Origin of the sequence: Streptoverticillium reticulum (genome assembly GCF_047456005.1) — a bacterium.
Lineage (GTDB): Bacteria > Actinomycetota > Actinomycetes > Streptomycetales > Streptomycetaceae > Streptomyces > Streptomyces reticulum.
This window is the reverse complement of sequence record NZ_CP179755.1, coordinates 1,760,804-1,818,474: the sequence shown is the minus strand read 5'-3', so window position 1 is coordinate 1,818,474 and position 57,671 is coordinate 1,760,804. Positions and strand designations below refer to the sequence as shown.

The 57,671-nt window shown below is 72.3% G+C and carries 41 protein-coding genes and 1 tRNA gene (1 of these 42 cut by a window edge); 34 read left to right on the top strand and 8 right to left on the bottom strand.

Translation table 11 applies throughout. From position 1 onward, the window contains the following. The 11 genes from ACMATS_RS08175 to ACMATS_RS08125 all read left to right on the top strand — a co-directional run. Positions 1-36, top strand: the 3' end of a protein-coding gene (locus ACMATS_RS08175) for an ABC transporter ATP-binding protein (RefSeq protein WP_414170677.1). 720 nt of this gene lie to the left of the window's left edge; only the last 36 of its 756 coding nucleotides appear in the window; its start codon lies off the left edge, out of view; it ends in the stop codon at positions 34-36. A 381-nt stretch (positions 37-417) separates the two neighbouring features. Then, complete coding sequence (gene hpnC / locus ACMATS_RS08170) at positions 418-1,317, top strand: squalene synthase HpnC (protein WP_390782475.1); 900 nt, start codon at positions 418-420, stop codon at positions 1,315-1,317. Next, entirely contained in the window at positions 1,314-2,264 is a 951-nt protein-coding gene (gene hpnD, locus ACMATS_RS08165; protein ID WP_390782476.1) for a presqualene diphosphate synthase HpnD, read from the top strand. The genes hpnC and hpnD overlap by 4 nt, the downstream gene beginning before the upstream one ends. Positions 2,265-2,343: 79 nt before the next feature. Next, a complete protein-coding gene (gene hpnE / locus ACMATS_RS08160; RefSeq protein WP_414167481.1) occupies positions 2,344-3,804 on the top strand; it encodes a hydroxysqualene dehydroxylase HpnE in 1,461 nt (486 codons plus the stop codon). Positions 3,805-3,853: 49 nt separating this feature from the next. Beyond that, positions 3,854-4,939 carry a polyprenyl synthetase family protein gene (locus tag ACMATS_RS08155; RefSeq protein WP_391154715.1) on the top strand — a complete coding sequence of 362 codons (1,086 nt, stop codon included), beginning with the start codon at positions 3,854-3,856 and terminating at the stop codon, positions 4,937-4,939. A 155-nt stretch (positions 4,940-5,094) separates the two neighbouring features. Beyond that, positions 5,095-7,113 carry a squalene--hopene cyclase gene (gene shc, locus ACMATS_RS08150; RefSeq protein WP_414167480.1) on the top strand — a complete coding sequence of 673 codons (2,019 nt, stop codon included), beginning with the start codon at positions 5,095-5,097 and terminating at the stop codon, positions 7,111-7,113. Then, complete coding sequence (locus ACMATS_RS08145) at positions 7,113-7,763, top strand: 1-hydroxy-2-methyl-2-butenyl 4-diphosphate reductase (protein WP_336417135.1); 651 nt, start codon at positions 7,113-7,115, stop codon at positions 7,761-7,763. The genes shc and ACMATS_RS08145 overlap by 1 nt, the downstream gene beginning before the upstream one ends. A gap of 5 nt (positions 7,764-7,768) precedes the next feature. After that, positions 7,769-8,791 (top strand): adenosyl-hopene transferase HpnH, encoded by a 1,023-nt coding sequence (gene hpnH / locus ACMATS_RS08140; protein ID WP_414167479.1) that lies wholly within the window; start codon positions 7,769-7,771, stop codon positions 8,789-8,791. Positions 8,792-8,826: 35 nt separating this feature from the next. Continuing rightward, positions 8,827-9,963, top strand: coding sequence for a flavodoxin-dependent (E)-4-hydroxy-3-methylbut-2-enyl-diphosphate synthase (gene ispG, locus ACMATS_RS08135; protein ID WP_414170676.1), 1,137 nt, complete (start codon positions 8,827-8,829; stop codon positions 9,961-9,963). Positions 9,964-10,010: 47 nt separating this feature from the next. Further along, positions 10,011-11,939: a 1-deoxy-D-xylulose-5-phosphate synthase gene (gene dxs, locus ACMATS_RS08130; RefSeq protein WP_390779867.1), complete on the top strand. Its 1,929-nt coding sequence runs from the start codon at positions 10,011-10,013 to the stop codon at positions 11,937-11,939. Next, a complete protein-coding gene (locus ACMATS_RS08125) occupies positions 11,936-13,333 on the top strand; it encodes an aspartate aminotransferase family protein (protein ID WP_414167478.1) in 1,398 nt (465 codons plus the stop codon). Before dxs ends, ACMATS_RS08125 begins: the two co-directional genes overlap by 4 nt. A 218-nt stretch (positions 13,334-13,551) precedes the next feature. Here the strand turns inward: ACMATS_RS08125 and ACMATS_RS08120 are convergent, their stop codons facing one another. After that, positions 13,552-14,358 carry a tyrosine-protein phosphatase gene (locus tag ACMATS_RS08120; RefSeq protein ID WP_414167477.1) on the bottom strand — a complete coding sequence of 269 codons (807 nt, stop codon included), beginning with the start codon at positions 14,356-14,358 and terminating at the stop codon, positions 13,552-13,554. A 141-nt stretch (positions 14,359-14,499) separates the two neighbouring features. On the opposite strand from ACMATS_RS08120, the gene ACMATS_RS08115 reads away from it, so the two are divergent. Then, positions 14,500-15,291 (top strand): SGNH/GDSL hydrolase family protein, encoded by a 792-nt coding sequence (locus ACMATS_RS08115; RefSeq protein ID WP_390779864.1) that lies wholly within the window; start codon positions 14,500-14,502, stop codon positions 15,289-15,291. A gap of 158 nt (positions 15,292-15,449) precedes the next feature. Here the strand turns inward: ACMATS_RS08115 and ACMATS_RS08110 are convergent, their stop codons facing one another. Continuing rightward, on the bottom strand, positions 15,450-15,932 hold the full coding sequence (locus tag ACMATS_RS08110; protein ID WP_390779863.1) for an ATP-binding protein: 483 nt from the start codon (positions 15,930-15,932) through the stop codon (positions 15,450-15,452). A 110-nt stretch (positions 15,933-16,042) separates the two neighbouring features. On the opposite strand from ACMATS_RS08110, the gene ACMATS_RS08105 reads away from it, so the two are divergent. Genes ACMATS_RS08105 through ACMATS_RS08095 form a run of 3 tightly spaced genes read left to right on the top strand, consistent with a single transcriptional unit; the run spans position 16,043 to position 18,054 of the window. Beyond that, positions 16,043-16,909, top strand: coding sequence for a helix-turn-helix domain-containing protein (locus ACMATS_RS08105; RefSeq protein WP_414167476.1), 867 nt, complete (start codon positions 16,043-16,045; stop codon positions 16,907-16,909). A 3-nt stretch (positions 16,910-16,912) separates the two neighbouring features. Then, entirely contained in the window at positions 16,913-17,179 is a 267-nt protein-coding gene (locus tag ACMATS_RS08100) for a DUF397 domain-containing protein (RefSeq protein WP_390779861.1), read from the top strand. Beyond that, positions 17,176-18,054, top strand: coding sequence for an SAM-dependent methyltransferase (locus tag ACMATS_RS08095; protein ID WP_391154724.1), 879 nt, complete (start codon positions 17,176-17,178; stop codon positions 18,052-18,054). The genes ACMATS_RS08100 and ACMATS_RS08095 overlap by 4 nt, the downstream gene beginning before the upstream one ends. Here the strand turns inward: ACMATS_RS08095 and ACMATS_RS08090 are convergent. Beyond that, the gene (locus ACMATS_RS08090) at positions 18,044-18,607 is read right to left on the bottom strand and encodes a carboxymuconolactone decarboxylase family protein (protein WP_390779859.1); all 564 of its coding nucleotides are present in this window, start codon (positions 18,605-18,607) and stop codon (positions 18,044-18,046) included. The two genes, ACMATS_RS08095 and ACMATS_RS08090, sit on opposite strands and share 11 nt — an antisense overlap. Before the next feature lie 97 nt (positions 18,608-18,704). Between ACMATS_RS08090 and ACMATS_RS08085 the strand changes: the two genes are divergently transcribed. The 3 genes from ACMATS_RS08085 (at position 18,705) to ACMATS_RS08075 (ending at position 21,632) form a co-directional block, all read left to right on the top strand. Next, on the top strand, positions 18,705-19,409 hold the full coding sequence (locus ACMATS_RS08085; protein ID WP_414167475.1) for an alpha-ketoglutarate-dependent dioxygenase AlkB family protein: 705 nt from the start codon (positions 18,705-18,707) through the stop codon (positions 19,407-19,409). Between the two features lie 26 nt (positions 19,410-19,435). Next, positions 19,436-20,611, top strand: coding sequence for an MBL fold metallo-hydrolase (locus ACMATS_RS08080; protein WP_390779857.1), 1,176 nt, complete (start codon positions 19,436-19,438; stop codon positions 20,609-20,611). Positions 20,612-20,759: 148 nt separating this feature from the next. Continuing rightward, complete coding sequence (locus ACMATS_RS08075; protein WP_390779856.1) at positions 20,760-21,632, top strand: chitosanase; 873 nt, start codon at positions 20,760-20,762, stop codon at positions 21,630-21,632. Between the two features lie 81 nt (positions 21,633-21,713). Here the strand turns inward: ACMATS_RS08075 and ACMATS_RS08070 are convergent, their stop codons facing one another. After that, positions 21,714-24,977 (bottom strand): amidohydrolase family protein, encoded by a 3,264-nt coding sequence (locus ACMATS_RS08070; protein ID WP_414167474.1) that lies wholly within the window; start codon positions 24,975-24,977, stop codon positions 21,714-21,716. Between the two features lie 276 nt (positions 24,978-25,253). On the opposite strand from ACMATS_RS08070, the gene ACMATS_RS08065 reads away from it, so the two are divergent. Next, a tRNA-Pro gene (locus ACMATS_RS08065) sits at positions 25,254-25,330 on the top strand. 153 nt (positions 25,331-25,483) lie between these two features. On the opposite strand, the gene ACMATS_RS08060 is transcribed toward ACMATS_RS08065, so the two are convergent. Continuing rightward, a complete protein-coding gene (locus tag ACMATS_RS08060) occupies positions 25,484-25,864 on the bottom strand; it encodes a tyrosine-type recombinase/integrase (protein WP_414167473.1) in 381 nt (126 codons plus the stop codon). 100 nt (positions 25,865-25,964) lie between these two features. Continuing rightward, positions 25,965-26,444, bottom strand: coding sequence for a hypothetical protein (locus ACMATS_RS08055; protein WP_414170675.1), 480 nt, complete (start codon positions 26,442-26,444; stop codon positions 25,965-25,967). On the opposite strand from ACMATS_RS08055, the gene ACMATS_RS08050 reads away from it, so the two are divergent. The 3 genes from ACMATS_RS08050 (at position 26,340) to ACMATS_RS08040 (ending at position 35,253) form a co-directional block, all read left to right on the top strand. Next, positions 26,340-26,675 carry a hypothetical protein gene (locus tag ACMATS_RS08050; RefSeq protein ID WP_414170873.1) on the top strand — a complete coding sequence of 112 codons (336 nt, stop codon included), beginning with the start codon at positions 26,340-26,342 and terminating at the stop codon, positions 26,673-26,675. The two genes, ACMATS_RS08055 and ACMATS_RS08050, sit on opposite strands and share 105 nt — an antisense overlap. A gap of 73 nt (positions 26,676-26,748) precedes the next feature. Beyond that, positions 26,749-27,183, top strand: a complete 435-nt coding sequence (locus tag ACMATS_RS08045; protein WP_414167472.1) for an RICIN domain-containing protein — start codon at positions 26,749-26,751, stop codon at positions 27,181-27,183. A gap of 144 nt (positions 27,184-27,327) precedes the next feature. Continuing rightward, entirely contained in the window at positions 27,328-35,253 is a 7,926-nt protein-coding gene (locus tag ACMATS_RS08040) for a type I polyketide synthase (protein ID WP_414167471.1), read from the top strand. Here ACMATS_RS08040 and ACMATS_RS08035 read toward each other — a convergent pair. Continuing rightward, on the bottom strand, positions 35,231-36,007 hold the full coding sequence (locus ACMATS_RS08035; protein ID WP_414167470.1) for a hypothetical protein: 777 nt from the start codon (positions 36,005-36,007) through the stop codon (positions 35,231-35,233). The genes ACMATS_RS08040 and ACMATS_RS08035 overlap by 23 nt on opposite strands. Here ACMATS_RS08035 and ACMATS_RS08030 point away from each other — a divergent pair. The 12 genes from ACMATS_RS08030 to ACMATS_RS07975 all read left to right on the top strand — a co-directional run bounded on the left by ACMATS_RS08030 (position 36,000) and on the right by ACMATS_RS07975 (position 57,092). Beyond that, positions 36,000-36,143 (top strand): hypothetical protein, encoded by a 144-nt coding sequence (locus tag ACMATS_RS08030; protein ID WP_414167469.1) that lies wholly within the window; start codon positions 36,000-36,002, stop codon positions 36,141-36,143. The two genes, ACMATS_RS08035 and ACMATS_RS08030, sit on opposite strands and share 8 nt — an antisense overlap. 216 nt (positions 36,144-36,359) lie before the next feature. After that, entirely contained in the window at positions 36,360-38,105 is a 1,746-nt protein-coding gene (locus tag ACMATS_RS08025) for a methyltransferase (protein ID WP_414167468.1), read from the top strand. A 32-nt stretch (positions 38,106-38,137) separates the two neighbouring features. Continuing rightward, on the top strand, positions 38,138-44,020 hold the full coding sequence (locus ACMATS_RS08020) for an alpha/beta fold hydrolase (protein WP_414167467.1): 5,883 nt from the start codon (positions 38,138-38,140) through the stop codon (positions 44,018-44,020). A 57-nt stretch (positions 44,021-44,077) separates the two neighbouring features. Then, positions 44,078-45,799 (top strand): acyl-CoA dehydrogenase, encoded by a 1,722-nt coding sequence (locus ACMATS_RS08015; protein ID WP_414167466.1) that lies wholly within the window; start codon positions 44,078-44,080, stop codon positions 45,797-45,799. A gap of 115 nt (positions 45,800-45,914) precedes the next feature. Further along, a complete protein-coding gene (locus ACMATS_RS08010) occupies positions 45,915-48,554 on the top strand; it encodes an aldehyde dehydrogenase family protein (protein WP_414167465.1) in 2,640 nt (879 codons plus the stop codon). A 5-nt stretch (positions 48,555-48,559) separates the two neighbouring features. Then, complete coding sequence (locus ACMATS_RS08005) at positions 48,560-50,248, top strand: thiamine pyrophosphate-binding protein (protein ID WP_391154738.1); 1,689 nt, start codon at positions 48,560-48,562, stop codon at positions 50,246-50,248. Continuing rightward, positions 50,245-51,513 (top strand): beta-ketoacyl-ACP synthase II, encoded by a 1,269-nt coding sequence (gene fabF, locus ACMATS_RS08000; protein WP_414167464.1) that lies wholly within the window; start codon positions 50,245-50,247, stop codon positions 51,511-51,513. The genes ACMATS_RS08005 and fabF overlap by 4 nt, the downstream gene beginning before the upstream one ends. A gap of 10 nt (positions 51,514-51,523) precedes the next feature. Beyond that, positions 51,524-53,488 carry a condensation domain-containing protein gene (locus ACMATS_RS07995; RefSeq protein WP_414167463.1) on the top strand — a complete coding sequence of 655 codons (1,965 nt, stop codon included), beginning with the start codon at positions 51,524-51,526 and terminating at the stop codon, positions 53,486-53,488. Continuing rightward, on the top strand, positions 53,485-54,732 hold the full coding sequence (locus ACMATS_RS07990) for an aminotransferase class I/II-fold pyridoxal phosphate-dependent enzyme (RefSeq protein ID WP_414167462.1): 1,248 nt from the start codon (positions 53,485-53,487) through the stop codon (positions 54,730-54,732). The genes ACMATS_RS07995 and ACMATS_RS07990 overlap by 4 nt, the downstream gene beginning before the upstream one ends. A 30-nt stretch (positions 54,733-54,762) precedes the next feature. Further along, positions 54,763-55,020: an acyl carrier protein gene (locus ACMATS_RS07985; RefSeq protein WP_414167461.1), complete on the top strand. Its 258-nt coding sequence runs from the start codon at positions 54,763-54,765 to the stop codon at positions 55,018-55,020. Further along, entirely contained in the window at positions 55,017-55,778 is a 762-nt protein-coding gene (locus ACMATS_RS07980; protein ID WP_414167460.1) for an SDR family NAD(P)-dependent oxidoreductase, read from the top strand. The genes ACMATS_RS07985 and ACMATS_RS07980 overlap by 4 nt, the downstream gene beginning before the upstream one ends. A gap of 57 nt (positions 55,779-55,835) precedes the next feature. Then, positions 55,836-57,092: an MFS transporter gene (locus ACMATS_RS07975; RefSeq protein ID WP_414167459.1), complete on the top strand. Its 1,257-nt coding sequence runs from the start codon at positions 55,836-55,838 to the stop codon at positions 57,090-57,092. 30 nt (positions 57,093-57,122) lie between these two features. Here the strand turns inward: ACMATS_RS07975 and ACMATS_RS07970 are convergent, their stop codons facing one another. Further along, the gene (locus tag ACMATS_RS07970; RefSeq protein WP_414167458.1) at positions 57,123-57,638 is read right to left on the bottom strand and encodes a hypothetical protein; all 516 of its coding nucleotides are present in this window, start codon (positions 57,636-57,638) and stop codon (positions 57,123-57,125) included. Between the last annotated feature and the right edge of the window lie 33 nt (positions 57,639-57,671).

Genomic DNA, 57,671 nt, shown 5'->3' with positions numbered 1-57,671 from the left:
GTCGTCCGGGCGTACGAGAAGGAAACCGCCCGCTGAGCCTGAGCACGTCGTGAGGTTGACCGGTTCGTCACGATCAACTGCCTTATTACCAAGGCCGATTCGCGGCGCGCGTGGCATTGTATGGATCAAGCACATACCCCGGCGGGCGTCGGGCACCTGTACGGCGTACGCTGTACCGTGCTGTTTTTGCGCCTGTTCCGCGGCGGGCGAGGGTGTACCTCCGTACTCCCCGTGCCCCCGGCCGCCGGGGCGCCGGAGAAGCGGCGGAGGGGGCCGAAGGCGAGGGCCGCCGCCTGCGGCGTGTCCGAAATAGGATGTTCTGGCTCGGCAGTGTAGAACGGGAGATGTGACGGCAATGGGTACGGGAACGCCCCAGATCAGAGACGCGTACGCCGTCCCCGGTCCGGGCAGCCCGCGATGACCGCGGGGACGGACGCGCACGCGCGTGCCGTGCTCGACAAGGCCGCGCACGAGAACTTCCCCGTGGCACCCTTCTTCGTGCCGCGCGCCTGGCGGGCCGACCTGATGGCCGTCTACGGCTACGCCCGCCTCGTCGACGACATCGGCGACGGCGACCTGGCCCCCGGCGGGCGCGACGCCGAGCTGCTGGGCCTGGACCGCGAGCAGTCCGACAACCGCCCGGCGATGCTGGACGCCCTCGAGGCCGACCTGTGCCGGGTCTTCGACCACAGCGGCACCGGGCCCCGCCACCCGCTGCTGATCCGCCTCCGTCCGACCGTGCGCCGGTGCGGTCTGACGCCCGAGCCCTTCCTGGGGCTCATCGAGGCCAACCGCCAGGACCAGCGGGTGAGCCGCTACGCCACGTACGAGGAGCTGCTCGCGTACTGCGAGCTGTCCGCGAACCCCGTGGGCCGCCTCGTCCTGGGCATCACCGGCACCGCAAGCCCCGAGCGGATCCGCCGCTCGGACGCGGTCTGCACCGCATTGCAGATCGTGGAACACCTGCAGGACGTCGCCGAGGACCTGGGACGCGACCGCGTCTACCTCCCCGCCGAGGACATGCAGCGCTTCCGTGTCACGGAGTCCGACCTCGCCCGGCCGACCGCGGGCGCATCGGTGCGCGCCCTGGTCGCGTACGAGGCGGAACGCGCCCGGGCCCTGCTGAATGAAGGGACCCCCCTGGTGGGTAGCGTCCACGGCAGGCTCAAGCTGTTGCTCGCGGGGTTCGTGGGCGGGGGGAGGGCCGCGCTCAAGGCGGTCGCCGCCGCAGGCCACGACGTGCTCCCCGGACCGCCGAAGCCCACCAAGCTCAGCGTGCTGCGCGAGGTGGGGGCGACATTGCGAAGAGAGGGGTGAGCGGGACCGTGAACGGAACGCCACACGCGTCCGCACCGGTACTCGCCGCGTACAGCTACTGCGAGGCCGTCACCGGACAGCAGGCCGGCAACTTCAGCTACGGCATCAGACTGCTGCCGACCGCCAAGCGGCGGGCCATGTCGGCGCTGTACGCCTTCTCCCGGCGCATCGACGACATCGGTGACGGGCCGCTGGAGCCCGAGGCCAAGCGGCTGCGGCTGGAGGAGGCCCGGGCGACGCTCGCCCGGATAAGGGACGGCGCGCTCGACGAGGACGACACCGATCCGGTGGCCGTCGCGCTCGCGCACGCCGTGCGCCGCTTCCCGATTCCGCTGGGCGCGCTCGACGAGCTCATCGACGGCGTCCAGATGGACGTCCGCGGCGAGACCTACGAGTCCTGGGACGACCTCGCCGTCTACTGCCGCTGTGTCGCGGGTGCCATCGGGCGCCTCTCGCTCGGCGTGTTCGGCACCGTGCCCGGCGCACGGGACGCCGAGCGCGCTGCGGAGTACGCCGATACGCTGGGCCTGGCCCTGCAGCTCACCAACATCCTGCGTGACGTCCGCGAGGACGCGGCCAACGGCCGCACCTACCTGCCCTCCGACGACCTCGCCAAGTTCGGCTGCTCGGACGGCTTCCACGCCGCCGTGCCCCCGCCGGGCGCGGACTTCACCGGGCTGGTGCAGTTCGAGGTGCGGCGCGCCCGCGCCCTGTTCGCCACCGGCATGCGGCTGCTGCCCATGCTCGACCGGCGCAGCGGCGCCTGCGTCGCCGCCATGTCCGGCATCTACCGGCGGCTGCTGGACCGGATCGCCGAGGAGCCGGAGGCCGTGCTGCGCCGCCGGGTCTCCCTGCCCGGCCGGGAGAAAGCGTTCGTCGCCGTGCGCGGGCTGTCCGGGTACGACGCGCGCAGCGTCCACCGGGCGACCGCCAGGGGGCGCGCTTGATGACCCGCACGCGCACGGGCCGGTGTGCAACCCTCCGCCCGGAGGGGACGTCCCAGACAGCAGCCGAGGGGGTGGGCGCATGACCGAGGGGACGACAACCCGGCCCGAGCGGCTCCGCACAGACGAAGCAGGCCGTCCCCTGGGGGCGGCCGCGGTAGTGATCGGGGGCGGCCTGGCAGGCGTCACGGCCGCTCTCGAACTCGCCGGTGCCGGGCTGCGGGTCACCCTGCTCGAAGGGCGGCCGCGCCTCGGCGGCCTCGCCTTCTCCTTCCGCCGCGGCGGCATGGCCGTCGACAACGGCCAGCACGTCTACCTGCGCTGCTGCACCGCCTACCAGTGGTTCCTGGACCGCGTCGGCGCCCGCCACCTGGCCCCCCTGCAGGACCGGCTCGACGTGCCCGTCCTCGATGTGGGCCACCCCTCCGGGCGCCCGCGCCTGGGCCGGCTGCGCCGTGCCGCCCTGCCCGTGCCGCTGCACCTGGCGGCCAGCCTGGCCACGTACCCGCACCTCTCGCTCGCCGAGCGCGCCAAGGTCGGCCGCGCCGCGCTGGCGCTCGGCGCGCTCGACCCGGAGGACCCGGCGCTGGACGGCGTGGACTTCGCCACCTGGCTGCACCGCCACGGCCAGTCCGCCCGCACCGTCGAGGCCCTGTGGGACCTGGTGGGCATCGCCACCCTCAACGCCACGGCCGACAAGGCCTCCCTGGGCCTGGCCGCCAAGGTCTTCAAGACCGGGCTGCTCTCCGCGCCCGGCGCCGCCGACATCGGCTGGGCCCACGTCCCGCTCGGCGAGCTGCACGACACCCGGGCCCGCGCCGCCCTTGACCGGGCCGGGGTGCGCACCGCGCTGCGCACCCGCGCCACCGCCGTCACCCGCAGCGACGACGGCGGCTGGCACGTGGACACCGAGTCCGGGCCCGGCGCCACCGAGCGGCTGGACGCCGGCACGGTCGTGCTCGCCGTGCCCCAGCGCGAGGCCCACGCCCTGCTGCCCGACGGGGCCCTGGACGACCCGGACCGGCTGCTGGACATCGGCACCGCGCCGATCCTCAACCTGCACGTCGTATACGATCGCAAAGTTCTCCGTCAGCCGTTCTTCGCGGCGCTCGGCAGCCCCGTGCAGTGGGTCTTCGACCGCACGGAGTCCTCCGGGCTCGCCGGGGCGGACGGCGCCGTGCAGTACCTGGCCGTGTCGCAGTCCGCCGCGCAGGACGACATCGACCGGCCTGTCGCCGAGCTGCGCGAGCGTTATCTCCCGGAGCTGGAGCGGCTGCTGCCGGCCGCGCGGGGAGCCGGCGTGAAGGACTTCTTCGTCACCCGGGAGCGGACAGCGACGTTCGCCCCCACCCCGGGGGTCGGGCGGCTGCGGCCGCAGGCCGCCACCGACATGCCCGGCCTCTACCTGGCCGGCGCGTGGACCGCCACGGGCTGGCCCGCGACGATGGAGGGCGCGGTGCGCAGCGGTGTCCAGGCCGCGAGCGCGGCACTCTCCGGGCTCGGCCGGCCGTACCGCGACCCCCTGCGGGAGGCGGAAGCATGACCCGGCGAGCCGACCAGGCGTGCGTCCCCCGGACGGGGCGCGCGTGAGCATGACCACCAGAGGAGAGACCGTGACTTCGGCGATCCCAGCTGTCGACACCGCGGGCGTGAACGCCCTGCTGGAGCGCGGACGGGCGCTTGCCGCACCGGTACTGCGTGAGGCCGTGGGCCGGCTCGTGCCGCCCATGGACGCCGTCGCCGCCTATCACTTCGGCTGGATCGACGCCGAGGGCCGCCCGGCACACGGCGACAGCGGCAAGGCCGTGCGCCCCGCCCTGGCGCTGCTCTCGGCCGAGGCCGCGGGCGCCGAGCCCCGGGTGGGTGTGCCGGGCGCCGTCGCGGTGGAGCTCGTGCACAACTTCTCGCTGCTGCACGACGACCTGATGGACGGCGACGAGCAGCGCCGCGGCCGGGAGACCGTGTGGAAGCTGCACGGCCCCGCGCAGGCCATCCTCGTCGGCGACGCCCTCTTCGCGCTGGCGAACGAGCTGCTGCTGGAGCTGGGCACCGTCGAGGCCGGCCGGGCCACCCGCCGGCTGACCACCGCCACCCGCAAGCTCATCGACGGCCAGGCCCAGGACATCTCCTACGAGCACCGTGAGCGGGTCACCGTCGCCGAGTGCCTGGAGATGGAGGGCAACAAGACCGGTGCCCTGCTGGCCTGCGCCGCCTCGATCGGTGCCGTCCTCGGCGGCGCCGACGACAAGACCGCCGACGTCCTGGAGTCCTACGGCCACCACCTCGGCCTCGCCTTCCAGGCCGTCGACGACCTGCTCGGCATCTGGGGCGACCCGGCGGCCACCGGCAAGCAGACCTGGAGCGACCTGCGCCAGCGCAAGAAGTCGCTCCCGGTGGTCGCCGCCCTCGCGGCCGGCGGCCCCGCGTCCGAGCGGCTCGCCGGGATCCTCGCCGCCGACGCGAAGCTCACGGACGCCCAGCTCGCCGACTTCGACGAGGAGGAGTTCGCCTCCCGCGCGGCGTTGATCGAGGAGGCGGGCGGCCGGGAGTGGACCTCCCGGGAGGCCCGCCGCCAGTACGCCACCGCGATCGAGGCCCTCAACGGAGTCGACATGCCCGCAGAGGTCCGGGCGCAGCTCGTCGCGCTCGCCGACTTCGTCGTCGTACGGAAGAGATGACCACGGAAGAGATGGCTACGGAGAGATGATTCCCATTCACCCGATCTAGCGCGCAGTCGCCGGCCGGTGCCCCGTGCGGCACCGGCCGACGCAACCCCGAAGTACGGCAGTCAGCAGTACGGCATTGACGTAACTCACTGCAATAAGGGGAAGCCATGACAGCGACGACCGACGGCACCGGGGCGTATCCGCCCCGCGCTGCCGAGGCCGGACACAGCACGACCGCCGAGCCCCTGCCCGCGGCCGCGGGGGCGGCGAAGACGCACGAGGCCGCAGAGCGGGCCGCGGCCCGCGCCATCGAACACCTGTTGTCCAGGCAGGACGAGCAGGGGTGGTGGAAGGGCGACCTGGAGACCAACGTCACCATGGACGCCGAGGACCTGCTGCTCCGTCAGTTCCTGGGCATCCGGGACGAGGAGACCACCCGCCGCGCCGCCCGCTGGATCCGCTCCCAGCAGCGCCCGGACGGCACCTGGGCCACCTTCCACGGCGGGCCCGCCGAGCTCTCCGCGACCGTCGAGGCCTATGTCGCCCTCCGGCTCGCGGGGGACGGACCCGAAGCGCCGCACATGGCCGCCGCCTCCGGCTGGGTCCGCGAGCAGGGCGGTATCGCCGCCACCCGGGTCTTCACCCGGATCTGGCTGGCCCTCTTCGGCTGGTGGAGCTGGGACGATCTCCCCGAACTCCCGCCGGAGATCATCTACTTGCCGAAGTGGTTCCCGCTCAACATCTACGCCTTCGGCTGCTGGGCCCGGCAGACCATCGTGCCGCTCACCGTCGTCGCGGCCCACCGCCCCGTGCGCCCCGCGCCGTTCGGCCTCGACGAGCTGCACACCGACCCGCGCCGGCCCAACCCGCCACGCCCGCTCGCGCCGGCCGCCAGCTGGGACGGCTTCTTCCAGCGCCTGGACAAGGCGCTGCACCTCTACCACAGGTTCCCCATCGGCGCGTTGCGCCGCTCCGCCGTCAACTCCGCGGCGCGCTGGATCGTCGAGCGCCAGGAGAACGACGGCTGCTGGGGCGGGATCCAGCCGCCCGCCGTCTACTCGATCATCGCGCTGCACCTCCTCGGCTACGACCTCGACCACCCCGTGCTGCGTGCCGGGCTCGAGTCGCTGGACCGTTTCGCCGTTCCGCGCGAGGACGGCGAGGCCCGGATGATCGAGGCCTGCCAGTCCCCGGTCTGGGACACCTGTCTCGCGGCCGTGGCCCTCGTCGATGCCGGAGTGGCGCCCGACCACCCGGCGCTGGTCAAGGCGGCCGACTGGATGCTCGACGAGCAGATCCTGCGCTCCGGGGACTGGGCCGTGCGGCGGCCCGAACTTCCCCCGGGCGGCTGGGCGTTCGAGTTCCACAACGACAAGTACCCCGACATCGACGACACCGCCGAGGTGATCCTCGCCCTGCGGCGCATCGCCCACCCCGACCCGCGGCGCGTCGAGACGGCACTCCAGCGCGCCGCCCGCTGGACGCTGGGCATGCAGTCGAAGAACGGGGCCTGGGGCGCCTTCGACGCCGACAACACCAGCAAGTTCCCCGACCGGCTGCCGTTCTGCGACTTCGGCGAGGTGATCGACCCGCCGTCCGCCGACGTCACCGCGCACGTGGTCGAGATGCTCTCGGTCCTCGGCAGGGAGCACGACCCGCGCACCCGGCGCGGCATCACCTGGCTGCTGGCCGAACAGGAGCCCAGCGGCGCCTGGTTCGGCCGCTGGGGCGTCAACTACCTGTACGGCACCGGGTCCGTGGTCCCCGCCCTGGTGGCCGCCGGGCTCCCCGTCGCGCACCCCGCGATCCGCCGGGCCGTGGACTGGCTGGGCGGCGTGCAGAACCCCGACGGCGGCTGGGGCGAGGACCTGCGCTCCTACCGCGACCCGGAGTGGATCGGCCGCGGCGCCTCCACCGCCTCGCAGACCGCATGGGCCCTGATGGCCCTGCTCGCCGCGGGCGAGCGGGAGAGCGAGGCCGTCGCCCGGGGCGTGGCCTGGCTCGCCGACACCCAGCGCGAGGACGGCTCCTGGGACGAGCCGTACTTCACGGGAACCGGCTTCCCGTGGGACTTCTCCATCAACTACCACCTGTACCGACAGGTGTTCCCGCTCACCGCGCTCGGCCGGTACCTGCACGGCGAACCGTTCGCCGTGGACCGGGCACAGGAACCACGGGAGAGCTGATGGCCCCCGGCACGGGCACGCCCGCCCCCGCACCGCTGCTGATCGCCTGCGCGCTCGGCATCGAGCGCCTCGCCCTGCGCGGCGGCACGGGCGGCGCGGCCGGGCCCGTGACCGTGCTCCGCACCGGCATGGGCCCCCAGGCGGCGGACCGTGCCGTGACCCGGGCCCTCGCCGAGGGCGGTCCGCTGCGGGAGGCGGCCGTGATCGCCACCGGCTTCTGCGCCGGCCTCGCCCCGGGCATGCACCCGGGCGACCTGGTCGTCGCCGACGAGACCCGCGACGGGGAGGGCCGCACCGAGTGCCTCGGCTCCGAGATCCTCGCCAAGGAGCTCGCCCGTGCCGTCCCCGGCCGCGTCATCCACACCGGGCCGCTGGTCGGCTCGGACCACGTCGTGCGCGGCGCGGAGCGCGCCGGACTGCACGCCTCCGGCGCACTCGCGGTGGACATGGAGTCCGCCGCCACGCTCCGAAGCGCGGTGAGGACGGGTCCGCGCCCGGTTGCGGCCGTCCGGGTGGTCGTGGACGCTCCAGAACATGAACTCGTCCGAATCGGGACCTTGCGGGGTGGAATATCAGCTTTCCGCGTACTCCGCACCGTCCTTCCGGCTTTTTTCGAATGGCACCGTTCTTTGCTGCTCCCCAGGAGGTGAGCCAGATGGCCATGCCGCTCCGCCAGACCATCAGGGTCGGGACCTATCTCTTTGAACAGAAGCTCCGGAAGCGCGACAAGTTTCCGCTGATCGTCGAGCTCGAACCGCTCTTCGCCTGCAACCTCAAGTGCGAGGGCTGCGGGAAGATCCAGCATCCGGCGGGCGTGCTGAAACAGCGGATGCCCGTTGCGCAGGCGGTCGGCGCGGTGCTGGAGTCGGGTGCGCCGATGGTGTCCATCGCGGGCGGCGAGCCACTGATGCATCCGCAGATCGACGAGATCGTGCGGCAGTTGGTGGCCCGGCGGAAATACGTCTTCCTCTGCACCAACGCGTTGCTGATGCGGAAGAAGATGGAGAAGTTCAAGCCCTCTCCCTATTTCGCGTTCGCGGTGCACATCGACGGGCTGCGCGAGCGGCACGACGAATCCGTTGCGAAGGAGGGCGTCTTCGACGAGGCGGTGGAGGCGATCAAGGAGGCCAAGCGGCGCGGCTTCCGGGTCACCACCAACTCCACTTTCTTCAACACCGACACCCCGCAGACCGTCATCGAGGTGCTCAACTTCCTCAACGACGAGCTGAAGGTGGACGAGATGATGATCTCGCCCGCCTATGCCTACGAGAAGGCTCCCGACCAGGAGCACTTCCTGGGCGTCGACCAGACCCGCGAGCTCTTCCGCAAGGCCTTCGCGGGCGGCAACCGCGGCCGCTGGCGGCTCAACCACAGCCCGCTCTTCCTCGACTTCCTGGAGGGCAAGGCGGACTTCCCGTGCACCGCATGGGCCATCCCCAACTACTCGCTCTTCGGCTGGCAGCGACCCTGCTACCTGATGAGCGACGGCTACGTGCCCACCTACCGGGAGCTCATCGAGGACACCGAGTGGGAGAAGTACGGGCGCGGCAAGGACCCGCGGTGCGCCAACTGCATGGCCCACTGCGGCTACGAGCCCACGGCGGTGCTGGCCACCATGGGCTCGCTCAAGGAGTCCCTGCGCGCCGCCCGGGAGACCGTCTCCGGGAACCGGGGCTGAGCGCCGTGACCACGCGTGAACCGGTCGGGCTCGGACTGCCGTCCGTCCCGGCCCGGTTGGCCGTCCGCCGTGTCAGCCGGAGGATCCAGGTCGGGTCCGTGGCCGTCGGTGGTGACGCTCCGGTATCGGTCCAGTCGATGACGACCACGCGGACGTCCGACATCGGTGCGACGCTGCAGCAGATTGCGGAGCTGACGGCGTCGGGCTGCCAGATCGTGCGGGTGGCGTGTCCGACGCAGGACGATGCGGATGCGCTGAAGGTGATCGCGGCGAAGTCGCAGATCCCGGTGATCGCGGATATCCACTTCCAGCCCAAGTACGTGTTCGCCGCGATCGACGCGGGCTGTGCGGCGGTGCGGGTGAATCCGGGCAACATCAAGCAGTTCGACGACAAGGTCAAGGAGATCGCCAAGGCGGCCTCCGAGGCGGGCACCCCGATCCGTATCGGTGTGAACGCGGGTTCGCTGGACCGGCGGCTGCTGGAGAAGTACGGCAAGGCCACGCCCGAGGCGCTGGTGGAGTCGGCTTTGTGGGAGGCGTCGCTGTTCGAGGAGCACGGTTTCCGTGACATCAAGATCTCGGTCAAGCACAACGACCCGGTGGTGATGGTCAACGCCTACCGGCAGCTGGCCGCGCAGTGCGACTACCCGCTGCACCTGGGTGTCACCGAGGCCGGTCCGGCTTTCCAGGGCACGATCAAGTCGGCGGTGGCGTTCGGTGCGCTGCTGAGCGAGGGCATCGGCGACACCATCCGCGTCTCGCTGTCCGCGCCGCCGGCGGAGGAGGTCAAGGTCGGCATCCAGATCCTGGAGTCGCTCAACCTGCGCCAGCGCCGTCTGGAGATCGTCTCCTGCCCCTCCTGCGGCCGTGCGCAGGTGGATGTGTACAAGCTGGCGGACCAGGTGTCGGCGGGTCTGGAGGGCATGGAGGTCCCGCTGCGGGTTGCGGTCATGGGCTGTGTCGTCAACGGTCCCGGTGAGGCCCGCGAGGCGGACCTGGGTGTGGCGTCCGGCAATGGCAAGGGGCAGATCTTCGTGAAGGGCGAGGTCATCAAGACCGTGCCGGAGTCGAAGATCGTCGAGACCCTCATCGAAGAGGCGATGAAGATCGCCGAGCAGATGGAGACACAGGGCACCACCGCTTCCGGCACGCCCGCCGTCACCGTGGTCTGACCGGGGAGCCCGAACGAGCAAGGCCGACAGAGGAGGAGGGGGCCGCCGTGTCGTTGCTGGAGAACATCCGCAGTCCGCGGGATCTGAAGGCGCTGGACACCGAGGACCTGACCGAACTCGCCGAGGAGATCCGCCACTTCCTGGTCCACGCCGTGGCCAGGACCGGCGGTCACCTCGGCCCCAACCTGGGCGTGGTGGAGCTCACCATCGCCCTGCACCGCATCTTCGACTCGCCCGCCGACCGCATCCTGTGGGACACCGGACACCAGTCGTACGTGCACAAACTGCTCACCGGCCGCCAGGACTTCTCCAAACTCCGCGGCAAGGGGGGCCTGTCCGGCTACCCGTCGCGCGCCGAGTCCGAGCACGACGTCATCGAGAACAGCCACGCCTCGACCGTCCTGGGCTGGGCCGACGGCCTCGCCAAGGCCAACCAGGTGCTGGGCCGCTGGAACCGCCACGTCGTCGCCGTCATCGGCGACGGGGCACTGACCGGCGGCATGGCCTGGGAGGCACTGAACAACATCGCGGCCGCCAAGGACCGTCAGCTGATCATCGTCGTCAACGACAACGAGCGCTCCTACGCGCCCACCATCGGCGGCGTGGCCAACCACCTCGCCACCCTGCGCACCACCGACGGCTACGAGCGGATGCTGTCCTGGGGCAAGGACCTGCTGGAGCGCACCCCCGTCGTCGGCAAGCCGCTGTACGAGTCGCTGCACGGCGCGAAGAAGGGCTTCAAGGACGCCTTCGCCCCGCAGGGCATGTTCGAGGACCTGGGCCTGAAGTACCTCGGCCCCATAGACGGCCACGACATCACCGCCGTCGAGTCGGCGCTGCGCCGCGCCAAACGGTTCCACGGGCCCGTCCTGGTGCACTGCCGCACCCAGAAGGGGCGCGGCTACCAGCCCGCCCTGGAGGACGAGGCGGACCGGTTCCACTCGGTCGGGGTGATGAACCCGCTCACCTGCCAGCCGCTGTCCCCGTCCGCCGGCCGCTCGTGGACCTCGGTCTTCGGCGACGAGATGGTGCGGATCGGGGCCGAGCGGCCCGACGTGGTGGCGATCACCGCGGCCATGCTGCACCCCGTGGGCCTGACCAGGTTCGCCGAGGCCTACCCGGACCGGGTGTGGGACGTGGGCATCGCCGAGCAGCACGCCGCCGTCTCCGCCGCGGGCCTGGCCACGGGCGGCCTGCACCCGGTCGTCGCCGTGTACGCGACCTTCCTCAACCGCGCCTTCGACCAGGTCCTGATGGACGTCGCCCTGCACAGGTGCGGCGTGACGTTCGTCCTGGACCGCGCCGGGGTCACCGGCACCGACGGCCCGTCGCACAACGGCATGTGGGACATGTCGGTCCTCCAGGTCGTCCCCGGCCTGCGGATCGCCGCGCCCCGCGACGCCGCCCAGCTGCGCGCCCAGCTGCGCGAGGCCGTCGCGGTCGAGGACGCCCCGACCGTGGTGCGCTATCCCAAGGCGAACGTGGGCGAGGACATCCCCGCCGTCGGCCGGGCCGGCGGCATGGACGTGCTCGCCGCCCCCGAGGCCCCCGGCGCAGACGTCCTGCTGGTCGGGGTCGGCACGATGGCCCGGGTCGCCCTGGACGCCGCCGACCTGCTCGATGCGCGCGGCACCACCTGCACCGTCGTCGACCCGCGCTGGGTCAAGCCGGTCGACGAGGCGCTGCCCGCGCTCGCCGGGCGGCACCGCCTGGTCGCCGTGATCGAGGACAACAGCCGTACGGGCGGCGTCGGATGGGCCGTCGCCCAGGCCCTGCGCGACGCCGGCACGGACCTGCCCGTACGGACCTTCGGCATCCCCGAGCAGTTCCTGGCGCACGCCAAGCGCTCCGAGGTGCTGGCGGACCTGGGGCTCACCCCGGCCGAGATCGCCGGACGGATCAGCGTCGCCCTGGCCGGCCCGGCGGCAGCCGTGCCGGAACCCCTGGCGGCGACCGAGGAGAAGAGCAACGCATGACCGACGGGAGAACACCCGGCTTCGACATCGGCCGGCTGCTGGCCGTGCGCGGCGCGGAACGGTACGAGCTGCACGCCCGGTACCTGAACCACCAACTGCCCCGCATGCTGCACACGATCGGCTTCGACAAGGTCTACGAGCGGGCCGAGGGCGCGTACTTCTGGGACGCCGACGGCCTGGACTACCTGGACATGCTGGCCGGGTTCGGCGTGATGGGCCTGGGCCGGCACCACCCGGTCGTCCGCCAGGCGCTGCACGACGTCCTCGACGCCTCGCTCGCCGACCTCACCCGCTTCGACTGCCCGCCGCTGCCCGGACTGCTGGCCGAGAAGCTGCTGACGTACGCCCCGCACCTGGACCGGGTGTTCTTCGGCAACAGCGGCACCGAGGCGGTGGAGACCGCGCTGAAGTTCGCCCGCCGGGCCACGGGCCGGTCCAGGGTGCTGTACTGCACGCACGCCTTCCACGGGCTGACGACGGGCTCGCTGTCCGTCAACGGCGAGGACGGCTTCCGGGACGGTTTCGGCCCGCTGCTGCCGGACACGGCCGTCCCGCTCGGCGACCTCGGGGCGCTGGAGCGGGAGCTCAGGCGCGGCGACGTGGCGGGCTTCGTCGTCGAACCGATCCAGGGCAAGGGCGTGCACGCGGCCCCGCCCGGATTCCTGCGCGCCGCACAGGAGTTGCTGCACCGGCACAAGGCGCTGCTCATCGCGGACGAGGTGCAGACCGGCATCGGGCGCACCGGCGACTTCTTCGCCTACCAGCACGAGAGCGGTGTCGAACCGGACCTGGTGTGCGTGGCCAAGGCCCTCTCCGGTGGCTATGTGCCGGTCGGTGCGACGCTCGGCAAGGACTGGATCTTCAAGAAGGTCTACTCCTCGATGGACCGGGTGCTCGTCCACTCGGCGAGCTTCGGCTCCAACGCCCAGGCCATGGCGGCCGGTCTGGCGGTGCTCTCGGTCATGGAGGACGAGAACGTCGTCGCCCGGGCCCGGGAGACCGGCGAGCGGCTGCGGAGCCGGCTGGCGGCGCTCGTCGACAAGTACGAGCTGCTGCACGAGGTGCGCGGCCGCGGCCTGATGATCGGCATCGAGTTCGGCCGCCCGAAGTCGATGGCCCTGCGCACCCGTTGGGCGATGCTGCAGGCGGCGCGCAAGGGCCTGTTCGCGCAGATGGTGGTGGCGCCGCTGCTGCAGCGGCACAGGATCCTCACCCAGGTCTCCGGCGACCACCTGGAGGTCATCAAGCTCATCCCGCCACTGATCATCGGGGAGCGGGAGGCGGACCGCTTCGTGGACGCCTTCACGGCGGTCATGGACGACGCCCACAACGGCGGCGGACTGATGTGGGACTTCGGCCGCACGCTGGTGAAGCAGGCGGTGGCGGGGCACTGACGGTGCCTTATGCGGCTCCGCCGCGTGGGCGCGACCAGGTGCCCCGTCAGGGGCGCTGGGGGCACCTCCCAGCGGTAGCTGGGGGAGGAACTGCGCGACCAGTCCCACCGGCCCGCAGCCGACGCACCACTCCAGGGGCCCGGGGCGCAGCCCCGGGACGTCGGCTGCGGGCGCGTCGTGGCCGATCGCGCAGTTCCCCGCGCCCCCTTGGGGCACTGTCAGTCCGTGAGCAGCCGCTTCTGCAGCAGCTCCTGCATCTCCGGAGTGAGCCCGAGTCCCTCGGCGAGGTAGCGCCCGGTCGTCCCCCAGGTCTCCTCGATCGCGGCGAACGCCGCCGCCAGGTACTCCGCCCGCGCCTCGAACAGCGGCGAGAGCAGCTCCGTCACCTCGGCCTCGGTGGCCGGGTCCACGTCCTGGCGGCGCTGCACCGTGTAGCGGCGGTGCGGGGCGTTCGACTCCAGGTAGTCGGCCTCGACGGCCTCGGCCGGCACCCCGAGGGCGAGCAGGGTCGCCATGACCGACAGGCCCGCGCGGTCCTTCCCGGCGGAGCAGTGCATCAGTGCCGGCACCGCGTCCTGGGCGAGGGTGTGCAGGACGCGGCCGTGCTCGGCGGTGCGGGTGGTGACGATCTCGCGGTACGAGGCCGTCATCCGGCCCGCGGCCCGCCCTCCGGAGAGGGCGGCCCGCAGCCGGTCCAGGCCGCCCTCCCGGACCATCCGCCAGAACTCGCCGCCGTCGGCCGGGTCGCTGAGCGGGAGGTTGACGTTCCGCACCCCCGGCAGCGCGATGTCCTCGCCCTCCAGCCTGATGTCCGCCGCGTTGCGGAAGTCGAAGACCGTGTGCAGGCCCAGGGAGCCGAGGAACTCGGCGTCCTCCGCGGTGGCGCGGGCGAGATGGCCGCTGCGGAAGAGCACGCCGGGCCGCACCTGCCGCCCGTCGGCGGCCGGCAGCCCGCCCAGGTCACGGAAGTTGCGGACACCCGCCAGCGCGGGTTCGGTGTGCGGGACGTACGGGGTCTGCGTCACGGGCGCTCCTCAGATGTCGGCTCCGGGCCCGCCGATCGTATTCCCGTGGTGCCGGTTTTTGTCGGGGTGGGATACATCACGGCACGTCAACCCCTGGTTACGGTGGCGTAGGTCACTCCGAAAGGTGAAAGATGCACTGACGTGGCAGACGATTCGAAATCCATCAGCAAGAGCGCTATCGGGTCGTACGCAGCAGTCGGGGACAGCTTCACCGAGGGCGTCGGGGACCCGGGGCCCGACGGTACCTTCGTCGGCTGGGCCGACCGACTCGCCGTACTCCTCTCAGACCGGCAGGAAGAACACACCTTCCGGTACGCCAACCTCGCCGTCCGTGGCCGCCTCCTGGATCAGATCGTGGAGGAGCAGGTCCCCCGGGCCAGGGAGCTCGGTCCCGACCTCGTCACCTTCTGCGCCGGCGGCAACGACATCCTGCGCCCCGGCGGCGACCCGGACGACGTGGCCGAGCGCTACGAGGCGGCCGTCGTCCAGCTCGCCGAGTCCGTCGGCACGGTGCTGCTGTGCACCGGCTTCGACACCCGGGGCATGCCGGTGTTCCGGCACCTGAGGGGCAAGATCGCGACGTACACCGCCCATGTGCGGGCCATCGCCGACCGGCACGGCTGCCCGGTGCTCGACCTGTGGTCGCTGCGCTCGGTGCAGGACCGGCGCGCCTGGAGCGACGACCGCCTGCACCTCTCCGCCGACGGCCACACCCGGGTGGCCCTGCGCGCCGCGCAGGTGCTCGGCCTGGAGGTGCCCGCCGACCCGGACCAGCCGTGGCCCGCGGAGGAGGAGCGCTCGGCCGCCGAGGTGCGCCGGGACAACATCCACTGGGCGCGCGAGCACCTGGTGCCCTGGATCGGGCGCCGGCTGCGGGGGGTGTCCTCGGGCGACCACGTGGAGCCGAAGCGGCCGGACCTTCTGCCGCTCTGAACCATGGCGCCCCGTAACGCGCCCCGTAAGGGGTGCGGGGAACTGCGCGACCAGCCACGACGCACCTGCAGTTGAAGTCCCGGGGCTTCGCCCCGGCCCTGGGGGCAGTGCGTCGGCTGCAGGCCGTCGGTGGCTGAGTGCGCAGTTCCCCGCGCCCCTTACGGGGCGCACCGGTGCGGCAGATCGGCCCAGACGACACGGCCCCGGCCGCTGTCGTCGGGTCTGACCCCCCAGGCCTGTGACAACGCGCCCACCAGCAGCAGTCCGCGCCCGCTCTCCTCGTCCGCCCCGCTGCACCGCACCCTCGGCTCGGTCGGGGTGTGCCCCTGGTCCGTGACCTCTATGCGCAGCGCCGCACCGCTGATCCGCAGCTGACAGCTGACCTTGTCGCTGTCGGTGTGCCGCACCGCGTTGGTGAACAGCTCCGACACCACCAATTGGGCGTCGTCGCACGCCATTTCGTCGATGCCCCACTCCTGCAGCCTGGCGAGGACGCGTCGTCGCGCCTCCGCCACCGAGGTGTTGAGCGCCGGAAAGTGGAATGCGTCCTGCAGGCGGCCGGCAAGGGAGCTGCCGCGGCGCCCGAGCAAGGGTGCGTCAGGGGAGGGGGCCACTCCGTAACTATGTGCGATGCGGCTCATGTGTGGCAAGGTTCAATCTGCAAATTGCAGAATCGCAAAGACAGTCTGTCGGCTCCGGTTGGCCGCGTGGCAGACTGCTGGCATATGACGGCAGTTGGAGGGGGTGGACAGTGGCGGAGTCGCGTGCTGCGGGCGCTCCGACCGTCCTGCGGGTCGTCCTCGGCAAGCGGCTGCAGGAGCTGCGCGAAAAGGCCGGGCTCTCCTTCGAGGAGGCGGGCCGCGCTCTCGACGTCACCCACGCCACGGTCCGCAGAATGGAAAAGGCCGAGGTCGGGCTGAAGATCCCCTATGTCGAGAAGCTCCTCGGCCTGTACGGGATCACCGACCGCGAGGAGGTCGAGGGCTTCGTCGCCCTCGCCCGCGAGGCCAACCGTCCCGGCTGGTGGCACCGCTTCCGCGACGTCCTGCCCGAGTGGTTCAGCGCGTTCGTCGCTCTGGAGGGAGAGGCCAATCTCATCCGGGCGTACGAACCGCACTACGTCCCCGGCCTGTTGCAGACCGAGGACTACGCGCGTGCCGTGCTCCGCGCCGGCATGCCGCACGCCCCCGACGCCGACGTCGAGCGCGCGGTGGCCGTCCGCCGCGAGCGCCAGGGCCTGCTCCGCCGGGAGAAGGCGCCGCTGCTGTGGGTCGTCATGGACGAGACCGTGCTGCGCCGCCCCATCGGCGGCCCGGACGTCATGCGTGCGCAGGTCGACCGGCTGATCGAGGCCACCGAACTGCCCGCCGTGCGGCTGCAGATCATGCCGTTCGCCGCCGGGCCGCACCCGGCGATGTACGGGCCCTTCCACATCTTCCGGTTCCCGATCCAGGAGCTTCCGGACATCGCCTGCGCCGAAAACCTCGTCGGCGCCTCGTACTTCGACCAGCGCGAGGACGTCTCGGCCTTCCTGGAGGCCCTGGACCGCATGTGCGCGCAGGCCGCGCCGCCCCACACCACCAAGGCCATCCTGGGTGGCATTCGTAAGGAGATCTGAACCATGGATCCGGACCGGGTCTACAACGGCATGCCCGCCACCGACCTCGGCACCGAGGGCTGGAGCAAGCCGTGGAGCGGCGGCAACGGGGGCAGCTGCGTCGAGGCGATGCGACTGGTGGACGGCAGAGTGGCGCTGAGGCAGTCGACGGACCCCGAGGGGCCCGCCCTGATCTACACGCGCCACGAGATGGAGACCTTCATCCGGGGGGCGAAGGCCGGCGAGGCCGACTTCCTGCTCACCGGCACACCGCAAGGGAGCCCCGCATGACCGAGCACGGCGTGGAGGGCCTGGGCGGCTACGGCCCGGGCGTGACCGAACGGGGCTTCCCCGCGGCCGAGATCGACACGAGCCGGCCGCACCCGGCCCGGATGTACGACTACTACCTCGACGGCTGGGACAACTACGAGGTCGACCGCATCGCCGCCGAGCGCGTCATCGAGGCCCACCCCCAGGTGCGGCTGTCCGCCCGCGCCAACCGGGCCTTCCTGCAGCGGGCCGTGCGGGACGCGGTGCGCGGCGGCATCCGCCAGATCATCGACATCGGCACCGGGATCCCCACGTCCCCCAACACCCACGAGGTGGCACGGGAGGCGGCCGAGGGCGTCCGCGTCGCCTACGTCGACAACGACCCGATCGTGGCCACCCACGCCGGGGCCAAGCTGACCGACGCGGGCAACGCCGGCTTCGCCCTCGCCGACGTCCGGAAGCCCGAAACGATCCTGCAGCACCCGGTCGTCCGCGAACTGATCGACTTCTCCGAGCCGGTGGCGCTGCTGCTCGTCGCCGTCCTGCACTTCGTCAAGGACGAGGAGGACCCGGCGGGCATCGTCGCCACCCTCGGCGCCGCACTCCCCGCGGGCAGCCGGCTCGTCCTCTCGCACGCCACGCAGGAGCCCTACGAGGGGTACGAGCCGGGGCGGGTCGACACGGCGGCGCGGGACGGCGTCGTCAACGTCTACAAGAACGCCACCGCCGCGCTCACCCTGCGCGACCGCGTCGCCGTCGAGCCGCTCTTCGGGGAGTTCGCGCTCCTCGAACCCGGCCTGGTCCGGGTGCCGTTGTGGCGCCCGGACGGCCCGGTGCCCGGCGCGGAGGAGCTCAACAACACCATCTTCTACGGGGGCGTGGGGCTCAAGGCCTGAGCGGGCGCGCAGGGATCGCGCAGCTGTCCTTGAACCCCTGCGCGGTCAGCCCCAGCGCCGAGTTGAAGCGCGAGCGCTGGTTCTCCACCGCCACCATCATGGTCAGCTCCACGAGCCCCGCGTCCCCGAGCCGCGTGCGCAGCCGCTCTGCCAGCGCGTCCCCGACGGCCGGCGGGGTGGCGGACATCGCCTCGGCGTACTCCAGGACGTCGCGTTCCAGCGGCGTGTAGACGTCGCTGTCGCGCCAGCGCGGCACGTCCTGCAGCTTCTCGTGGGACACGCCGTGGTTGCGGCTCGCCCAGTAGCCGAAGTCCGTGCACCACGAGCAGCCGATGGCCACCGCCGACGCCAGCACGGCGAGGTCCTTCAGCCCCGGGTCGAGCTTGTTCCAGCGGGCGAGCGACAGCTCGAAGCGGGAGGTGGTGAACAGCACCCCGCGGTGCCGCGCGTACGCCATCAGCGGGTCGAGGACCTTGCCGTAGGTGCGCCTGCTGTACCAGCGCAGGATGCGGTTGAGGGGAGTGTCGGGAAGGTCGAGCGGGATGCGGGCCATGGCCGGTGCCTCCTCGGCGGCGTGCTGCGGTCGCTGTCACCGGTACGACGGACGGGCCCGCCCGGAGTGTGACACCCCTCGGATCTACGCTGGCCGCATGGACGGTGAACTGTTCCCGCGGCCCCGGGCCGAGGTCGCACCGGGGGCCGTGCACGTCCCCGGCTGGCTGGATCCGCCCGCCCAGCGCCGGCTGCTGGACGCCTGCCGCGAGTGGGCCGCGCCGCCCGCCGGCCTGCGCACGGTCCGCATGCCCGGCGGCGGCGAGATGTCGGTGCGCTCGGTGTGCCTGGGCTGGCACTGGTTCCCCTACGGCTACGCCCGCACCGTGGTCGACGGCGACGGTGCGCCCGTGAAGCCGTTCCCGGAGTGGCTCGGCGAGCTGGCCCGGGACGCCGTGGCCGAGGCGTACGGGGATGCGTACGGGGATGCGTACGGGGATGCGTACGGGGATGCGTACGTGCAGGAGAAGGGCGCCGAGCCCTACGACATCGCGCTCGTGAACTTCTACGACGGCAAGGCCAGGATGGGCATGCACCGCGACAGCGACGAGAAGTCCGCCGCCCCCGTGGTCTCCCTCAGCCTCGGCGACACCTGCGTCTTCCGGTTCGGGAACGTGAGCGACCGCGGCCGCCCCTGGACGGACGTGGAGCTGCGCAGCGGGGACCTGTTCGTCTTCGGCGGCCCGTCCCGCCTGGCCCACCACGGCGTTCCCCGTACCTTCCCCGGCACGGCCCCGCCCGCCCTCGGCCTCGACGGACGGCTGAACGTCACCCTCCGGGTGAGCGGCCTGATAATGGGGTGACCCGTCTTCGCCTGCCTGGAGGTGCCGTGACCGGCTCCCGCCTGCCCCGTTCACCGCTCGACGCCCTGCGCCCGGCCGCCTTCGGGGCGGACCCGGCGGGGGAGCGGATGGCGCGCATCAGGCGGTCGCCGCACTTCGCGGACGGCGTGTTCGTCAACCCGGCCGGCGCGGCCCGGCCGTCGTCGCGCTCGATGCTCGCCTTCCTGCCCACCTACTTCCGCAAGGAGGAGCGCGTCCGCCGGGCCCCCGCCCACGCCGTGCCCGTCCACCCCACGACCGTCGCCGACCTGGCCGTGCCCGCCGCCTCCGGGCTGCGGCTGACCTGGATGGGCCACTCCAGCGTGCTGGCCGAGATCGACGGCGGCCGGGTGCTGTTCGACCCCGTGTGGTCCGAGCGCTGCTCCCCCTTCGCCCTCGCCGGCCCCCGGCGGCTGCACCCCGTGCCCGTACCGCTGGCCGAGACGGGCCCGCTGGACGCGGTGGTGATCTCCCACGACCACTACGACCACCTGGACATGCCGACCGTCCGCGCCCTCGCCCGCACCGGCGCGGCCTTCGTCGTCCCCCTCGGCGTCGGGGCGCACCTGGAGCACTGGGGCGTCCCGGCGGACCGCATCACCGAACTCGACTGGCACGAGTCGACGCGCATCGGCGAACTCACCTTCACCGCCACCCCCGCCCGGCACTTCTGCGGCCGTGCGCTGCGCAACACCCAGCACACGCTGTGGGCTTCGTGGGTCGTGGCCGGCCCGGAGCACCGGATCTTCCACAGCGGCGACACCGGTTACTTCGCCGGATTCGCGGACATCGGCGCCGAGTTCGGGCCGTTCGACGCGACCATGGTGCAGATCGGTGCGTACAGCGAATTCTGGCCGGACATCCACATGACGCCCGAGGAGGGTGTGCGCGCCCATTCCGACCTGCAGTGCGGTGCCCCGGAGGCGGGTGTGCTGCTGCCCATCCACTGGGGTACGTTCAACCTCGCCCCGCACCCCTGGGAGGAGCCGGCCGAGGGCACCGTGGCCGCCGCCCGGCGCAGTGGTGCGCGGGTGGCCGTGCCGCGGCCCGGGCAGCCGTTCGAGCCGGTCAACGGCCTGCCGCTGGAGCCGTGGTGGCGCGCTGCAGCGGTCCCGCCGGAGGGAGGATGGGCCCCGCTCGCCGAGGCCGCGACGGGCGAGGCCGAGGTCGTTCTCCAGGCGTAGTGCGGGGGTTGGGCGCGGGGCGTCGGGAGTGGCTCGTTCTCATGGGTCACTCCTGACATCTCTTGTCACGCGAGCGGGCTTCCCGTTTCAATGCCCGGCAACGGTTAGGAAACTTTCCTGACAAGCCACCCGGGAAACGGAGATCCGCATGCTCGCGAGCACGTGGAAGAAGACCACCCCCATCGCCGCGATCGGTGCGGCCCTCGTCCTCCCCGCCACCCTCGCCCTCGGCGGCGTGGGCCAGGCGGCCGCGGCGGAGCACGGACTCCGGGACGCCTCCGCCACCGCCCATGTGCGCGCCCAGGGTGCCGGGCTCGACGACCCGCGCAAGAAGGACATCGCCATGCAGCTGGTGTCCAGCGCGGAGAACTCCTCGCTCAAGTGGCGGGACCAGTTCAAGTACATCGAGGACATCAAGGACGGCCGCGGCTTCACCGGCGGCATCATCGGCTTCACCTCGGGCACCGGCGACATGCTCGAACTCGTCGAGCGCTACACCAAGCAGAAGCCGGACAACCCGCTCGCCAAGTACCTCCCCGCCCTGCGCAAGGTCAACGGCAGCGACTCCACCTCCGGTCTGGGCAGCGCCTACAAGGCCGCCTGGGAGAAGGCCGCCCTGGAGGACAAGACCTTCCGCGACTGCCAGGAGGCCGAGCGCGACCGCGTCTACTTCAACCCTGCCGTCGACCAGGCCCGCAAGGACGGCCTGCGCACGCTCGGCCAGTTCGCCTACTACGACGCGATCGTCATGCACGGCCCCGGCGACAGCAAGGACAGCTTCGGCGACATCCGCAAGCACGCCCTGACCAAGGCCAAGACCCCGGCCCAGGGCGGCGACGAGAAGACCTACCTCAACGCCTTCCTCGACGCCCGCAAGACGGCCATGAAGCACGAGGAGGCGCACAGCGACACCAGCCGCGTCGACACCGAGCAGCGCGTCTTCCTCGACAACGGCAACTTCGAGCTGCAGCCGCCGCTGAAGTGGAAGGTGTACGGCGACTCGTACCAGATCAACGAGTGACGCACCACACCACAGCACCCCCGGCCGCCCGTCTGCGCACCGCGCAGACGGGCGGCCGTCACACGGGCCTCAGTACAGCCCTCAGTGCAGCTCCATGTCGCAGCAGGAGTCCCGGCGCAGCTGCTGCCCCACCGCCTCCCAGCCGCCGTGCGGATGCGGCTGCCGCGCCGCCGGGGCCACGGCGTGCCCGTACGCCCCGACCAACTCCCGCTGCTCGTAGAGCACTCCGCCGCGCAGCACCGACGGCGTCCGCACGAGCACGTCGAAGTCGTCGAACGGATCGCCGTCGACCACCGTGACGTCGGCGAGCTTGCCCGCCTCCAGCGTGCCCAGGTCCCGCTCCGCGCCGTACGCGCGCGCCGCCAGCACCGTCGCCGTGCTCAGCGCCTGGGCCGGCGACAGGCCGTAGCGGTGCAGGGCCCGCAGGCCCATGTGCAGCGAGAGGCCTACGGGCACCAGCGGGGCGTCCGTGCCCAGGGCGACGATCCCGCCCTCGGTCAGGACCCGGCGGTAGACTTCGACCTCCCGGCCGAGCGCGCCCAGTTCGTCCTCCGTGGGCGCACGGCCCGCCGTCTTCTGCACCAGGGCGACGTCCCACGGCGGCATCAGCTGCGTCACCCGCGGATCCTCCGCGAGCGCCGGTTCACTGCCCACCAGCGGCACCGAGGTGAAGACGGTCGCGACCATGTGGAAGTTCACGCCCCGGGCGGTGTAGATCTCCGCGAGGTCCTCGTACGAGCGACCCGTGGCCGACGTGGCGTGACCGAACTCCAGCCGCTGCGTGGCCTGCAAGTGGGTCGTCAGGTCCTGCCCCAGCTGGACACCTGGCGTGCACAGGTGACTTCCGCTGCGCACCCCCAGCCGCTCGTGCGCGAACCGCGCCGCCTCCTCCATGATCCAACCCGGGGCGCGCACATAGGTCTTGACGAAGTCCCAGTCCAGCGCCGTGGCGCGGGACAGCGACCGGCGCAGCCCCTCGCGCGTGCGGTGCGCGCGGCCCATGCTGTACGCGACGCGCGGACCGTCCAGCAGCTCGCCCGTGGCCAGCAGCCGCGGCCCCGCCAGCGCACCGGCGGCCACGGCCTCGCGGATCCGGGCCTGCTCGTAGGCGAAGCCGCCGAGGGAGACGGCCGTGGTGATGCCGTAGGCCAGCTGCAGCGCGGTCTGCCGGCCGCCGTAGGTGTACTGCCAGGGGTGCGTGTGCGCGTCCCAGAGCCCCGGGATCACCGTCTGCCCGGACGCGTCGATCGTGCGCACGGCGGCCCGGTGCGCCCGGTGCGGCTCGACGGCGGCGATGCGGCCGTTGCGGATCACCAGGTCGACGTCCTCGCGCACCGCCGGGCCCATGCCGTCCCAGAGCCGTCCGGCGTGCACGACGGTGTCGGCTGGGGTGGGCCGCCGGTAGTCGAGCCTGACGGGGAGCGTGCGGACGGAGCCGTCGCCCGTGTCCAGCAGCCGCAGCCGCCCGGCCGACAGGTAGAGGATCTTCCGGGAGTCCGCCGACCAGGAGGGATGGTCGGCGGCCTCGTCCGTCAGCCGCCGCGGCTCCCCGTCCGGGGTGCCGTCGGGCCGCACGGGCAGCAGCCACAGCGCCGACTCGACGATCACCGCCATCGAGCGGCCGTCGGGGGACCAGACGGGCCCGGAGTCGTAGCGGTCGGAGACCGAGGCGTGCGGGGCGACCGCGTACAGCCGGGCGGTGCCGGTCGTGGTGTCGACGACCCGGATCAGGTTGTAGCCCTCGCGGAAGCGCTGGTTGAGGCGGTTCCGGTCGCACAGCGCCACGAAGCGCCCGTCCGGCGACCAGCTCGGCCGCCCGGGCAGCCCGCCCGCACCCATCGGCGCCGCGAGCACCTGCTCCGTACCGGCCGCCAGATCGCGGACGATCAGGTTGCCCGAGAGGTCCAGGCACGCCAGCCGGGTGCCGTCGGGGGAGAGCGCCGGGTGCACCCGGCCGCCGCCCGCGAGCACGGTCTCCGTGCCGGAGGCCAGGTCACGGCGGCGCACGGCGAGCAGCCCGTCGCGGTCGTCGGCGTAGATCAGCGACTTGCCGTCGCGCGACCAGGAGGGTTCGAGGACGTAGCGGGTGGGGTCGGCCTGCACGACCTTGCGCGGCCGGCCGACGCCCTTGCCGCCCTTGCCCCCCTTGTCGCCCGAGATGTCCGCGATCCAGAGGGAGTTGAGCGCGGCGAAGGCCACCTGCCGCGCGTCCGGCGACAGCGCGGGCAGATGCACGGAACGGACCTGCCCCGTGCCGCCGACGGCGACGTCGTACTGCTTGACCTTGTAGCGCGGCCGGTCGACGGGCAGCTTGGCGACGAAGGGAATCGTGGTGCGGTCTGCTTTCGGTGCCGACGGCCGGAGCACGGTGAACTGCCCGCCGACGGTGACCAGCAACTCGTCGCGCGAGATCCAGCGCGGGGGAACGGGCTCCAGGTCCCCGTCGAGCGGCACGGCCTCCCCGTCCACCACCAGCGTGCAGGTGGCGGCGGGCGCGGGGGTGGTCCGCAGGCAGGCCAGCCGCCCGGCGGGGGAGAGGGCCGGCGTCATCAGCTGCGCCGCCGTGGTGTCCGTGTACTCGGCACGGACCGGCCCGGTGCCGTCGGCCGGCACGGACGCCACCGTGTGCGCCTCCAGCGCGCTGCCGGGGGCCGCGACCCGGCCGCGGACGAACCAGAGCCGCTTGCCGTCCGGCGACCAGACGGGGTCGAAGTCCTCCCAGGCGCCGTCCTGCGCCGGGCCCTCCTGGCCGGACAGGCCGGTGACCTGGTGCAACGCACCCGTACGGACGTCCACGGTCCAGATCCGGTACGGGCTGCCCGCGACCGGGTCGCCCGCGCGCTCGGAGGCGAAGGCGATACGGGTGCCGTCCGGCGACCAGGACGGTCCGCGGTCGTCCCAGGGCCCGTCGGTGAGCTGATGCAGGCCCGAGCCGTCGGGGCGCAGCGTCCAGATATGGAACCCGCCGCCCCGGTACGCACAGACCGCGAGCCGCCGCCCGTCCGGGGAGTACACGGGCCGGGTGGGCTCCAGGTCGGGCGGGGTGATGGCGACGGCGTCCCCGCCCTTGCGGGGAACGGACCACAGGACGTTCTGCACCTCGGCGATCAGCCGGTCACCGGAAGGGGAGAGGGAGGCGGAGCCGTTGGTGGCTGAGGTGAAGGAGAGGGTGGGCGTGGTGGCGGTGGCTGCGGTGGTGCCTGGGGTGGCGGTGACGGCCGCTACCGCGTCCGTGGGCAGCGCGGCAGCGGCACCGGCCACGGCGGCGGTACCGGCGGCTGCCTGCAGGAATCTGCGCCGGGACAGGGGGGACGGCTCGGTTCCGGTGGGGCCGGTGGTGTCCAACAGTCCTCCTGCGGCAGGGGAGTTGCAAACGGCGAACCCCTGATGGTGGCACGGGGGGCTGGTGCAAGGTCAACACCGCGGGGGACGGTTGATCGCGGGGCCGGTGGACGATCTTCTCGAATTTGTGTCCGAATTGAGTGGGTGCGGGGCCGGAACGTGCCGCCCGGGGCCCGGCGGCCCCGTCCGGGGCCGGAAACGGTGCGCGACCACCACCTGAAGTGCGGTATTGTTCTCATGCGCGGTCGGCAAGGGCGAAAGCCCAGGTCGGACAAGCACCGGGACGTGGCGCAGTTTGGTAGCGCACTTGACTGGGGGTCAAGGGGTCGTGGGTTCAAATCCCGCCGTCCCGACCAGCGATTTCGCAGGTCGGAGGCCGTTTCCTCGTAGTGAGGGAACGGCCTTTCTGGTGTTGTGTCGGTTTGTGGTCGCAGTGTGGTCGCACGTCCTCACTGCTATCGGGGCTGTTCGGCGGAAAGTCCCTGTGCTGGTGGGTTGTCTGATGATGGTCATCTGGTTGTGCAGCTGTGGGACGTGGTCGCAACGCGGTCGCGCGCCCGGGCGGGGTGTGGGGGAGTGGGCGGCCGGTCGGCCTGGGCGAGGGTTTGATCGATGACGTCAACGGCTTCGCGGGCGGCTTGAGCGGTCAGGCGACTGTAGACATTCGCGGTCGTGGAGAGCGTCGAGTGCCGCAGAGTCTTCGGCACCACGGTGAGCGGAACGCCGGCGTTGATCGAGATCGTGGCCGACAGGTGCCGGAGATCATGGATCGTTGTACGGGAGACGCCCGCTTTCCGGCAGAGCAGGTGGAACCGGTTGAGGACGTACTCCGGGTGGAGCGGTCGGCCGTCGGGCCTGTGGAACACGAAATCGCCTTCGAGCCCTGCCATCGTTGACGGGCGTCTGTCCGGGGCGCGGTGGTGGAGGCGGTGGCGACGCGGCCGGAGACGGCGCCCCAGTTCCTGCTGCTCCTGGTCTTGGGCGTGGTGATCACGAGGCGGTTGTTGTCGATCGCGGAGAGCGTCGCGTGTATGTGGAGGACGCGCTGGTCGAGACGGACGTCGCCCCAGTGCAGGGCGAGTGCTTCTCCCTTGCGGATGCCGGTGCCGATGAGGACCTCGACAAGATCGGCCATGAGTGGATCGGCCGTGTGGCAGTACCGCAGGAAGGCGACAGCCTCGTCGACGGTCCAGATGTGACGTTCGGCGGCTGCGAGCCGGGGGATGATCGTGGGCCGTGCGGGGTTGTGGTCGAGCCGGTGGTGCCGGACTGCCTCGCCGAGTGCGCTCGACAAGGTGGCGAGGATCCGGTGGACGGTGACCGCACCCCGGCCGTGGGAGAGCTGGGTCCGTACGAAGCCGCGATGTGACCGTAGCCGAGATCGTCGAGCTTGATCTTCCCGAGCGCGGGGACGAGGTCGTTCTCGATGTAGGCGCGGTAGCGGACGGTGGTCGTCGGCTTCAAGGCCATGGCCTTGGCCTGGAGCCAGGCGGCCAGGTAGTCGGCGACCGTTTGGTTCGGGTCGGCGAGGAGACCCGCGCCGGCGGTGTCGATCAGGCGCCGCAGGGACTGTGCCGCGGTGTCCCGGTCGGGGAAGCCGCCACGACGGACGGTGTGACGCCCCGGAGCGCACTGAGGGATATCGACGGCGAACGTCCATGTGCCGTGATCAGGATTGGCGAAGAGGCGTGGACAGCGTGATCCGAGCTGCTTGTGTAGCTGATCCCGGCAGCTGCAGCGCTGGTAGACGCGCCCCCGAGAAACGGCGGAGCGCATGGTCGCCAACGTCGACACCGGCAACCGGCAGGCGACGGTCAATCCCCACTACGGCAGCATCCACTGGCCCGTCAGCCTCGGCTCCCTCCAAGCAGCGGCCGGGCCACGGAAGTTCACTACCCATGCCGACAACAGCAGTCGGCTGCTCGACGTCTACCGCGGGAAGAACGTCAAGGGCACCCATGTGATCAGCCACCACGCCACCGGCGGTGCCAACCAGCGCTGGACGCTGCGAGCCGTCGGCCGCAGGGGCGATTCGGGGCAGCCGCTGTACAAGCTGGTCAGCGCCCAGGGCGGCAAGTGCCTCGACGTCAAAAGGTTGGCTGCCGGACACTCCGACGGTGATGCAGCGGCCTTCGCGAAGTCGACTTGGACCGCCTTCGTCGGCAACATCGGCTCGGTTGTGGTCGTGGAGACCAGCGTTCCATGGTGAGTTCGGCTGCTCGCGGTCGGCCCCCCGATGCAGTCGGTCGCGGGCGTCCTCGGTCCGCGGGTGTCTCCTCGGCGCATGTCCACGTGCGCGGCCGAGTATGTTGGCCGGGGCAACCGCGGTGCGGGTTCGGGGGAAGGTGGCCTCATGGGCGAAGGCGCGGAGCAGGTGCGCGGCGAGTTGATCCGGCCTCTGCCCGGCGCGTTGAAGGAGCACGCCGCACGCGGGCCGGGCCGCATCGCCTACGTGGACGCCCGGCGGAGTGTGACCTACGGGGAACTGGAGCGGCGGTCCGCCCGGTTGGCGGGTCATCTGCGGCGGATGGGCGTACGGCACGGTGACCGGGTGGCGCTCTGCGTGGGCAACCGGGTGGAGTTGGCGGAGAGTTGGCTGGCCGTGCTGCGTGCGGGGGCCGTGGGGGTGTTGCTCGACCCCGGCTCGACGGAGGCCGAACTGGCTTGCCTGGTAAGTGACTGCGCACCGGTGCTGGTCGTCACGGAGGCCGCTCTGCTGCCGGCGTTCGGACACGCCGCTCCTGGGTTGCGGACGTTGTCGGTGGACACGGCCGCCTTCGGGGAACTGGCCGGCAGCGACCCCGGACTTCCGCCGCGCGACGACCTCGGCCTCGACGAACCGGCCTGGCTCCTCTACACCTCGGGTACGACCGGGCCGAGCAAGGGCGTGGTGTCCACTCAGCGCGCCGCACTGTGGTCGGTGGCGGCGGCCTACGTTCCGCTGTGGGGGCTGGGGCCCCAGGACTATCTGCTGTGGCCGTTGCCGATGGCTCACGCCTATGCCCACTCGTTGTGTCTGCTGGGGGTGGTCACGGTGGGGGCCGGCGCCTACCTCCTCGACCGCGGTGCCCGTCCGGCGGACGCGCTGGCCGAGCGGCCGTTCACCCTCCTTGCCGGTGTGCCCGCCACGTACCGGCTGCTGCTCGACGAGCTGTCCCGCACCTCCCGGCGGCCGCTGCCGGGGCTGCGCCGCTGCGTGAGCGCGGGCGCGCCCTGCCCGCCGGAGCTGCGCTCGGAGGTCGAGCGGCAGTTGGGCGTTCCGCTGCTCGACGGCTACGGCTCCACCGAGACCTGCGGGAAGATCGCGGTCACCCCGTTCGAGGGTGCGGGGTCCGGCGGGCTGCCGGTGCCGGTGCCCGGCGTCGAGGTGCGGGTGGCCGATCCGGCGACCGGTGAGGACGTCGCCGACGGGGGCGAGGGGGAGATCCGCGTCCGCGGCCCCCAGCTGATGACCGGATATCACCGTCGCCCCGACGAGACGGCCCGGGCCCTGCAGAGCGGCTGGTACCGCACCGGAGACCTCGGCCGCCGCACCCGGGACGGCGGTCTGCGCGTCACCGGCAGGGTCGAGGACCTGATCATCAGCGGTGGTGAGAACGTCAACCCTTCCGAGGTCGAGCAGGTGTTGCTGGGCTGCACCGGGGTGATGGACGCGGCGGTTGTCGGCAGGCCGCACGACGTGCTGGGCGAGGTGCCCGTCGCGTTCGTCGTACCCGACCCCCAGGGCGTGGACACCGATGCCCTCCGTGCCGCGTGCCGGGCACGGCTGTCGGCGGTCAAGGTGCCGCACGAGTTCCACGAGACGGCCGAGCTGCCCCGGACGCGCTCGGGCAAGGTCCAACGGCGGGCGCTGGCCGGGCAGTCGGCCGAGGACGCCGCGGCATTACGCGCCACGGCCACCTCGGAACTCCTCGAACGGCTGCGGCCGTTGCCCGCGCCCGCACGCCACGAAGCCGTACTGCGCCTGGTCCTCGAATCGGTGGCCGAAGCCGGTGCCGTGCCGGGACAGGACGTGGACCCGGAACGGCCCTTCACCGGGCTGGGGTTCACCTCCCTCGCGGGGATACGGCTGCGCGACCGGCTCGCCACGGTCACCGGACTGACCCTGCCCACGACCTTGGTGTACGAACGGCCGACCCCCGCCGCCGTGGCGCAGAACCTGTACGCCACCCTCTTCGGCGATCCGCAGACCACGGCGGCACCTGGTACGTCCCGTACCGGGGCGGCCGGGGAGCCGGTGGCCGTGGTCGCCATGGTGTGCCGCTACCCGGGCGCCGACGGCGATGTCACCTCTCCCGAGGAGCTGTGGCGCCTGGTCGCGGACGGAGCCGACGCGACGTCCGGCTTCCCCGCCGACCGCGGCTGGGACCCGGCGGGGATCCACGATCCCGACCCGGACCGCCTCGGCGCGTCCGTCACCTGCCGGGGCGGATTCCTGCGCGGGGCCCCGGACTTCGACGCGGCCTTCTTCGGCATGTCCCCGCGCGAGGCCCTGGCCACCGACCCGCAGCAGCGGCTGCTGCTGGAGATCTCCTGGGAGCTGTGGGAGCGGGCCGGCATCGATCCGCTCGCCCTGCGGGACAGCGACACCGGCGTGTTCGTCGGCGTCATGCACGACGACTACGCCGGACGCCTCCTGCACCATGGGCCCCACGAGTTGGAGGCGCACCTCGCGCTGGGGTCGGCCGGCAGTGTGGCGTCCGGCCGTCTCGCCCATCACCTGGGGCTCCGCGGGCCCGCCGTGACCGTGGACACCGCCTGCTCGTCCTCGCTCGTGGCCCTGCACTGGGCGGTGCGGGCGCTGCGGTCCGGCGAGTGCGCACTGGCCGTCGCCGGGGGAGTCACCGTCATGGCCACTCCGGCCTCGTTCGTCGCCTTCAGCAGGCTGCGCGCACTGGCGCCGGACGGCCGCTGCAAGCCCTTCTCCGCGACGGCGGACGGCACCGCCTGGGGCGAGGGCGCGGGTCTGGTCCTGCTGGAGCGGCTGTCCGACGCCCGGCGCAACGGCCACCCCGTGCTGGCCGTGCTGCGCGGCTCGGCCGTCGCCTCCGACGGCGCCTCCAACGGGCTCACCGCCCCCAGCGGCCCTGCCCAACAGGACGTCATCCGGCGGGCGTTGTCCGACGCCGGACTGTCCTCCGCGGACATCGACACCGTGGAGACACACGGCACCGGCACCGCACTCGGCGACCCCGTCGAGGCCCGGGCGCTCCAGGCCGCCTACGGGCAGGACCGCCCGGCGGACCGCCCGCTGTGGCTGGGCGCGCTGAAGTCCGTCACCGGGCACACCCAGGCCGCGGCAGGTGTCGGCGGCGTCATCAAGACCGTCATGGCCATGCGCCACGGGCGGCTGCCGCGCATCGCGCACTGCGCGCGGCCGACACCACAGGTGGACTGGGACGCGGGCGGCGTGCGGCCGCTGACGGAGGACCGGGAGTGGGCGACCGCCGCCGGACGGCCCCGCCGCGCCGGGGTGTCGGCGTTCGGGATCGGCGGGACCAACGCGCACGTCATCCTGGAAGAAGCCGCCCCGGAGGCCGTTGCCGGGCGGGATGCCGGCCCCGCGGCCCTCGCACCGCCGCTGCTGCTGTCCGGTTCGGACGCGGGCGCGCTCCGTGACCAGAGCCGACGGATTGCCGAACTGCTCCGCGGGGAACCGGAATTGTCCCCGCTCGACGTCGCCTTCTCCCTGGCCACCACCCGCGCCGCGCTCTCCTTCCGCGCCGCTGTGGAGGCCGGCGATCGTGCTGTTCTGCTGGACGCTCTGGACAGCCTGGCGGCGGACGGCCCCACGCCCCGGGCGGGCACCGCGGTCCGGACCGCCGCCGGGACCACGGCCCGCCTCGCCGTGCTCTTCATCGGACAGGGGGCGCAACACCCCGGCATGGGACGCGCGTTGCACGGCACGTTCCCGGTCTTCGCCGCGGCCTTCGACGCCTTGTGCGCCCGTTTCGACGCGGCCTTCGGCAACGGTCTCCGTCCGCTGAGGGATGTGCTGTGGGCTCCCGAAGGCACCACGGATGCCGCGGCCGTCCGCGACCGGACGGACATCGCCCAGGCGGGTCTGTTCGCCTTCGAAGTGGCCCTCTTCCGGCTGCTGGAATCCTGGGGGATCCGTCCCGGCGTCCTGGCCGGGCACTCCCTGGGCGAGATCGTCGCGGCCCATGTCGCGGGCATCCTGACGGAGCCGGACGCCGTCGCCCTCGTCGCCGCACGCGGACGCCTTATGCAGCAACTCCCCGGCGGTGGAGCCATGGTGGCCCTGGAAGCCACCGAGGACGAGGCCCTCGCGGTGCTGGGAGACGTCGCGGGCCGCGCGGCCCTCGCCGCCGTGAACGCCCGGCGCTCGGTCGTCGTCTCCGGGGAGGAGGCGGCCGTACTCGCCGTCGCGGACCGCTTCGCCGCCCGCGGCCGGCACACCACCCGGCTGCGGGTCGCCCACGCCTTCCACTCCCCGCTGATGGAACCGGCCCTGGCCGCCTTCGAACGCGTCGCCGCCGGCCTGATCCACCACGAGCCGCGCATCCCGGTGATGTCCGCCGTGACCGGTCGCCCGGCTGCAGGGGAGGATCTGCGCTCGGCCGCGTACTGGGTGCGGCACGCCCGGGCGACCGTGCGCTTTGCCGACGTCGTGCACCGGCTGGCGCACGACGAACGCGTCACCGTCTGCGCGGAGCTGGGTCCCGGAGCGCAGCTCACCGCGGCGGCCGCCGCCGGGTCCGCCCCAGAGGACGGTCGCACACCCGTGTTCCTCGCCACCGCGCGGAGCGGTGCCCCGGAGCCCGCCGTGCTGTTGTCCGCCGTCGCCCGGCTGCACGTGGAGGGGATCCCGGTCGACTGGCACCGGGTGTACGAGGGCAGTGGCGCCCGGCGGGTGGACCTGCCGACGTACCCGTTCCAGCGCCGGCGTCACTGGCTGCCCGGCAGCGCCGCCCCGTCCGCACCCCGCGCGGACGACCGCGCCCATCCCCTGCTGACCGGGGCCGTCACACTGCCCGGTACCCAACGCCTGGTGTGCACGGGTGACTTGTCCGGTACGAGCCACCCGTGGCTCCGCGACCACGTCATCGCCGGGCGCATGCTCGTTCCCGCTGCCGTGTTCGCCGAGACGGCGCTCCACACGGGCGGGATGTGCGGACTCGACGGACTGGAAGAGCTGGTACTGCTGTCCCCGCTGGTCCTCCCCGACGGGGAGGACCAGCTGCAGCTGCAGGTGACGCTCGGCGAACCCGACGCCGCCGGACACCGCGCGGTGGACATCCACTCCCGCCCCCGGGCTGCGGGCCCGCTCGGTGACTGGACCCACCACGCGACAGGACGCCTCGGCCCCGTACCACGCGTCCGGGAGCACGAGGGTGACGACGGGACGTGGCCGCCCGAAGGAGCCGTTCCCCTGGACCTCACCGGCGCCTACGAGCGGCTGGCCACGGCGGGACACGCCTATGGAACGGCGTTCCGAGGCGTCACCGCCCTCTGGCGGAGGCCGAGTTCGGGCGAGCTGTTCGCCGACGTGCGACTGCCTGCCGAACTGCACGCCGAAGCGCGACGCTGCGTCATCCATCCCGCGCTGCTGGACGCGGCGTTGCACGCGCCCCTCCTCGCCGCAGGCTCTGCCGGACCCGCCCGCGTCCCTTTCGCCCTGCGGGACACGGCTGTTCATGCCGTCGGCGCCACGGCACTGCGCGTCCGCGTCCGGACCGTCGGCACGGACGAGTTCAGCGTGCATCTCGCCGACCCGAAGGGCATACCAGTGGCCCGGGTGGGGGCCGTGACCACGCGTCCGCTGCCGACGTCCCTCCCCGGCGGCGGGGCCGGGGCCCTGTACCACCCGCACCGGGTCGGCGTTCCGGCCCGCGGCGACGGAGCGGCGCTCACCGTGACGCACCCCGACGACCTGGGACTCCGGGCAGTGCTCTCCGGGTCCGGTACGGGGCCCGGGCCGGCCGTCGTCTCCCTGGCCGTCCCACCGGCGGCCGCGACGGAGAGCCCCGTCGAGGCCACGCACGCCCTCACCGCACGCGCCCTGCGCGTGCTGCGGGAGCACCTGTCCCGTCCGGCGGGCCCCGGCGGGGGACTGGCCGTGGTCACCCGCGGCGCCTTCCGCGCCGCTCCGGACCTGCCGGCCGCCGCCGTGTGGGGCCTGGTACGGTCCGCGCAGTCGGAGCACCCCGGACGGCTCACCCTGGTCGACCTCGACGACCACCCCTCGTCCCCACTGCTGCTGCCTGCCGCCCTCGCCACCGGTGAACCACAACTCGCCCTGCACGAAGGCGTCGTGAGCGTTCCCCGGCTCACGCCCGCGACGGGGGACCGTGATCGCGGTGGCATCCGGGAGGACGGCACCGTGCTGATCACCGGCGGCACCGGGGGGCTCGGCGCGCTCCTCGCCCGGCACCTGGTCGCCCGGCACCGGGTCCGGCACCTGGTCCTGCTCAGCCGACGCGGCCCACGGGCGGCAGGGGCCGCGCAGCTGCGGGCCGCGCTGGAACGCTCCGGGGCCCGTACGGACGTACTCGCCTGCGACGCCGCCGACCGCGACCGGCTGACGGAGGTGATCGCGCGGTACGCGTCCACGCTCACCGCTGTGGTGCACGCCGCCGGGGTCCTCGACGACGGCGTCCTGGAAGCCCTCACCCCCGAACGCCTGGACGCCGTGCTGCGGCCGAAGGCGGACGCGGCCTGGAACCTGCACGAGGCCACCGAGGGCCTGCCCCTGTCGCACTTCGTCCTGTTCTCCTCGGCGGCCGGGCTGCTGGGCAACCCGGGCCAGGCCAACTACGCCGCCGCCAATGCCTTCCTGGACGCCCTCGCCCGGCACCGCGCCGCCCTGGGCCTGCCCGCGCTCTCCCTCGCCTGGGGACCCTGGGGCGGGCCGGACGGGATGGCGGCGGCCCGCGCGGACCGCCCCGGCCGTGCGGCGGACGACATCCTGCGGGCGATGCCTCCCGACCGCGCGCTGGCCCTGTTCGACACCGCCCTGGACATGAACGCCCCGGTGCTCGCCCCGCTGCTGCTTGCCCCGCCGCACCCCACCGCTTCTCCCGGCCGCACCCCACCGCTCCTGACCACCCTGCTCCCCTCGGCACGCCCCACCGCGCACTCCGGGAACGCGACGCCCGCATCCTGGCGGCAAGAGCTCGACGCGCTGCCGGAGTCCGAACGGCGCGCCGCGCTGCTGGAACTGGTCCGCGAGGAGACCGCCGAGGTCCTCGCCCACCCCGACGCGTCCGCGGTGCCCCCCGACCGCCCCCTCACCGAGCTGGGCCTCGACTCCCTGACGGGCGTCCTGCTGCGCAACCGGCTCAACGCCCGAACCGGCCTGTCCCTGGGCGCAGCCGCCGTCTTCGACCTGCCGAGTGCCCGGCAACTCGCCGACCATCTCGCCGACCAACTCCACGAGGCATTGCCGGGGGAACCGGGGCCGGAGGAGAAGGCCGGGCCCCGACCGCCCCGGACGCTCGCCTCCCTCTACCGAGGAGTGTGCGGGACCGGCGATGTCGTCTCGGCCATGCACCTCCTCGTCACCGCCTCCCTCGCGCTGCCCACCTTCGACGCCACCGAGGCCACCCGCCACGCCCTCGCCCCCCTCCGGCTGGCCGAGGGCGGGGACGGGGCTCCCGCGCTGGTGTGCCTCCCCGCCTTCACCCCCGCCCTCGGCCGCCCCTGCTTCGCCACCCTGGCCCCCTTCTTCCGGGGCGAACGCGACGTCCTCGAACTCCGGCACCCCGCACTCGACCAGGGAGAGGCCGTCCCCCACACCTGGGACACCCTCACGGAACTCCACGCCGCCACCGTGCGGGAACACCTCGGCGACCGCCCCTACGCCGTCGTCGGCCACTCGATGGGCGGCTGCGCGGCCCACTCCGTGGCCGCCCTGCTGACGGGCACCACGACTCCGCCGGCCGGTCTCGTCCTCGTCGACACCTACCACGTCACCCCGGACGACGAGGACCGGCCGTGGCTGCTGGCCATGCCCGCCCGCCCGGCCCTCGAACTGGGCGAACAGTTCGAGGCCTTGGTGGACGACACCTCCCTGGCGGCCCTGGGCGCCTACAGCCGTCTGGCCCGCGGCTGGACCCCGGAACCCATGCCGATTCCCACCCTGCTGGTCCGCGCCACCCGGCCCCCGGCGCCGGGCCGGGGCTGGCGGCAGACCTCCTGGCCCGCTCCGTGCACGACCGCCGATGTCCCCGGCGACCACTGGAGCGTCATCGAGGAGGAGGCACGTACCACTGCCGGAGCGATCAGTGCCTGGCTCACGGGGCCGGGTCGCGCGTGACAACAGACGGCCCCCGGCCGGCAGTTGTCACGCGGCCCGGGCCTGCTCCGCTCATCCCGTCGGGCATGCCCGCGACCTGGCCGCGGTGGCGGTCGCGTGGCGGTCCGGAGCTTCGGAAGCGACACCCCCGAAACGTCGTTGCCGCTCGACTCAGGTGTCGAGGAGTTCCGGTACGAAGATGTCCTCGCACGTCAATCGGCGCTTCGACAGGCCCTGTTCGTGGTGGTAGCGCAAGAAGGTGTCGATGGCCTTGCGGTTCGCGCCGACCCCGTAGTAGATATTTCTGCTCGGCCAACTCCTTGGCTTGCATGAAGGCGTCGTAGACGGCGCGTGCGAGGCCCTGTCGACGTGCCGGTTCCCTGCGGACGCCGTACTCGTCGGCCAGGATGCCCTTCGGCCAGATCCCGGCGTCGTGGCCGTAGAGCGCGAACTCGCCGATGGTCCTGCCGGCGAGGTCCTGCGGCTTCTCGATCCCGCCGGCGGTGTTCACGAAGATCGCCGAGTGGCGGAAGTTGCGGTTGGGCAGGATCGGCAGCGCCAGGAACGGCGCATCGTCGAGGTCGAAGGTGCGCAGGAAGCAGGTGAGACCGAGCTCGGCAAGGTCGTAACGCCCCTCGACGGCCCGGCGGAAGATGTCCGAGACGAGGGGTGCCGTCTCGAACACCGCGTCCACCCCGTCGACCGCGACCCGCCCGTCGAACAGTGCCTGGGTGTGTTCGTAGGCGTGGACGCCGACGCTCAACTGCGTGCCCATCGCCGCCGCGGACCCGGACCGCGGGGCCCGCATGGTGATGGGACTGCTGCACGGATTCCTGCTCCAGCGCGTGGCCTTCGGACTCACGGACACGGCCGCCTTCGCAGACGACCTGCGCGCCGGGCTGATCCTGTGATGACCGCACAGAATGTGGCCCTGTCGCACCCACCCAGGAGGCCGTTCCGTGGCGTAACTTGACCTGGGACGTGGCCGGTTGATTCTTCGGGGGCCGGGCCGGGCCGGGCCGGGCCGGGCCAGGCGGGCGCAGATGTGCGCGTCATTGCCCGGGCGGCTCCCAGGCGGGCAGGCTGGGAACACTCTGCCGGTTGCCGTGTCGAGGGAGGTGACTGTGATGGATCCGTATGTCCGGACGGCCGGCCTCGACGAGGCCGATCTCACAGTGATCAACGACGCTCTGTCGCTCGTCCGGTCGGCGGACGCACGTGCCGTCGTGCGGGACCTGCTGCCCGGGCTCAGTGAGGGGGAGCAGGAGGCCGTGGCCGCTCACTGCGACGTGGCCCATGCTGCCGCACTGGTCTTTCCGCCGTCGCTCGACGGGCTGACAGCAAGCCTGCGGGCCGACGGCTTCATCGTCGGCGAAGCCATCCCCAGTGTGGTGGTGCGGGAACGACTGAGCCGGCGCTACCGCCTGCCGCTTGCCGCGCTGGAGGTCACGATCCTGCACGTACAGGCGCCTGCCGTCGGCCAACGGGCTTGCGAGATCGAACTCTTCGTCCTGGAGGCGGTGCCGGGTACGGAGCTGCGCGAGATCGTCAGCAGAGAGCGAGTGGAGCGCAACGAGTCCCACCTCGCGCTGGAGGTGAGGGCGCCCGACGGCGTGGTTCTGGCGGGATTGCGTGCGCTCCTCGCCGACCACGGCGGACTGGCCGCCGACGGCGGGGGATACAACTCCCTGGAGAACTGCACCGTGCTGTACTTCCTCTGCACTGCCGTGGACGGCCGGGGCGGGTTCTCCGCCACGGGCCCGGTGCGTTCCAGCCGCCTGGAGGTACGGGCCCGCGGTCATCACCCTGCGGTCCTGGCCGCGCACCGGGGCGCCGAGCCGGGAGATCCGGCGCGGCGTCTGCTGGAACTGATGACCGGGGCCTGGACGACGCAGGCGATCGCGGTGGCTGCCGGTCTGGGCCTGGCCGACCAGTTGCCCGGCCCCTCGGCTGCAGAGGCAGTGCCCGGTTCCGTCGCCGAGCTGGCCGGCCGTCTCGCCGTCGATCCGGCCAGTCTGGTGCGCCTGCTGCGCTACCTCGCGGCCGTCGGGGTGGTCGCTCCTGCCGGGGACTTCTACGAGCTCACGGAGCTCGGTGCAGTGCTCCGGGAGGATTCCGCCCACTCGATGCGCTCGCTGGCGCTGCTGTACGGCGGGCCGTTCTACCGGTCCTTCGGGGAACTGGCCCATTCCGTCCGCACCGGAGAGGAGGCGTTCAAGGCACTCTTCGGGAAGGGGCACTTCGACTATTTCGCCGAACGGCCAGGCATGGCCGAGCTGTTCGACTCCGCGATGGCCTCCAGCGGAGCGATGTTCGAACCGATACCCGGGCTCTTCGACTTCTCGCATGCCCGCGTGGTGGTGGACGTCGCCGGAGGCAACGGCCAGTTGCTCGGACTCGTACTCGCTCATGCACCTCACGTCCGCGGCGTGCTCCTGGAGCGAGCGCACGTGCTGGAGGCCGCACACAGGCATCTGGCCGGTGCGGGCTGCGCGGACCGTTGCTCCTTCGTGGACGGCGACTTCACCCGCGCCGTGCCGGAGGGCGGGGACGTCTACCTGCTGTCCCGCGTCCTGCACGACTGGGACGACGAGCAGTGCCTGGCCATCCTGCGCCGGTGCGCCGAGAGCATGCATGACGATTCTCAACTGCTGCTTGTGGAGCGCCTGCTGCCTGGTACCGAAGAGGGAAAGCGCGGTGATGTGACGCCCCTGGCAGTGGCATGGGACCTGCACATGCTGTGCAACGTGGGCGGCCGGGAGCGGACCGCCGACCACTACGGGCGTCTGTTGGAGACGGCCGGATTCGAGCTCCTCTCGGTCCGGGGACTGCCGCTGGACGGCAACCTGCTGCACGCCCGCCGACGGGGCTGACAACCGGCACCGGTGCGGGGAAGGATGCACGCATGGCGGTCACCGTCCACGACTATCTCGTCGCCCCCTCGGACACCACCACCGACGGGCCCGGGCCTACGACACTGCCGCAGGTCTTCGCCGCGGCCGCCGAAGCGTACGGCGATGCTCCGGCCGTCGTCGGCTGCGGTGAACCGCGGTCGTGGTCGCAGTGGCACGCCGAGTCCCGGGCCTTGGCCGCCGGATTGCAGAGCTTCGGCATCGGTGTGGGCGACGTTGTCGCCGTCCACCTTCCCAACTGCTGGGAATTCGTGGTCACCCACACCGCGGCGGCCGAGGCCGGAGCGGTGCTTCTGCCGCTCCATCCCGCCTACGGTGAGCGGGACCTGCTGACGTTGATGCGCCGGGCGGGGGCCCGTGTCCTCGTCCTGCCCGCCGATCACCGACAGGTGGACGGTGTGGCGCTGGGCCGACGACTGCTGGACCGGGTGGACGCGCTCGAACTCGTACTGCTCGTCGGAGAGACCCGGCCGGTGGCTCCGGCGGAGGCGGGCCGGGCAGGGCGGGACGCCCGTATCGTCCCGTACGACGCGCTCGTCGCCGCCCACCGCCTGGCGTCTCCGCGGCGCGTGGAGCTGACGGCCGAGATGCCGTTCGTCCTGGTGCCGTCGTCGGGAACCACCTCCGACCGCCCCAAGCTCTGCCTGCACAGCCACGGCACGCTGTTGTCGAACGCCGCGACGGTGGCGCTGGACGGTGGCGTCAGCGGTGGCGACACCATCGTGAGCGCCAGCCCGTTCACCCATCTCTTCGGCCTGCTGTCCGTGCACCTGGCGCTCCTGACCGGATGCCGGCAGGGCTTGTTGCCGCAGTGGGACGCCGAGGCCTTCCGCGCGCTCGCCCACCGTGCCGAAGCGAACGTGCTGTTCGCGGTACCCGCCCAACTGCGGGATCTGGCCGCGGCACTGCGCGGTGACCGTGCGGTGGCGGGGAGGCTGCGCCTGCGCGAGGTGCGCACGGGCGGCGCGGCGGTGCCCGGTCCGCTCGTGGCCGACATGCGGCGGCTCACCGGGGCTACGGTGATCGTCCAGTGGGGCATGTCGGAGCTGGGCGCGGGCACCGTGACCCGGCCCGCCGACCCGCCGGAGACCGCCGTGGGAAGCATCGGCCGCCCTCTCAGCGGCTGCGACGCACGTGTGGTGGACGACACGGGAGCGCTCTGCCCCGAAGGCGTCACCGGCGAACTGCAGTACCGGGGGCCGCACATGTTCCTCGGCTACCTCGGGGACCCCGAGCGGACCCGGGAGGCCTTCACCGCCGACGGCTGGCTGCGCACCGGGGACCTGGCCCGCCGTAACGCGGACGGCACCCTCACCCACCGGGGGCGCGACGCGGAGGTGATCAACGTCGGGGGAGTGAAGGTCAGCGCCTCGGACATCGAGACCCTGCTCGGTGATCTGCCGCAGTTCGCGGGGCTGGCCGTCACGGCCCGCCCCGACGCCAGGCTCGGCCAGTACCCCTGCCTGATCGCCGCCCTGCAACCCGGGGCCGCCATCGGCCTGGAGGAAGTACGGGCCCATCTGGCGGGCAAGGGCGCAGCCGAGCTCCAACAGCCGCTGGAGCTGCTCCTGGTGGACGAGATACCGCTGACCCCCACCGGGAAGATCGCCCGCGGTCGCGTGGCCGAGTTGCTCGCCCGTCCTCCGCAGACCCGGACCCGCCGACGGGTCGACCCGGCCGCCCTGCAGGGGCGCGAAGCCCTCCATGCTGCACGGGAGTTGATACGTCAAGAGGTCGCCCGTGTGCTGCCGGCGGAGGCGGCGGGCGAACCCGCACCGGACCGGACGTTCCGCGCATCGGGGGTCGGCTCGCTCGCCGCGGTGCGCCTGGCCGTGAGCCTGTCGGAGGCGACCGGACTTCCGCTGCCGACGACCATCGTCTTCGACCATCCCACTCCCGGGGAACTGGCCCGCCACCTGGTCGAGCTGGCCACCGGACGCCGGGCGGAGCGGACCGGCCGGGCGGAGCGGACCGACCGGGAGGAGCCGCGCCCCGCACCGGAACCCGACGGCAGCGACCCGGTCGTGATCACCGGTATCGGCTGCCGCTTTCCCGGCGACGTCCGTTCCGCCGAGGACCTGTGGCAGCTGCTCGTCGACGGCCGGGAGACGGCCGGCCCCTTTCCGGACGACCGAGGCTGGGACCTCGACCGGCTCCGGCACCCGGATCCCGCCCACCCCGGGCGCTCCAGCACGCACTACGGCCACTTCCTCGCCGGAGCCGCCGAGTTCGACGCCAGCTTCTTCGGGATATCGCCCCGCGAAGCGCTGGCCATGGACCCCCAGCAACGGCTGCTGCTGGAGACGAGCTGGGAGGCGCTGGAGAGCGCGGGGATCGACCCCACCGCGTTGCGCGGCTCCGGCACCGCCGTCTTCATCGGGCTGATGGCACCCGACTACGCACCACGACTGGCCGAGGCCCCCGAGCGTTTCGACGGCCTGCTGCTCACCGGCAATGCGCCGAGCGTCGCCTCCGGACGCATCGCCTACACCCTCGGTCTGACCGGTCCCGCGCTCACCGTGGACACCGCCTGCTCCTCCTCCCTGGTGGCCGTGCACCTCGCGGTCCAGGCGCTGCGCCGCGGCGAGTGCTCCCTGGCCCTGGCCGGTGGTGCGACCGTGATGGCGACCCCGGCCTCGTTCGTGGACTTCAGCCGCCAAGGGGCCCTTGCACCGGACGGCCGGTGCAAGGCGTTCGCGGCCTCGGCCGACGGAGCTGCGTGGGCGGAGGGCGCGGGAGTGCTGGTGCTGGAACGGCTCTCCCGGGCCCGGCGGCACGGACACCCGGTCCTCGCCGTGATCGCCGGTTCGGCCATAAACCAGGACGGCGCGAGCAACGGACTGACCGCGCCCAACGGGCTCGCGCAGCAGCGCGTGATCCGCCAGGCTCTGGCCGACGCCGAGTTGGCAGCCGGTCAGATCGATGTGGTCGAGGCACACGGAACGGGCACACCGCTGGGCGACCGGATCGAGGCCGGGGCGCTGTACGCCGTGCACGGCGGTGGCCGTGACGAGGGCCGGCCGCTGTGGCTGGGGTCTGTCAAGTCGAACATCGGGCACACCCAGGCCGCTGCCGGGGTCGCCGGCATCATCAAGACGGTCCAGGCGTTGCGGCACGGCCTGCTGCCGCGCACCCTGCACACCGACCTGGAGTCCCCGCCGGTGGCCGAAGGGGCCGGTGACGTACGGCTGTTGCTGACGCCCCGAGCGTGGCCGCGGTCCGGCCGGATCCGCAGGGCCGGGGTGTCGGCCTTCGGGATCAGCGGCACCAACGCCCACGTGATCCTGGAAGAGGCCCCCCTGGAGCAGCCCGTCCCGGTCGCGGCCCCGGCCGAGGACGAAGACCGGCCGACCGGTGAACGGGCGCTGCCCTGGGTACTGTCCGCCCGCAGCGCCCCGGCCCTGCGCGAGATGGCGTTGCGGCTGGTCCCGGTCGCCGAATCGGCCGATGTGTTCCCTGCGGGCCGGGCACTGGTCACGTCCCGGCCGTCGTTCGAGCACCGTGCGGTGGTCGTCGCACGGCAACGGGCGGAACTGCTCGCCGGGTTGAACGGCATCGCCGACGGCTCCCTGCCCGCCCACGTGACCGGCGGCCTGGTCCGTTCCGAGGCCGGCGGCGCGGTCTTCGTCTTCCCCGGACAGGGCTCCCAGTGGGAGGGCATGGCAGCGGACCTGCTGACCGAGTCCAAGGTGTTCGAGCGGTCCTTGGCAGCCTGCGAGGAGGCCCTCGCGCCGCACATCGACTGGTCCGTGCGCGCCGTGCTGCGCAGAGAGTCCGGCCAGCCGCCGCTGAGCCGCGTCGACGTCGCACAGACATCCCTGTTCGCCGTCATGGTCGCGCTCAGTGCCCTGTGGCAGTCGCTGGGGGTGCGTCCGGACGCGGTGGTCGGGCACAGCCAGGGGGAAATCGCCGCCGCCCATGTCTGCGGCGCCCTGTCGCTGGCGGACGCGGCGAAGGTCGTCGCCCGGCGGGCCGCTGCCGTCCGGGAGTTGCCGAGCGGCAGGATGGCGGCCGTTGCCCTGCCCAGGGACGAAGTGCGCGATCGTCTGGCTGTGAACCAGGGGAGGCTGTGGCTCGCGGCCGACAACGGCCCTCGTTCGTGCGTGATGTCCGGTGACCCCGGTGCCGTCGGCGCTCTGCTCGACGAGCTCGGTGACCAGGGTCTACGAGCGACCGGCCTCGCGGTCGACTACGCCTCTCACAGTGCCCACGTGGACGTCCTCCAGGACCACTTGTCGACTGCGCTCGACGGCCTTGAACCCCGCCCCGCACAGACGCGGTTCTACTCCACCGTCGAGCCGGGCCCGCTGGACACCACGCGCCTGACCCCGGAGTACTGGTACCGGAACCTGCGCCGCCCGGTCGAGTTCCACAGAGCGGTCCGCATGCTGCTGGACGAAGGGTTCACCCGCTTCATCGAAGTCAGCCCCCACCCGGTCCTCACCTACCCCATTCTGGACACTGCGGAATCGGCTGAACGGCCCGTCTTCGCAGTGGGCAGCCTCAGGAGGGACGAGGGCGACGAGCGACGCTTTCTGCTCTCCGCGGCAGAAGCATTCAGCAACGGAGTTCCGGTGGCCTGGAAGAACATCTTCACCGGCCGCAAAGCCCGTCACATCGAGCTGCCCTCCTATCCGTTCCTGCGGGAGCGCCACTGGCTTCCGACCGGAGCTGCAGCCGCACAGCCTCACCGACCGCCCGAGCAGACGCCCGAGACCGCCGCGTCCCACCGGCCTGTCGACGAAATGCCGCTCCCGAGCAGCGAGTCCGCGCTCCTGACACTTGTGCGGGACCACGCCGCAGTCGTCCTCGGACACCGCGACGGCAGACAGATCGACCCGGACACGGCGTTCGCCGAGATCGGCACAGGGTCGCTCGCCGCGGTCGAGTTACGCGCCCGACTGGCTCGCGCACTCGACCTTCCCCTGCCGTCCACCGTCGTCCTCGATCACCGTACGCCCCGGGCACTCGGCACCCACCTGTGGCGCCTCGTGCGCGACAAAGTGCAGCCGCAGCCCGGCCGACGCGCACCTCGCGAGATACCGGACACCCTCGACGCCCTGTACCGGCAAGCCTGTCTGACCGGGCAAGGCCGCCCCGCCGTCGAGCTGATCAGCGCAGCGGCCCGGCTCCGTCGCACGTTCGACGCCGGGTCCGCACCGGAGAACGCTCCCCGCGCCATCCGGCTCGGACCGGCGGGCGCCAACCACCCGCTGCTGTGCTTCCCCTCGCTGCTCCCGGCATCGGGACCGCACGAATACGCCCCTCTCGCCGGGGCGTTGCAGGGCGACCGCGAGGTGTTCGTGCTCCCGCAGCCCGGCTTCGCCGAAGACGAGCCCCTGCCCCGCGACCTCGATGCCCTGACCACCGCCCACGCGACGGCCGTCGGCCGGTGCACGGGCGCGAAGCCGTTCCTCTTGTGCGGGCACTCCTCCGGCGGGCTGATCGCCCACGCCGTCGCCACGCGGCTGCAGGAACTGGGCCGTCCCGCGGCCGGCTTGGTCCTGCTCGATACGCCGTGGCCCGACCAGGCCTTCCATGACGAAGTGCTGCCCCACGTCCTCGGCGTCGCAGCCGTGCGGCAGCGGGACTTCACGGCACACGGCATCCCCGCACACCGCCTCACCGCCACCGGCGGCTACCTCCGCGCACTGACCGGTTGGCAGCCCGCACCGATCAGCACTCCCACTCTCCTGCTCCGCGCACGACAGACCCTCCCCGAGTTCGCATCGGACGACCGGTGGGCCCGACCGTGGCAGCTTCCTCACACTCAACGCACCGTCCCGGGCGACCACTTCACCATGCTGGACACGCACGCCTCCGCATTGGCCGATGCCGTACGAACCTGGTGGCCGGAGACCGCAGACAGGTTATAGCCCCGCGTATCCGGCCCCGTACCAGGAGCACCCCGAGCCAAGGAGCACCCACCGGACATGGCCCCCTACGACGGCGACCTCACGGAGCTGTTCACCGACGCGTTCTTCGCCCCGGCGCACCGGGCCGACGGGCCGTCGCCCGCCTCGCCCTACCTGGGGCTGCGGCACCTCCAGTCCCGGCTCGGCGACCAGCGGCCCCTCCTGGCAGACCATGCCCGGCTGCGGGCCGTACTCGAACTGAGCGCGATGACCGACCCGCGCCTGTTCTTCGCGATGTTCCTGCACCACTGCATGGCCATCGGCGTCGCGCTCGATTTCGGCGCCCCGCACGAGGACGTGGCCCGCCTCGCCTCCGGGCAGTGGATCGGCGCCGCCCTGATGAACGAAACCGGCCACGGCAACAGCAGTTCAGCCATCCGCACCCAGGCCGTCTTCGACCCGGCAGCCCGCGAGTTCGTCCTGCACACGCCGACCCCCGAGGCCGCGAAGCGCCCGGCCAACGTGGGCCTGGACGGCTTCGCCAGGCTGGCCGTGGTGAGCGCACGCCTGCGGGCCGGCGGCGCCGACCGCGGCACCGCCCTTTTCCTGGTACCGCTGCGGGACGAGAACGGACCATGCGAAGGCGTCACGATCGAGCCCCTCGCACCGACGCCGCTGCTGCCCATGGACTATGCGAAGGTCCGGTTCGACCGGGTCCGGATGCCGTACCGCAGCTGGCTCCGCGACGGCGCGTCCATCGCCGGCGACGGGTCCTTCCACGACCCCCTGGGGCCCGACGCCCGCACCCGGCGCAGCGTGGGCATGAGCCGCTTCGCCTGGGGCGCGGTCACGGTGGGCCTGGCCGCGGCAGCGCGGGCGGGTGTGGCCCTCGCGCTCACCCACGCCCGTCACCGCCGGACCCACGACCGCCTCGCCGGCGACATCGAGGCCATCGCCCACCTCAACCAGCAGCGCCTCCTGTTCGGCGCCGCGGCCGACGCCCTGGCCGCCACCGCGGTCGCCCGCCGGACCACCGCACTCGGCTGGCACATCCCGCCCGGCGGCGGCGTCGGCACCGGGCCCTCGGCCGCCGAGATGCGCACGCTGGCTCTGAACAAGGTCACCGTCGCCGTCCTCGCGGACTCGGCCGTCACCCGTTGCCGCTCGGCATGCGGCGCACTCGGCTTCTTCCCGGAACACGGCCTGATCGACTACCAGGCCCTGACCACGGCCTTCCTGTCCGCCGGCGGCGACAACCGGCTCATCATGCTCGACGCCGCCTGGGCCATGGCCACTTGCCCCGACTGCGTGCCACCGGACGACGAGACCGCACCGGGCAGCTGGCCGCGCCTCTTCCGCACCCGGGAACGCCTCCTGCACGCCGAGCTCACCTCGGCCCTGCACACGGGCAGCCAGGGTGGGACCGTCCACTTCGAGACCTGGAACGCACAGACCGAACTGGCCCAACGCCTCGCCGAAGCCCACACCGCGCGCACCACGGCCGAGTCCCTGCACGGCACTTGGTGCGCTCCGGAGGTCTCCGAGACCGCCCGGCCCCTGCTCCGTGACCTGTACCGTCTCCACTGCCTGGAGCAGACGGCACCACACGCCGGCTGGTACCTCGCACGCGGGCTCGTCACCCCGGGAGAAGTCCTCGCGCTGCCCGAGCGGATCAACGAGATATGCCGCCGCCTCGTCCCCCACGCCGAAGCTCTGACCGAGCTGCTGGAGATACCGGACGAGCTTCTCCGCAGCGAGCGTCGTTGCCGTACTCGACACCGGCCTACCGGCATGGGATAGTCGTTTTAGATGTATCTTGTTGAACAGAATGTGGGTTTACGAACGTGCGCGCCCAGGAAGTCGGACACCCCCCCCTGGCGTGAGGGAGCACGGTTTGCCCGTTTTAATAAGGCGCTTGGTCTCGCCCGAGGGGCGCATCTGGGATGCAGACGAAATCGTGGCCCGCGTATTCGGCGCCACCGAACGTCTTGCGCGCCGCGGTATCGGACCCGGTTCGCGAGTGATGGTGAGCGGGGCCAATTCCCGGGAATGGGTCGTCGATCTGCTCGCGCTCATCCACCTCGACGCCTCGGTGGTCCTGGCAGATCACCGCGCCACCCCGGCACAGCGATCGCAGATCAGCGCTCGGGCGCGCGTGGTGCTCGAAATGGGCGACGGGACGGGCGGCATCGCGGCGCCGCGGCCCGTGTCGAACACGGCGGCCGTGCCCGATGTCGCGGCCTGGGCGCGGCGCCGGGACGCCGCGATCTCGTGGTCGTCGGGTACGACGGGCAGCCCCAAGGGCATTGTCCGTTCCGGCCGTTCGATCCTGGACAACCTCGCGCTCAGCGCGGAACGCATGGGATACCGGCCTGACGACGTCTTCCTGCCCCTCCTGCCGTACTCCCACCAATACGGTCTGTCGCTGGTCCTCTGCTGGTGGCTGGGCGGAGGCACGCTTGTGGTCCACGGACCAACGACGCGCCTGGACCGTGCGCTTGTGGTCGGCGTGGAGCACGGCCTCTCCATCGTGGACGGGGTCCCGTCGACCTACTACAGCCTGCTCAATCTGCTCGACCGTCGTCCCGCTCTCGCGAACGCGCTGGAGACGGTACGAGCCTGGTGCGTGGGCGGCGCGCCGCTGGGGCGCAGCCTGGCGGCCCGGTTCCATGCCCGCACCGGCCGGCACCTGCTCGACGGCTATGGGGCCACCGAGGTGGGAAACATCGCGCTGGCGCCCCCCGCCGATCCGGTCGGGTGCGGTACGCCGCTGCCCGGCGTGGTCGTCGAAGTCCACGACGACCACGGCAGGCCGCTTCCGAGCGGCCGGCTCGGCGAGCTCGTCGTGCGCAGCGACGGCCTGATGACCGGTCACCTGGGCGATGACGGCGAGATCGTTCCGGTTCCAAGTCCCGTTCACCACACCGGCGACATCGGCCTGCTCGACGAAGCGGGCCGCGTGTTCCCGGTCGGGCGCAAGCGCGCCGTGCACCGTGGTGGCCACACGCTCTATCCCGATCACCTCGCCGAGCGGGCCGAGTCGGCCGGCGCGCGGACGGAGGTCGTCGCCGTTCCCGACGAACGTCTGGGCTGCCGTCTGGTGTTCGTGATCGCGGACCCGGACGGTCACGGGCCTGCGCACTGGAAGCGAGTGCTGCGGCCCGTGCTCGCCCGCTACGAGCAGCCCGACCACATCGTCGTGCTTCCCGCGTTGCCTCTGACGAGCACGGGAAAGACCGACCTGGCCGTTCTGGAGAAGATCGCCATGACCTCGCTGCCCGTGTCGCACATCACGACCACCGACGTCACCGCGTCCGGCCCGACCGTCGGTGCGCCCGACTACCGCATGCCCTTCGCCGATCGCGTCGATGCGCTGCGCGCAGTGCGCCGGTACGTGGCGGACAACGAAGACGCGGTGATGAGGATCCTCACGGAGATCTCGCCCCACCACACCGCCGGTGCGGAGATCCGTTCCTTCCTCGGCACCCTCGACGGAGCGGAGGAGGAGATCCGCCGGGTCCGGCCCGGCCGCGTGCCCCTGGCCGCGGTCTTCATGCCCTCCAACATCCCGCTCTATTCCTACGCGCTTTACCTGCTTGTGGCGTCCCTTTACAGCGACCGCATCGTCTTCCGGCCGTCCTCCGACATAAAAAGCCAGATCCAGCGATTACATGCCCTGCTGGCACCGGTTCACGGCTTGCCCATCGATCTTCACGAACTCAGCCAGCGCAAGTTCGTGACGGGGCCGGTGCGCGAGGCGGACCTCATTGTCTTCACCGGAAATTACTCCAATGCCGAGACCGTCCGTGAAGGACTGGAGGAAGACCAGCTCTTCCTCTTCTTCGGTCGCGGAATCAACCCCTTTGTGATGGCACCCGACGCCGATCTTGCACACGCCGTACGCGACGTCACGAGGATACGGCTCTACAATTCGGGCCAGGACTGTTTCGGTCCCGACGTCGTGTTCGCACCGCAGGGCCGCACCGAGGAATTCATCGGCCTGTTGTCCGCCGAACTCGCTTCGCTGCGTTTCGGAGACAACAGCGATCCCGCCGTCGACTACGGTCCGATCCACTACGACTCGGCGCTGGTGAACTGCTCGGACTACCTGGTGCGTCATATGAGCCGCATCCGGCACGGCGGGTGCATCGATCTGCGGTCCCGCAGGATCGAACCGACCGTGCTGCTGTGGGACTTCGACGACAAGATCCCCCTTGCCGAGATGTTCGCCCCGGTGTTCAACGTCGTGGCCTACCCCAGTGCGAGGCGGTTGCGTGAACGGTTGTCCAGCCCCTACTTCAGCGAACGTGCGCTGGGAGCGATGGTCTACGGAAACGATCCGGAGACCGTGAAAGTCCTGTCCGAGCGTCACCAAACCTGTGTCGACCACACGCTGCTCGACGCCGAGGACGGCAACCGCCCGTTCGGCGGATTCGGGATGAGGGCGAACTATCTTTCCTACGGCGGCGAGCGGCACGCCGAACCCCTGCTCATGTCGCAGGCCGTGGCGCAGAAACTCCGAACGGCCGCCCTGGCCAAGGCGGGTGGGAAGTGACCCGGGTGAGCAAACGCTACGCCGACGCCTGGTCCGCGATCGTCGACCTGCTGGTGGCGCACGAGGTGGACACCTGCTTCGGGCTGCCCGGCGACGACCTGGAGTTGCTCCGCGCCCTCGACGCTGCCGGACTGGACCTCGTGCCGTGCCGCGACCAGCGCAACGCGATGTACATGGCGACGGGTTACGCGCTGCAGTCGGGCCGGCTCGCGGTATGCGCACTGGGCAAGGGGCCGGCTGTCACGCACGCGGCCACGGGTCTGCTAGAGGCGCGGGAGTCCGGTGCACCGGTCCTCGTGCTCGCCGCCGGCGTGGCCGAACGGCGCCGGGGCAGCGGTGCATTCCAGGAACTCGACCAGGTCGCCGTGACGGCGCCCCTCGTGCGGTGGGCGCACCGGGTGGGGCATCCGGACCGGGTCGTCCCCGCGACGGTCACGGCGCTGACCCGAGCCGTGGGGCCGCCGTCCGGACCCGTGTACCTGGAGATACCCGATGACGTCCGCACGGCGGAGATCCTCGTCACCGGACCGCAGCCAACGCTGCCCGAACCACTGGTCCTTGAGTCCGTACCCGTGACGCCGGGACCGGCACTGGCGGTGATCCGCGCGAGCCGGCGTCCGGTGGTGCTGGTGGGCGGCGGAATGCGGCACCGCAACGACGACGGGGTGGTCGAGCGCTTCGCCGAACGCCTCGGCGCGGCGCTCTTCACCACCGCCTCCGGCCGCGGTGCCGTCGACGAGCACCACCCGCTGTTCTGCGGCGCGGCGGGCCTCTACGCCGCTGCCCCCGCCCGTGAACTGTGGTCGTCCTGCGACCTGGTGGTGTCGCTCGCCGGGCGACTCGAGGAGACCGTCGTCGAAGGCGGCACGCCATGGCCCCCGGTCCCGGTGGTGCAGGTCAACGTGGATCCGGGCGGGCTGTCGGCCGAACTCCCGGGCCCGCGCGTGCTCGGGGACGCCCGGCACGCCGTGCTCGGCTGGGCGCGGGCGCTGGACGAGGACGGCAAGTCCGGGCACGCAGACGCGACCGGGGCGTGGACGAACGAGATCGCCGCCGCCCGCAAGGCCATGTCGCTCGAAGTGGAAGCGGAATTGGCCCGCGCGGCGACGCTGCCGGGGATCCGCATCGCCGAGTTGCTCGCCGCGCTCGATGCCACCGCCGGCGAGCACCGCGTGCTGGTCCAGGAGAACGGGCTGCAGGACATGTGGTCCTACGGCTTCCCCTTCCGCGTCGGTGGCGGGTCCATCGTGCCGTCGGAGCAGACCCCGTTGGGCTTCGGGGCGGCCGCGGCCATCGGGGTCAAGCGGGCCGCCCCGGATCATGAGGTCACCGCGTTCATCGGGGACGGGGCATTCCTCGCGGCCCGCGCGGACATCGCCGTCACTGCTCCGGCTCACGGCGGCGTCCTGTACGTGGTGCTGTGCAACGGCGGCTACGGCTGGCTGGACGCCCAACGCGCCCGCCTCGGCCTCGACGCCGAACGCCACCCCTTCACCCGCCCGGGCGCGCCACCGCCCGTGGTGGACGGGGCGGACATCCACTGTCGAGTGCTGCGCGACAAAGCCGCGCTGACCGATGAGGTTCTCGCCGCGCGGCGGTTCTGCTCACGGGGAGGCACGGCTGTGCTCATGGTGCCGGTCGCCCCCGATGACGTCCTTCCGGCCCTCCGCGACGCCGGGGTGGTTCCCCAGTGACAGAGCGAGCCGACGCCGGGCGCAGCCGGGCCCGTCGCCGGGTGATGGTCACCGGGTACGGGGCGGTGACGCCGCTGGGCCACAGCGTCGACGAGACGTGGACGGCGATGCTGGCCGGGCGCAGCGGCATCGACACCGTGGACGCGATCGACGTGACCGGTCTCGGAGTCCGGATCGGCGGCCAGGTCCGCGGATTCACACCCGGCCGCTACATGCCGCCGACGGTCAGTCGTCGCGCCGACCCGTACGCGCAGTACGCCCTCGCCGCGGCGCTGGAGGCTTGCGAGCATGCCGGACTCGTCGTCGACGACCGCTTGGCGCCGCGGGTCGCCGTGATCATCGGCAGTGGCTACGGCCCGGTCGGGTCGATCTACCGCGCCGCGAACACGCTGCGCGACAAAGGGCCACGGGCCATCAGCCCGTTCACCCAGGTCACCACCGCCATGGACAGCGCTGTCGGCGAGATCAGCATGCGTCTCGGCACCCAGGGGCCCAGCCGTGCCCAGAGCACGGCGTGCGCCAGCGGCGCAGACGCGGTGGGGGCGGGGATGCGCATGATCAGCCATGGGGAGGCCGACATCGTCCTCGCCGGCGGCGCCGACGCCTGCGTCACCGCTGTCGACCTCGCGGGCAGCGGCAACGCCCGCGCGCTGTCCCGGCGCAACGACGACCCGGCCGCGGCGTGCCGGCCGTTCGATGTGCATCGCGACGGGTTCGTGATGAGCGAGGGAGCCGCCGTGGTGGTGCTGGAGGCCGCCGAGGCGGCCGACAGGCGAGGGGCGACGGTCCTGGCCGAACTCACGGGCTACGGAGCGAGTTCCGACGCCCATCACTGGACCGCCCCGCATCCGGAGGGACGGGGCGCGTGCCTTGCCGTCGAGGCGGCGCTGCGCGACGCAGGGATATCGGGGTCGGACGTGGACTACGTGAACGCGCACGGCACCGGAACGCTGCTGAACGACGCCGTCGAGACGGCCGTCCTGCGCAAGGTGCTGGGTGATCGTGCCACCCACATCCCGGTCAGCTCCACCAAGTCGATGACCGGGCACATGATCGGTGCCGCCGGGGCGGTCGAGCTCGTGGCCTCGATCCAGGCCCTCCGCACGGGTGACGTCCCGCCGACCGTCAACTGCGACGAGCCCATCGACCCGGACATCAACTTCGTGCCGCACCAGGCTCAGCACCACGAGCGTCTGCGGATCGCCCTCAGCAACTCGTTCGGCTTCGGCGGCCACAACGCCGCTCTCGTGGTCCGGGCAGTATGAGGTCCCGACGGTGAACCGCCTTCCGGAACCGGCCCCGTGCCCCGCCACCGTCACCCGCAGCGGGCCGCTGACCTGGGTCCAGCAGTGGCACTGGTTCGAACGCACCATTCCCTCACCACGGCGGGTGAACCCGACGCCGCTCGCCGACCACTGCCACGTCCCGCCCCCGGCAACCCTCGCCGACATCCACGCGGCGCTCGCGTCCCTCACCGCCCGCCACGAGGCGCTGCGCACCACGGTCGACCCGCTCCGCCCGATACAGCACGTCCACCGCGCGGACTGGGCCCCGCTGCCGGTGGACCACGTCGACGTCCCCGCCGTCGATGCCGGCACCCTGGAGGCCGCCACAGCAGAGCTGGCGGCCTGTCCGATCGATCCCGAGAGGGAACCTCCCTGGCGCGCACGGGTGTTGATCGAGGCGGGGAAGCCGCGTGCGGTGCTGGTGGCCGCCCATCACGTGGTGATCGACGGATGGGGGCTGGCGGTACTGATCAACCAGCTGCACGGCCAACTGCGCGGCGACTACGTACCGTTGGTATCCGTACACCCGCTCGACACGGTCGCCGCCCAGCCCCCGGAGCGCGCCCGCGCGGCGGAGCGTGAGTGGCTCATGCGTCTCGCGAGCAACCCCACAGGCGTGCTGGCCCCGTTCGGCGGGACCGGCGGCGGCGGGCGCCACCGCCTCCAGCACCGCTCGGCGGGCGCATACGACGACCTCGACCGCGTCGCCCGGCGATATCGGGTCAGCCCGGAGACCGTTGTGCTCGCGGCGCTGGCCCACGACGTCGCCACCCGCACCGGCGAACACCGGTTCCTCGCCTCGGTGGTGGTCTCCAACCGGGCCCGGGCCGCTCTGCGGAACAGCATCGGCGTCCGGGCCCTGACGGTTCCGGTACAGATCGGCCTCCGCCCGGGCGCGGCGTTCGGCGAGGTGGCCGCCTCGGTCGCCACCGCCTCCACCGCGGCCTACCGGCACGGTCAGTGGCGCCCCGCGGAACTGGTCGCCGCCCAGGCCCGCATGGACCGTCGCCGCGGTGTCGTGACCGTGCCCACCATCGAGTACAACTGCTACGCGTGGCCGCGCGACTACCTGGTCCCCGCGCAGAACACTCCGCCGGACGGGTCCGCCACCTGGATCAGCAGCGCGCCCGACGAGCCCTGCGAGACGCTCTACGTCGACTTCAGCCGCGACGCGGGATTCATCACCCTCGATGTCACCGTCGGGGACCATCTGCTCGACGCCGAGCAGGCCTTGGCGTTGCCCGCCCGTCTGTGCGGCCTCCTGCGCGAGCTAGCCGACGGTGCCGAGTGCCCGGTTCCGGCACGCCCGTTCACACCGGCCGCCTCCGGATGGTGGCGCGCTCCGCAGGGATGGGTGTCCTTGACCAGGGTCGAAGACGTGTTGCGCGGCCACCCCGGAGTGCTCGACGCGACGGTGGCGCCCAGCGGGGACACCGCGGGGGACGGCGGCGAACCGTACCTCGTCGCGCACGCACGCGTCGCCCCTGATGTCCTCCCCGACGACGTGCACCGCCACGTCCTGGACCAACTCGGCGAAGTGCCCGGCATCGTGGCCCCGGGCCGCTACGTCCTGTCCCCGGCCGGCCGCGAACCCGGCCGTCCGCCCGACCGGTTCTGCATCGCCACCGGCGGCGCGGGAACGCCGCGGATCCCGTCGCGCCCGCCCGCGACGGGCACCGAACGGGCCCTGGCCGCCGCCGTGGCCGCTGTCGGCCCCGGCGGCCTGCCGGCCGGCACCTTCCACGGCCCTGATGCCGTGGACATGAACCGTTGCCTCGCCGACCACGGAGTCACCCTGGTCGCCATCCCCCGTCTGCTGGCGCTGCTTCACCAGTCCGGCTTCGCCGGGATCGCGTCGGACGAACTGGCCGGAACGGCCTCGCTCGGCCACCTCGCCGCAGCCCTGGAGCCCTTACCGCCCCGCGCCCATCATGGAGGAGAAGCCTCGCCATGACCGCGTCCCGCAGCACCGCACCGTCCGTGGACCGCCTGGCCCCGTGGGGCTTCGCCGCTTTCGTCGAGGCGAACACGCACGACACGGCATACCGCCCGCCGGTGGTGGACGGTCCCGTCGGGCCGACCATCGTCCGCAACGGCCGCGAGCTGGTGAACTTCGCCAGCATCAGCTTCCTCGATCTGGAGCGCCACGTCCCGGTACGGCGTCATTTCGCCGAGGGTGCGCTCGCCCACGGCCTGAGCACCAGCGGATCCAGGATGACCCAGGGGATCTGCCGCCCGCACCAGGTGCTGGAGGAGACGATCGCCCGCCACACCGGCAAGGAGCAGGCCATCAGCTTCGCCACGGGGCTCCTGGCCAACATCGGGTTCGTCCACGCCATGAGCAGCTCTGCGCACTTCGACGCCGGGATCGAAGTCCGCAACCGCGACACCGTATTCGTCGTCGACCGCGACGTCCACTGGAGTATCTGGAAAGGCGTCGAGGGACTCGGCTACGGCCGCAACGTCCACGCGTTCCGGCACAACGACGTCTCCGACCTGACACGCATCCTGAACCGGACCCGGGCCCGCAAGACCGTGGTGATCGCCGAGAGCATCTATTCGGCCGACGGCACCATGGGACCGATCGTGGAGATTCTCGACGAGTGCGACCGGCACGGCGCCATCAGCATGATCGACGATGCGAACGGCTTCATGGTCTACGGGCCCGAGAACCGCCCGTACGCCCGGGAAGCGGCTGCGATCCGGGAGCGGGCCGACTTCGTCATGGTGTCGCTGTCGAAAGCCGTCGGTCTGGAAGGCGGCGCGATCGCCGGACCAGCGGTGGCCATCGACGCCTTCGAACTGCTCTCCGGCACCTCGATGTTCACGGCCGCCATCCAGCCACCCACCGCCTACGCCGCCGAGCGCACGATCGACGTCCTTGCAGGCAAACCGGAAATCGTCGACGACTACCTGGCGCACGCCGCCCGCCTTCGCCGCCAGATGCACGAGGCCGGCACGCCGACGACGCCGACCGAGTCGTACATGCTCTCGGTGCCGGTCGGGAACGACGCCGCCGCCCTGCAGATGCGGGAGTGGTTCGTCGAGGACGGCTACCTCGTACCCGTCTTCTCCTACCCGGCCGTCTCACGGAACCAGGCGCTCCTGCGCCTGTTCCCGCACGCGGGCCACACCGAGGAGCAGATGGACGGCTTCCTGCGCACCCTCCTCACCTACCGACGGCGCCTCGGGCTCTGACATCGACCCCGTACCGAGAAGGAGGTACCCGTGGTGAACACCACCGACATCCTCGACGCCCTTGCCAAGATCGTCGAAGAGGTCACCGGCATCGACTCCGCCGAGGTGACCACCGAGAAGTCCTTCGCCGACGACCTCGACATCGACTCCCTCTCGATGGTGGAGATCACCGTGCAGCTCGAGGACACCTTCGAGGTGAAGATCCCCGACGATCAGGCCGCGGCGCTGAGGACCGTCGGCGATGCGGTGAGCTGCGTCGCCAGCCACCGCAGGGCCAGGCGACCTTGAGCGTCCTGGACCGCTTCCGGCTCGACGGCCGCGTCGCCGTCGTCACCGGCGCCTCCTCCGGGCTGGGGATCGCCTTTGCCACCGCGGTGGCCGAGGCCGGCGCCGATGTCGTGCTCGGGGCGCGGCGCATCAAGAGGCTGGAGGCCGTGCGCACGGCCGTCGAGAAGCTCGGCCGCCGGGCCGTCGCCGTGCGTACCGACGTTGCCAAGCCGGAGGACTGCCGCGCGCTGGTCGACGCGGCTGTGCACGCATTCGGCCGGGTGGACATTCTTGTCAACAACGCCGGTATCAGCAGCGAACAACCCGCGACGGAGGAGACACCGGAACAGTTCCGCGAGGTCATCGACATCAATCTCAACGGCTCCTACTGGATGGCCCAGGCCGCGGGTGCGGTGATGCCGCCCGGCAGCGCCATCGTCAACGTGTCGAGCATCCTCGCGCTGGTCACCGGCGGTCTGCCGCAGGCCGCCTACTCGGCGTCGAAGGCCGGGATCCTCGGGCTCACCCGCGATCTCGCCCAGCAGTGGACCCCCGGCAAGGGCATCCGCGTGAACGCCCTCGCGCCGGGCCTCTTCACCTCCGCGATGACCGACGGCTATGCCGAGGGTTACCTGGAGGCGATGATGCCGCGGGTGCTCTCGGGCCGCATCGGGCAGCCCGAGGAGCTCGCTGCGGCTCTGGTCTTCCTCGTCTCCGACGCGGCGTCCTACATCACCGGCGCCACCCTGACGGTGGACGGGGGCACGCACATCGCATAGTGCAGCCCGATCACCAGTGAGGAAGCACCTCATGTCGTCGACCCCCGGGAGCCGGCCATGACGACGGAGCCGACCGCCCGTTCCCTTCCGCGCGAACCGCTCGGCGATCCCCACCTGCGCCGCCTGGTCGTGGGCCAGGGACTGGCGGCCGTGGTCGATGCGCTGTTCATCGTATGGCTCACGCTCTTCGTGCTCGAGCTGTCGGAACCCGGCGTCGCCACGGGGCTCGTTCTCGTGGCCGTGGCGCTGCCGCGGGCCGCGCTCCTGCTTCCCGCGGGAGTGCTGGTCGACCGCCTCGGTCCCGCCCGTGTCATGGCGGGCGCCTCCTGGCTCCGGGTCGCCGTCCTGCTCGCCCTCGGCGCCCTGGTCACCTTCACCTCACCATCGGTGACGACGGTAGCGCTGCCCGGCGGGCTGCTCGGCGCCGCCGACGCCGCATACTTCCCGGGGGCCCTGGCGCTGCTGCCCGCCATCGTGCCGACGGAGAAGCTCTCCCGGGTCAACGCGCTGGTGCAGGGCGCGGAGTCGGGGGGCGATCTGGTCGGCCCGGCAGTGGCCGCCGGAGCCATCGCCGCAGTCGGCTTCGATGCGACGCTCGGTGGGATCACGGCGTTGGCCGCGTTGGCCGCCGTCGCCCTCAGCACGCTCATCCGCGTGGTACGACGTGGCGAAGGTGCCGGGGACGACGCCGGTCCGGACGCCATCGGCGGTGAGCAGCTCAGCAGTGCACGTGCCCTCGCCGCGGGCCTGAGATACGCCTGGCACGAACCGCTGGTGCGAGGAATGCTGGCAGCCATCGCCCTGATCAACCTTGCGGTCGTGGGCCCCGTGCTCGTGGGCGGCGCGGTGCTCGCCGATCAACGCCTCGGTGGCGCGGGGTCCCTGGGCGTCGTGCTCTCCGGCTTCGGTGTCGGCTCGCTGGCCGGCTCACTCATGGCCGGGTGGCGGCCCCCGGCCCGGCGCGGCTGGACCGTGGCCGGCGGGGTCGCGGCGATCGGCGCAGGCATGGCCGGACTCGCCGCCGTCACCCATGTCGTCACCGCTACGGCGGTCGTCTCCCTCATCGGCATCGGGTCCGCGTTTCTCGGAGTGGTCGTCGTGGCCACTCTGCAGGAGCGGGTGCCCGAGCAACTGCTGGGCCGGGTCATGAGCCTCGTCGTGCTGGCAACGGTGGCGATGGACCCGTTCTCCTACGTGGTCGCCGGCGTCCTGCTCCCGTTCGGCACGACGACGCTGTTCCTGATCTGTGGCAGCGCCGTCCTGGCATGCGCCGGCCTGGTCGCCGCGAGCCCGGCGATCCGCTCCTTGCGCTGACCGTGTCGATCGCCTCCAAGCCGGCACCGGCTACCCGGCTTCGGCCGGGAGCGGCTCGTGCAGGAAGAGGATCGTGCAGCCCGTTCTGCTGAAGGTCTGGTGCTCGACGGGGTGCGGGTAGTCGGTGAAGTCACCCTTGGCCCGGTGGGCCGTGTGCCGTGTCCCGTCGGGGAACACCAGCTCGTCGTCGGCCTCGCCGTCGAGGAACAGGAAGCGGTGCGCCGTGCGGTGCGGGTGCCGGGGCGAGAAGGAGCCCGGCTCGAAAAGGGACAGCCCGACGACCCGTTCGTCGAAGTCCTCGTCGAAGGTGACGCCGAGGAGCAGCCGGTACCACTGGCCCGGGCCCGACTGTTGCCATCCTTCCGGGCCGAACACGTCGTCGGCCGGGGCTCCCAGCCGCTTGCCGGCCAGCACGAGGGCCAGTGCGCCGTCGGTGCTGGACACGACGGGGTCCCTGCCGCCGGGCAGGGCGGCGTACGCCCCGCGCCGGTGGTCGGTGGCGTGCCCGGTGCCGTCGGCCGTGATCGAGAGCCGGCCGTCCAGCACGAGAATCCGGTCTTCCGCGGACCCTGCGAGGGC

Bases quoted from the DNA above. Each gene is read 5' to 3' on its own strand.
- hpnC (WP_390782475.1), top strand. From the start codon at position 418: ATGACCGCGGGGACGGACGCGCACGCGCGTGCCGTGCTCGACAAGGCC.
- hpnE (WP_414167481.1), top strand. From the start codon at position 2,344: ATGACCGAGGGGACGACAACCCGGCCCGAGCGGCTCCGCACAGACGAA.
- ACMATS_RS08155 (WP_391154715.1), top strand. From the start codon at position 3,854: ATGACCACCAGAGGAGAGACCGTGACTTCGGCGATCCCAGCTGTCGAC.
- shc (WP_414167480.1), top strand. From the start codon at position 5,095: ATGACAGCGACGACCGACGGCACCGGGGCGTATCCGCCCCGCGCTGCC.
- ACMATS_RS08145 (WP_336417135.1), top strand. From the start codon at position 7,113: ATGGCCCCCGGCACGGGCACGCCCGCCCCCGCACCGCTGCTGATCGCC.
- hpnH (WP_414167479.1), top strand. From the start codon at position 7,769: ATGGCCATGCCGCTCCGCCAGACCATCAGGGTCGGGACCTATCTCTTT.
- ACMATS_RS08125 (WP_414167478.1), top strand. From the start codon at position 11,936: ATGACCGACGGGAGAACACCCGGCTTCGACATCGGCCGGCTGCTGGCC.
- ACMATS_RS08110 (WP_390779863.1), bottom strand. From the start codon at position 15,932: ATGAGCCGCATCGCACATAGTTACGGAGTGGCCCCCTCCCCTGACGCA.
- ACMATS_RS08100 (WP_390779861.1), top strand. From the start codon at position 16,913: ATGGATCCGGACCGGGTCTACAACGGCATGCCCGCCACCGACCTCGGC.
- ACMATS_RS08095 (WP_391154724.1), top strand. From the start codon at position 17,176: ATGACCGAGCACGGCGTGGAGGGCCTGGGCGGCTACGGCCCGGGCGTG.
- ACMATS_RS08090 (WP_390779859.1), bottom strand. From the start codon at position 18,607: ATGGCCCGCATCCCGCTCGACCTTCCCGACACTCCCCTCAACCGCATC.
- ACMATS_RS08085 (WP_414167475.1), top strand. From the start codon at position 18,705: ATGGACGGTGAACTGTTCCCGCGGCCCCGGGCCGAGGTCGCACCGGGG.
- ACMATS_RS08075 (WP_390779856.1), top strand. From the start codon at position 20,760: ATGCTCGCGAGCACGTGGAAGAAGACCACCCCCATCGCCGCGATCGGT.
- ACMATS_RS08060 (WP_414167473.1), bottom strand. From the start codon at position 25,864: ATGGCAGGGCTCGAAGGCGATTTCGTGTTCCACAGGCCCGACGGCCGA.
- ACMATS_RS08055 (WP_414170675.1), bottom strand. From the start codon at position 26,444: ATGGCCTTGAAGCCGACGACCACCGTCCGCTACCGCGCCTACATCGAG.
- ACMATS_RS08045 (WP_414167472.1), top strand. From the start codon at position 26,749: ATGGTCGCCAACGTCGACACCGGCAACCGGCAGGCGACGGTCAATCCC.
- ACMATS_RS08040 (WP_414167471.1), top strand. From the start codon at position 27,328: ATGGGCGAAGGCGCGGAGCAGGTGCGCGGCGAGTTGATCCGGCCTCTG.
- ACMATS_RS08035 (WP_414167470.1), bottom strand. From the start codon at position 36,007: ATGGGCACGCAGTTGAGCGTCGGCGTCCACGCCTACGAACACACCCAG.
- ACMATS_RS08025 (WP_414167468.1), top strand. From the start codon at position 36,360: ATGGATCCGTATGTCCGGACGGCCGGCCTCGACGAGGCCGATCTCACA.
- ACMATS_RS08020 (WP_414167467.1), top strand. From the start codon at position 38,138: ATGGCGGTCACCGTCCACGACTATCTCGTCGCCCCCTCGGACACCACC.
- ACMATS_RS08015 (WP_414167466.1), top strand. From the start codon at position 44,078: ATGGCCCCCTACGACGGCGACCTCACGGAGCTGTTCACCGACGCGTTC.
- ACMATS_RS07990 (WP_414167462.1), top strand. From the start codon at position 53,485: ATGACCGCGTCCCGCAGCACCGCACCGTCCGTGGACCGCCTGGCCCCG.
- ACMATS_RS07975 (WP_414167459.1), top strand. From the start codon at position 55,836: ATGACGACGGAGCCGACCGCCCGTTCCCTTCCGCGCGAACCGCTCGGC.